The sequence below is a fragment of the Streptomyces sp. NPDC025784 genome (assembly GCF_055558435.1).
In genome coordinates this window covers 56,607-111,563 of record NZ_JBVHMN010000026.1, presented here as the reverse complement: position 1 = coordinate 111,563, position 54,957 = coordinate 56,607, and the positions used below count along the sequence as shown (strand labels likewise).

Genomic DNA, 54,957 nt, shown 5'->3' with positions numbered 1-54,957 from the left:
ACACGGCTGGCCGCGTTCATCATCTCCGCCGTCGAGGGAGCGGTGATCATGTGCCGCGCCGAGCGGAGCACCGCCCCCATCGAGGCCGCCGCGGCCGAGATCCACGACCTGCTCCGACTCGCCCTGCCGGCACGGCCCGACGCGGACCACCGGCCGCACACCACCTGACCCCGCCCGACCCGATTCGCCCAAGGAGTGGCCATGCCCGCGCTCGACCGTCAGGACAACGTCTTCGTACTCGACCTCGGAGACGACGAGAACCGCTTCCACCCCGACTGGATCGCCTCCGTGAACGCCGCTCTGGACGAGGTGGAGAAGGCGGAGGGGCCGCGCGCCCTGGTGACCACCGCCACCGGGAAGTTCTACTCCAACGGCCTCGACCTCGACTGGCTGTTCGCCCACGCCGACCAGTACCACGAGTACGTCGTCTCGGTGCACGACCTCTTCGCGCGCGTGCTGTCCCTGCCGATCGTCACCGTGGCGGCTCTCCAGGGGCACACGTTCGCGGCGGGCGCCATGCTCTCCCTGGCCCACGACTTCCGTGTGATGCGCGGCGACCGTGGCTTCTGGTGCCTGCCCGAGGCCGACATCGACATCCCCTTCACGCCAGGGATGTCCGCCCTGATCCAGGCGCGGCTGGCGCCCCGGCCCGCGCACGAGGCCATGGTCACCGCCCGCCGTTTCGGCGGTCACGACGCCCTCGCCGCCGGGATCGTCGACCACGCCGTGGACGAGCAGGCGGTCCGGTCCACCGCCCTCGAGATCGCCACCGCCCTGACGGCCAAGGCGGGTGACACCCTCGGCACCATCAAGGCCCGCATGTACGCCCCCGTCCTCACCGTCCTGCGTGACCGGGAGAACCCCCTCGGCTGACGCCGACGGGACGCACCTCGTCAGCGCCCCTGCCAGGCATTGGATTTCCAATGCCTGGTATGGGGATTGTCATTGGAAACGAATGGGAGAGAGACCTACCTTCGAGGACATCGCCGCACTGACGATCTGCACCCGAAGCGTCAGCGCTCGCAGAGTGCCGGAGCGTGCGATGACCATCGCCCGGGTCCCCATGGGCCCGTATCCCTCGGAGGCAGCGCATGTCCAAGATCCTTTTCGTGATGACCGGCGTCGACCACTGGACCCTCGCCGACGGCACCAAGCACCCCACCGGGTTCTGGGCCGAGGAAGCGGCAGCCCCGTACGAGATCCTCACGTCGGCCGGTCACGAGATCGTCGTCGCCACGCCCGGCGGCGTCGTCCCGACCGTCGACAAGGGAAGCCTCGCCCCGGAGGCCAACGGCGGCCAGGAAGGCGCCGACAAGATCGCGAACGTGCTCGCCGGGATGACCGAGCTGCGGAACCCGATCCGTCTCGAGGACGTGAACCTCGACGACTACGCCGCCGTCTTCTACCCCGGAGGCCACGGCCCCATGGAGGACCTGGCGGTCGACGCCACCTCCGGCCGGCTCCTCATGGACACCTTGACGTCGGGCAAGCCGCTCGGCGTGGTCTGCCACGGGCCCGCCGCGCTGCTCGCCGCGACCCGCGACGACGGCACGAACGCCTTCGCCGGCTACCGGGTCGCGGCCTTCACCGACGTCGAGGAGACCCAGGCCGGACTCGCCGACCGTGCGAAGTGGCTCCTGGAGACCCGTCTCGTCGAGGCCGGAGTGGACGTACAGGCCCGCGAGCCCTGGGCGCCCAACGTGGTCGTCGACCGCAACCTGGTCACCGGCCAGAACCCCGCGTCCTCCGCGCCGCTCGCCGCGGAACTGCTGCAGAAGCTGGGCTGACGCATGAGCACCGACCGGCTCGAAGAGGTCCTCGACGCCACGTACGACTGCCTCACCAGGCACGGCGTGCGGCGCACCACGATGGACGACATCGCCTCCACCATGGGCGTGTCCCGGTCGGCGGTCTACCAGTACGTCCGCAGCAAGGACGACGCCTTCCGCAAGCTGGCCGCCCGCCTGCACGACCGGGCCCTCGTCCGTGCCCGGGCGGCCGCCGCCGACCGGGACGCCCCGCTCGACCGACGCATCAGGGGCGTCCTGGTGGCCAAGCTGGACCTCGTCCTCGCACTCAGCGGCCCGTCGCCGCACACCGCCGAACTCCTCGACGCCAAGGCCCGGTTGTTCGGAGGAATCTGCTGCGCCTTCACCGCCGACCTGCGGCGCCTGCTCATCGGCCTGTTCGCCGAGGCGGGCACGGTCGGCGGTGTCGAGCCGGCCGAGGCCGCCGACATCGCCATCGCGCTCGTCGTCGGCCTGGAGTCGCAGGCCGAGGGCAGCGCACTGCTGGAGCCCGCGGCCACCGCGATCCTGTCGGGACTGCTCGGCACGCCGGCGTCCCGATGACGCTCTGCCCGGCCAGGTCGTCGGCTCGGCGGGCGGACTCGAGACGACCGGGCGTGCGGGAGGCGGTGCGGACGCCGGCGGCACGCCCGTACGCGGACACCCTCAATCCAGCTGACCGAGGTACTCCAGGTAGTCGTGCAGGGCGGCCGAGGCGCGCAGCCGGTGGAGGCTGCGACGATGCAGGTCCTGCCCCGGCCGGCCAGTTCGCCGACGACGCGGTCGGGGCTTCCGGTGGACCGCAGTTCGTCCAGGACCGCCTTGATCGTCGCAAGGGGGCAGTGACCTCGGCGGAGCAGCGAGACGACCTGCGCGGCATGCACTTCCGTGCGGGAGTAGACCCGATAGCCGGTCGACGGCTCCCGGTCCGGCCGCAGCAGACCGCGGTCCTCCCAGAGCCGCAGGACCGGTGGCCGGACCCCCACGGCACGGGCCACCTGACCGATGCGCAGGTGACGCCGAGCGTGCACCGACGTGGTCGTGCGGCCCGCCGGCACGGTGTCCAGCGCCTCGTGCACCGCCGCCAACTCCGCTCGCTCGCGGTCCAGTCGGGCGTGACTCGCGTCGAGGGCGGCCAACGCCGCCTCCAAGTCACCGTCGTGGACGGCTCGCATGACCACGCGGGCCGTCGGCCACCCGTGACCCGCGGCCATGTCGCGGGCGGTGCCGAGGGCCCGTGCGTGGGCGGCGGTGAAGACACGGTATCCGCTCTCCGTCCGCTCCGTCGGCGGCAGAACCCCCAGCTCCACGTAATTGCGGACCTGCTGGACCGAGATCCCGGCCGTCCGCGCAAGGTCGACGGCGCGCAGTCGCTGACCCACATCGACCTCCGCTGCCCCGCCGCCCGTACCGAGACGCTCACCCTAACCCCTCAACGCCGGTTGAGACTTTTCGGGCATTTCGAGGGCATGTCCAGCGCTGATTGCTCCTGAAGTCCCCATAAGCAATTGAATGAAACAATGGAAAGCCGAGGCCCGGTCGTTCGAGCCGGGCTGTCCGGATGTGTCAGAGGAGTGGGCGACTTGAAATTCCTGCTGGAAGTCACCATGGACGACGCGCGCCTGACGGAGGACCCGGCGGGCGAACTCGGCCGCATCCTCCGCTATTGGGGCGGCAACCTCCACCACTACGCGCTCGAACCGGGCGACGGCTCGGCCGTGTACGACTCGGACTTTCAAGAGGTCGGCCGCTGGCGCATCGAGGCGACCGCCAGGGCCTGACTCCGAGCTGATCGTCGTCACTGCTCCCACCGGGAACATCGGCCGTCACCTGCTCTCCCGACTCCTTGAGTCCGCTCCCGCAGCGGGTGGGGGTCTGCGCGTGATCGTGCGAGATCCCGCCCGGCTTCCGGACGCGGCGCGCGGCAGCGTCGAGGTGGTCACCGGATCGCACGGGGAAGCCGGGGTCCTCGACGTGGCCTTCGAGGGTGCGGACGCCGTCTTCTGGCTCGTCCCCCCGGACGCCTCCCTGACCCCGTACGACGCGTACAGCGGATTCACCCTCCCCGCCCTGAAGGCGCTCACCGCCCACGGCGTCGGCCATGTCGTCGGCGTCTCCGCGCTCGGCCGCGGCACCCCGCTCGCCGACCGGGCCGGCCTCGTCACCGCCTCCCTCGCCATGGACGACCTCATCGCCGGGACCGGCGTCGCCCACCGGGCGCTGACCTGCCCGTCCTTCTACGAGAACCTCCTGGAGGAAGCCGACTCGATCCGCGAGAAGGGCGTCTTCACCGACTGCGTCGACGCCGACCGCAAAGCCCCGTTGGTCGCTGTCGCCGACATCGCGGCCGTCGCCGCCGGCCTGCTGCTGAACCGCTCGTGGACCGGCACCGACAGCGTCCCGGTCCTCGGGCCGCGGGACCTGTCCCCCAACGACCTGGCCCGCATCATGACCGAACAGCTCGGCCGCCCCGTCCGCTACGAACGCCGGCCGCTCGACGAGATGTCCACCACCCTCGTCGGCCACGGCCTCGACGAGGCGTTCGTCCAGGGCATCGTCGACATGAAGCGGGCCAAGGACGAAGGTCTCGACGCCGGCGTCGCCCGCACTACGGACACCACTTCCCCCACCGGCTTCGAGCAGTGGTGCGCCCGGACCCTCAAGCCCGTCGTCCTCCCCTGAAGTCCGGACCCGACGCCGGAGCACAAGGAGCCCGGCGAACCAAGCCCACTTGTCACCCTGGAGGCACCCTGATGTCCGCTGAAACGACCGAACCGCCGGTCACCGCGTTCATGCTGGTCAAGACCACACCCGAATGGCTGGCCCTGACCGTCCAGGAACGCGTGGACGCCTTCACCACCCAGGTCCTGCCGACCATCGAGGCCATGACCACCAAAGTCCGGTCACGCTTCTACGACACGGAGTTCTGCTCCGCGCGCGTCACCGACGTCCGGGTGTGGGAGGCCGAAGACCACCACGCCTACCGGCGCCTCATCGACGCACTGCGCGAAACCCCGTTCCGGGACCACTACTTCGAGGTCGGCGACCTTCTCGTCGGCACCGAGAACGGCTATGCGCGAACCTACGGTCTCGAACCCGTTTCCACCGTCACCACCCGACACACCGCCCACTCACGCAACTGCGCCGATGCCCTCCGGCCGGTTGCGCCCGGAGGGCATCGGCTCGGCGCCCCGTCGGCCGCGGGCCCCGCAGGACTCCTGAGGTACGAAGCGGCAGCGGCCTGCATCCGCTGGGGCACCCCCGGCGTCAGCCTGAGACCGACGATCCTTCAGCGGTCGTCCGGCAGCAGCGATCGCAGCGCCATGTCGGTCAGTTCGGCTTCCACCGTGTCCTGGTCGGGGACGACGGCCGCGCGGAAGGAGCGGCTCGCCAGCAGGGAGACGAGCCACCAGGCCGCGGTGTCCGCGCTGACGTCGGCACGGATGTCACCGGCGTTCTGGCCGCGCCGCAGCAGGTCGGCCAGTGCCTGGGCGAAGTGCAGGTGGACCTGGCGGACGGCCGTGCCGAGGGCGGGGTCGTCGGCGAGGGCGGCGGCGTCCGCGAAGAGGTGGCCATGGGCGCCCGGCCGGTGGAAGCGGTCCATGTGGTCCGGGTCCAGGAAGGCGGCCAGGACGTCGGGAACGGGGCGCCCGGCATCCGCGGCCCGGTCGAGGAGCGCGGTCACCGCGGCGGCGGCGTGATCGAGGACGGCCTGGTAGAGCGCGGCCTTGGAACCGAAGTTCTGGAAGACGACCGGTTCGGTGACGCCGATGCGTCGGGCGATGTCGGAGACCTTGCCGCGCTGGTAGCCGGTCTCGGAGAACACCTCGGTGGCGGCGGCCAGGATCGACGCGCGGCGCTCGGCGGCGGGCATGCGGGTGCGGCTTCGGCGCGGGCCGGCCTGCCGGGCGGTCCCCGGCTCGGCCGAGGGCGCGGGCGCATCGGAGTCGGTCACGCGACTCATCGTATGCGGCCCTTGCCGAATTTCTTAGTCGCGACTAAGTTGGTGCTGTACTTAGTCGTGACTAAGTTATGGAGGGCCGTCATGCCCCTGGGCCACCTCATGCAAGGCAAGCCGCGCACCGACACTCCCGGCATCACCATCGCGGCACCCCGTGCGTACGAACTCTTCGGCGCCGTCTGCTTCGTCGGTCGGCGGCGTCGCGCCTTCGCCCGCCTCGCCGCGCTGAGCGGCGCCCGGCCCGGGGACCGGGTGCTCGACGTGGGCTGCGGCACCGGCCACCTGACCCGGCACATGGCCGCGCGGGTCGGCCCGGAGGGCGCGGTGACCGGTGTCGACCCGTCGCCGCCCGTGCTGGCCTACGCCCGCCGCAAACGCGTCCGCGGCCGGGCGGCCCCGTGTACGTACCGGGAAGGCGTCGCCGAGCGTCTCGACTTCCCCGACGCCTCCTTCGACACGGTCGTCACCAGCCTGATGCTGCATCACCTGCCCGCGGATCTACGGCTTGTGGCGCTGCGCGAGATGTGCCGTGTACTGCGCCCGGGCGGTCGACTTCTGGTCGTCGAGTTCCGGCCGCCCAGGAGTCGCGTCGGCCGGCATCTGGTGCACGGCGCGAGCAGTCCGGCCATGGCCCACAACCACGTCGACCTGCTGGACGGGCTGGTCGCGGACGCGGGCTTCGACGTGCGGGGGAGCGGCGACGTACGCCCCTGGCTGTGCTACGTCCAGGCCGGACGCCCGGCCGCGGAGACGCCGGACGGGTGAGGTGGGGAGGCCGAGTTCGCGCAAGGCGCGGGCGGTGCGTGCGGTGACGGTCACGGGGCGGCGGTGCGGTGCCGCGTATCGCACGCGGGGTTCGCCCGTGGCTTGCTATGGTCAACAATGCACCTAGGTGCATTGTTGACCGGTGGATCGCGTGAGGCGGGACGGCGCGCCCGCGTGATCGGGGTGACGGAGGACGGTGATCGACAGATGCCCGACGCATACCTGCGATACGTCGCGCTGGGCGACAGTCAGACGGAAGGGCTCGGCGACGGTGACGACGTCCGGGGGCTGCGGGGGTGGGCGGACCGGCTGGCCGAGCAACTCGCGCTCAGCAGTCCGGACCTGGTGTACGCCAACCTCGCCGTACGGGGCCGGTTGGCCGGGCAGGTGCGTGCCGAACAACTCGAACCAGCCCTCGCGTTGCGCCCCGACCTCGTCACGGTCGTGGCCGGTGTCAACGACGTGCTGCGTCCCCGGTTCGACGCCGACGAGGTCGTCGCCCACCTGGACGCCATGTTCGGCGCACTCACCGCGCGGGGAGCCCGCGTCGCCACGCTGACCTTTCCGGACGTCGCCCGGATGACGCCACTGGCCCGCCCCATCGGCCATCGCGTCCTCGCTCTGAACGACGGCATCCGCGTGGCCGCCGGGCGGCACGGCGTCGTGGTGGCCGAGACCTCCCACCATCCCGTCGTGACCGATCCGCGGCTGTGGAGCGCGGACCGTCTGCACGCGGCCCCGCTCGGCCACGCACGCATCGCCGCCGCGGTCGCGCAGGCACTGGACCTGCCCGGCAGCGACGACAGTTGGACGCGGCCCCTGCCCGCCGACCTCGCGTCCCCCTCGGGACTGCGAGCCCTCCGCGCAGAGTTGCGCTGGGCCGGATCCTTCCTCGGGCCGTGGATCGCGCGGCGGGTACGGGGACGGTCCTCCGGCGACGGGCGGGCGGCCAAGAGGCCGGCGCTCCTGCCGGTGACCGTGCCGGCCGAAGACCTGTCGTGACGGCAGAGGGCCTGCGAGTCATTGACGTGACCCGTGTGGCTCAGGTGTCCGATGTGACCCAGGCTGCCCGTGCGTACCGCGCGGCTCAGGCGTCCCGTGTGACCTGCTTGTCCGACACGAAGGGTGCGTCCGGAGCGCAGGACGCGTCCGACATGGCGAGTGGGACGCACCCGGCAGACGAGACGGATGCACGGGCCGCGAGCGCCGGATTGGCATCGGCGCCCTCCGTGCTCAACAGAACGACCGTCGAGTCGGGGCCGACGCCCAGGTCGGCTCGGCGGCCCTGCTGCCCGGCGCCGCCGAGCGCGGCGCGCACCCCGGCGAGCGAGGCGGCCCCACAGGGCCCGGCGTGCACACCGAGTGCGACGAGATCACGGACGGCGGCGGCGCTCTCGGCGTCGGTGACCGTGACGGCTGCGTCCACGCCGTCCCGCAGATACGGCCAGGCGAGGCTGGAAGGGGTGCCGCAGTTCAGACCTGCCATGATCGTCTCGCCGGTCGTGACGCTGACCGCCTCGCCCGCGACGAGGCTCGCGAGGACGCAGGCGGCGTTGTCGGGCTCCACCGACAACAGGGCGGGTGCAGGTCCGTCCGGGCCTCGGCGGTAGTGCGTGACGGCGGCCTGGGCGAGCGACCCCACGCCGACCGGGACGGCGACCAGGCCCGCCGGGCCCGCGCCCGCCGCGCCCAACTGCTCGTCGATCTCGGCGAACAGGGTGGAGTACCCCTCCACGATCCAGCCGGGGACCTCCTCGTAGCCGGACCAGGCGGTGTCCTGCACGAGCACGGCCGACGGTTCGTCCGCGGCCACGGACGCACGGCGGACGGCCTCGTCGTAGGGCCCGTCGACCCGGGTGACGTCCGCGCCCTCGGCGGCGATCGCGGCCTCCGCAGCCGGATGCACGCCCCGCGGCACGAAGACATGGGCGCGGTGGCCGAGCAGACGCGCCATGCGGGCCACCGCGCGGCCGTGATTGCCGTCGGTGGCGGTGACCAGCCGTACGGGATGGCCGTCCGCGCGCCGGTCCAGCACCCGATGGATCGCCCAGGAAGCACCCAGCGCCTTGAAGGCGGGCAGTCCCAGGCGGCACGACTCGTCCTTGACGAACACCCGCCCGACCCCGAACTCCTGGGTCAGGGAGGGAAGTTCGGTCAGCGGGGTGGAGGTGAAGCCGGGCAGGCGCGAGTGGAAGTCCCGCACGGCCGCCGGGGCGGGCGGGCAGGTCCAGGCGCGGGCCGCCGGACGCGAGAACCACGCCCGGCCCCGCTCCGGCAGGCCGCCGATGGAGTTCTGGGAGGGAATCACAGGCACCCGGCCACTGTGTCGCCTCTCCTTCCCGTTGGTCCAGTGAATGTTTCCGACCGATAATCGTCGAGGAAGCCGACCCATGGCCGAGGAGGGTGCCGATGTTCGACCTGCACCGGCTGCGTCTGCTCCGCCAGCTCAAGCACCGGGGCACGCTCGCCGCGGTCGCCGCCGCCCTCTCGTACAGCCCTTCCACGGTCTCCCAGCAGTTGTCGCTGCTGGAGTCGGAGGTCGGAGTCCCCCTGCTGGAGCCCGTGGGCCGGCGGGTGCGGCTCACCGAACAGGCCGAGATCCTCGTCGAGCACACCGAGGCGGTGCTGCGGCGGCTGGAGCAGGCGGAGGCGGACATCGCCACCTCGCTGGCCGAACTGACCGGCACCCTGCGTATCGCCACCTTCCAGACGGCCGCGCTCGCCCTCGTCCCGGCCGCACTGACCGGGCTGCGCGACACCCACCCCCGGCTGCGGATCCACGTCACCCAGACCGAACCGGAGAAGGCCCTGCCGGCGCTGGTGGCCCGCGACTTCGACCTGGTCGTCGCCGAGGAGTACCCGGGCCACCCCGACCCGCTGCCCGCCGGCACGGAGCGCGAGGACCTCTGCGAGGACACCCTCAGGCTGGCCCGCCCGCGGGCCTTCGCGACGCGGGACACGGCGCACGGGGCCAGGCCGGGAGAGGTCTTGCGGGCCGCCGCCGAGGACCCGTGGGTCATGGAGCCGGAGGGCACGCCCGCCCGGCACTGGGCCATGACCCAGTGCCGGGACGCCGGCTTCGAGCCGGACGTCCGCTTCGAATCCACCGACCTCCTCCTCCACCAGCGGCTCGTCGAGCAGGGGCACGCCGTCGCCTTCCTCCCGGACCTGGTCCGCAGCGGGAACGCGCCGACCGTGCCTCTCACGCCGCTTCCGCACGGCCGCGGAAGCCGGAAGATCTTCACCGCCGTACGCGGGGGCCGCGCCGGCCATCCCGCGATCGTCGCCTGCCGTCAGGCGCTGAGACAGGCCGCCGAGCCGATCGGCGGCACGGTCTGAAAGGGCCCCGCCGAGGGGCTTTCCAGCGCTCCGCGGAGGCGGTGATCAGGCGCGTCGGCGGGTGTCGGACGCGGTGTTAGGTTGGGCGACATGGCTCTGCGCAACGCGGTGATGGCCGCGCTTCTGGAGGGCGAGGCGTCCGGGTACGACCTCGCGAAGGGGTTCGAGGTCTCCGTCGCCAACTTCTGGATGGCCACGCCGCAGCAGATCTACCGCGAGCTGGAGCGCATGGAGAGCGAGGACATCGTCTCCGCGCGTGTGGTGCAGCAGGAGCGCCGCCCCAACAAGCGCCTCTACTCGCTCACCGAAGCGGGCCTCGAAGCCGTCCGTGCCTTCGTCTCGGACGCGCCCGCGAAGCCGACGGCCATCCGGGACGAGCTGCTGGTCAAGGTGCAGTGCGTCGACTTCGGTGACATCGAGGCCGTACGAGCCGACCTCGTCGAGCGCGTGGAACGGGCCGCGGCCAAGCTCGCCCGGTACGAGCGCGCGCAGCAGCGCATGCTCGACGGGCGCACCGAGGACGAGTACTGCGCCACCGTCGAGCGCCTCGGGCCCTACCTCACGCTGCAGGGCGGACTCGCCCTGGAACGGTCGACGATCCAGTGGGGCGAGATGGCTCTGAGGCGCCTCGCGCAGCGGACGGCGGCGCTCGCCTCGGCAGCACGCGCCTGACGGCGGAGCGCGCGTCGCCCGTCAGGATCCGGGCACGCGGGACACAGCCGTAAACCGATCGGTTTTCGATCGGGCGCGATCGCGTTAGCCTGTGGCATGACCTCAGAGGCGAAGACCAGCTCCCGCGACCGGCTGCTCGATGCGGCGGCCGGTCTCGCGTACGCCGAGGGTGTCGGTGTCGGCGTCGAGGCGCTGTGCCGGGCCGCGGGCGTCTCCAAGCGGTCGATGTACCAGCTCTTCGAGAGCAAGGATCACCTGCTGGCGGAGAGTCTGGAGCGCCGCGCCGCCGGCTTCTCCGACCTGCTGCTGCCTCCGGAGGGCCACGCCGGTTCCCCGCGCGAACGGATCCTGTACGTCTTCACGCAGGCGGAGACGCAGGCCGCCGCGCCGGGATACCACGGCTGCCCCTATCTCGCCGTCCAGATCGAACTGAAGGACGTGGACCACCCCGCGAGCCGGGTGGCTCGCAGGGTCAAGGCGACCCTGACGGACTTCTTCCGCGCGGAGGCGGAGCGGGGCGGGGCGAGCGATCCCGATCTGCTGGCCCGGCAGCTGACCCTGGTGTTCGACGGGGCGAGTGCCCGTGCGGGGGTCGGCGCCGACAATCTCGTGGGGCTCATGGGGCCGACGGTGACCGCACTCCTGGACGCTGCCGGACTGCGCTGACCTGCGTCGTTCACGCTGACACAGCGCCCGGCCCGGTCTTGGGCGGGCGCGTTCCAGTGCTGCCCGGCGACCCGTCGGCGCTCCTGTCGGCCCGTCGCGCCTCGGTGTGAGTTTGAAAACAAGACCCAGCGGTCCCCTCTCGGCTTGAATGCGGAAACCGATCGGTTTACGGTGGGTGGAAACCGATCGGTTTCCGATGCTCTGGAGGAAGTCATGACCGAAATCAAGGGAGCCACCGCGCTCGTCACCGGCGGCAGCAGGGGGATCGGCAAGGCGCTGGTCGAGGAGCTGTACGCCCGCGGGGCCGCCAAGGTGTACGCCACGGCCCGCGACCCGCGCACGGTCACGCACCCGGACGCCGTCCCGCTGGCGCTGGAGGTGACGGACCCCGCCTCGGTGGCGGCCGCCGCCGAGCAGGCGCAGGACGTCACCCTCCTGGTGAACAACGCCGGTGCCTACGTCGGGGCGTCCTTCCTCGACTCGTCCGTCGACGACGTCCGCCGCGAGTTCGAGACCAACTTCTACGGCCCGCTCCTGCTCGCCCGCGCCTTCGTGCCGATCATCGAGCGCAACGGCGGCGGTCACATACTCAACGCCCACTCCGTGCTCTCCTGGCTGGGTGTCTCCGGCTCCTACAGCGCCTCCAAGGCCGCCCTCTGGTCGCAGACCAACACCCTGCGGCTGGAGCTGCACGAGCGCGGGATCGGTGTCACCGGCCTGCACATGGGTTACGTGGACACCGACATGGCCGCCCATGTGGACGCCCCCAAGTCCGGCGCCCGCGACATCGCGGCCCTGGCGCTCGACGGCGTCGAGGCGGGAGCCTTCGAGGTACTGGCGGACGACCTCACGCGGCAGGTCAAGGCGGGCCTGGCCGGAGACCCGGCGGCGCTCTACCCGCAGCTGGCCGAGTAGCGCCTGGCGGCCGGCCCGGCGGCGCTTCACCGCACGGCCCGGCCCCTTCGCCCCGTCCGCCCGCACTTTTGTCGCGCGTTCCGCACTCCTGGCGTGATGGGACCCCTTGACCTGGTGAGTCTTATTACGCAACTCTGAAGTTCGGAACCCCATGACGGTGCGGAGGGCGGCCCACGGTGGAGTGGACGGGTGCGGTGTACGCGGACAGACCGACGGTCGAGGTGACGACACGGATCGCTGCCACACCCGAGCGGGTGTGGCAGCTGGTCTCGGACGTGGAGCTGATGCCGGGCATGAGCTCGGAGCTGCAGTCCGTCGAATGGCTCGACGGGGCCAGCGGGCCCGCCGTCGGCGCCAGGTTCGTCGGGCGGAGCAGGCATGACTCCTTCGGCGAGTGGGCGACCACCTCGACGGTCGTCGAAGCCGTGCCGGGGCGGGTGTTCGCCTGGGCCGTCGAGGACCCGGCGCACCCCAGCGCCGTCTGGCGATTCCGGCTCGAACCCAAGGACGGGGGGACCGAGCTGAGGCAGTGGATGCAGATGGGCCCCGGCCGCTCCGGACTCTCCTACGCGATCGACGCCATGCCGGAGAAGGAGCAGAAGATCGTGTTCGTGCGCATGCGCGAGTTCGAGCGCAACATGACCATCACGCTGGAGCACATCAAGAACCTGGCGGAGGCGTGATGCGCACGGCGACGACGGTCGAGGCGTCGGGCTTCGACTCCTGGAGCGAGCAGGCGGACTTCGTCGTCGAGGCCGAGAAGGCCGGCCTCGACATCTGCTGGGTGGCCGAGGCGTGGGGCTCCGACGCCCCGTCCGCTCTGGGCTTCTACGCGGCCAGGACCGAACGCATGCTGCTCGGATCCGCCGTGATGCAGGTCGGGACACGCACCCCGGTGGCGCTGGCGCAGACGGCGATCACCCTGTCCAACCTCTCCGGCGGGCGGTTCCTGCTGGGTCTCGGCCCCTCCGGCCCCCAGGTGATGGAAGGGCTGCACGGCGTGCCCTTCGCCCGGCCCCTGGCGCGCGTGCGCGAGACCGTGGAGATCGTGCGGCAGGCGGTGGCGGGCGACAAGATCTCGTACACCGGCGAGGAGTTCACGATCCCGAGGCCCGGCGGGGACGCGGTACCCATGCGCCTGTCCATGCGGGCCGAGCACCCGATCCCGGTGTATCTCGCCGCCCTGTCCCCGGCCATGCTGCGGCTGACCGGCCGGGTCGCGGACGGCTGGCTCGGCACCAGCTTCGTCCCCGAAGGAGCGGCGGAGGCCTACTTCGTCCCACTGGACGAAGGACTCGCCCTCGGTGGCCGCAGCCGTGCCGACTTCGACGTCTGTCAGGGCGCCGAGGTGGCCTTCGCTCCGGACGAGGAGGCTCTGGGCGACATGGTCGCGGGCCGCAAGAAGGAACTGGCCTTCAGCCTGGGCGGGATGGGCTCCGCGTCGACGAACTTCTACAACCGCGCCTACAGCAGGCAGGGTTGGGCCGACGTGGCCGCGCAGGTCCGGGAGCGCTGGCAGAGCGGCGACCGCGAGGGCGCTGCCGGTCTGGTCACCGACGACATGGTGCTCGCCACCACCCTGATCGGTACCGAGGACATGGTGCGGCGCCGACTGCGGGTATGGCGCGACGCGGGCGTGGACACCGTACGGCTGTATCCGGCCGGAGACGGCATGCGGGCGAAGCTCGACACGCTGGCCAGGGCGATCGAACTGGTCCGTGAAGTCGGTGATGCGTGATGACCGCGCGGAAGTCGTTCGCGAACTGGCCCTGCTCCATCGCGCGCACCGTCGACCTCCTGGGCGACGCGTGGACGTCGCTGGTACTGCGGGAGGCTTTCTACGGAAGCCGGCGTTTCGACGAGTTCCAGCAGGAGCTGGGCATCGCGCGCAACACCCTGACGGACCGGCTGCGCCGTCTGGTGGCCGAGGGGCTGATGGAGAAGCGGCTCTACGACAGTGAGCCGCCCCGTTACGACTACGTGCTGACGGAGAAGGGGCGCGACTTCTTCCCCGTCCTCGCCGCGATGACACGGTGGGGCGACCGATGGCTTGCGGCGGAGGAGGGCGTCCCCGTGACCCTCCATCACGACTCCTGCGGCCACGACGCCGAGGCGCAGGTCGTCTGTTCCGCGTGCGGTGAGCCGATGGGATCCGAGAACACGTCCGTTCGGATGGGGCCCGGTTACCCGGAGCGGCTCAAGTCGCGGCCCGACGTCCAGCGCCGCTTCGCCCGGTCCTGACAGCGTTGCTCAGCGCGCTTCTCGCGGGGCCGCCTCGTGTGCTTCCGACGGGGCCACGGCCCCGTCACCGAGGCGGCGCGCCCGGAGCCGGGGGATCACTCGACGCGTCGTGCGGCCCCGTCGGCGATTCGACCGGCGACGGGACCCGCGAGGTGATCAGAGTCGGCCGGTCGTGGCCTCGGTCGCCCGCCGGGCGTCGCCGTCCAGTGGCTGCCGGGGCGCCCATTGCCGCCGGAGCAGCGCGTGCGTGCGATGGAAGAGGAAGGCCGCCATGGGCAGTTCGGCGCAGACGGCGAACGCGAGGGACCCCCAGACGGCCGGCGTGCCCAGGGAGAGGGAGACGTCGAACCATGCGTCGCACACCAGGAGGACGGCGCTGGCCAGCGCGGGAATCACCACCGCCCGGTGGCGCCGCTTGGCGAGGACGGCCGTCGTCGTCAGCGCCGTGAGCAGCAGTACGTCGAATCCGACCCAGGTCGCACGCCACGCGTGGACGCGGTAGTCGGACGGCAGCGTCAGTCCGAGCAGCACCGTCCAGGGGACGAGGACCAGCGCGGACGCCGTGAGCAGCTCCACGACGTGCCTCCGGCGCCGCTCCTCCCGGGTGGCGCGCCCGCCTCGCCCGGTGGGAGCGGCTTTGGCCGGAAGGGGTCCATCCGGGGACGGGGTGACCGTCGTGGGGGTCGTGGCCGTCCCGCTCATCGCCGCGTCCGTCTGTCGGTTCCGCTCTCCAGGGGCGCCGGGGGACGGGCCGCGACGCGACCGGTCGCGAACCAGCCGAGGACCGCCAGAAGCAGACCGACGAGGGCGTTCGAGAGATCACGGCTCAGCAGCATCACCGCGGCGGCCAGGTCGAGGCCCACCGCGAGCAGGGCGAGCGCGCCGCGCTGCCGTACTCCGCGCGCTGCCGTGCCGGGCGCGGGGCGGCCGGAGCCACCGCGGAAGAGCCCTGGGGCGAAGTGGCTCATCGCGGCCGCCTTCGCCGTCCCGTACGACCGTCGTCCATGCCAGCCTCCAGAGAGCCCACGGATGTAAGCGACAACGGGCAGGTGATCCGCTCATATTTCCGGGAGCGGCGCCGATGGGCGGTATTCGGACGTGACATAAGGCACAGGGCGGGGAGAAGGGGCGGGAATGCGGTAGCCCCCCGCCCTGTTACAACGAGCGTGACTGGCATGCTCGGATCAATCCGGGGATGTCGGTGAAAGGAGCACCTCATGGCACGCAGCACCGCACGCCCCGTCGTCGCCCTCAGGTCGACCGCCGGGACCGGCGTCACCTACGTGACGCGCAAGAACCGTCAGAACGACGCCGACCGGCTCGTCCTGCGCAAGTACGACCCGGTGGTCGGCAAGCACGTCGCGTTCCGGGAGGAGCGCTGACCCGGGCACCACACCACCGGACGCACGGTCACCAGGAAGGACATCGCATGAAGACCCGTATCCACCCCGAACTCCGCCCGGTCGTCTTCCGTGACCGTGCCGCCGACGTCGCCTTCCTCACACGCTCGACCGCGGACTCCGCCCGGACGATCGAGTGGCAGGACGGCCACACCTACCCGCTGATCGACGTGGAGATCTCGTCGGCGAGCCACCCCTTCTACACCGGGACCTCGCGGGTCCTGGACACGGAGGGGCGAGTCGAGCGGTTCGAACGCCGCTACGGCCGTACGCCCGCGGCCCGCGCCTGAGCAAGTGCCCTGGCGCAACGGCACGCGCACGGCCAGCCGGGGCCCGTGCCCGACACACACGGCGAGCCGGGGCCCGTGCCCGACACACACGGCGAGCCGGGGTCCGTGCCCGACACGCACACGGCGTGCCGGGGTCCGCGCCGAAGAACGGTCTTCCGCACATGGAGGAGAGCAGAGCCATGAAGGTACGCAAGTCCCTGCGGTCACTTAAGTCCAAGCCCGGCGCCCAGGTGGTCCGCCGGCGTGGTGTGACGTTCGTGATCAACAAGAAGGACCCGCGTTTCAAGGCCCGCCAGGGCTGACGGAGCGCACACCGAACGGCCTGCCCGGCCTCCGCGGATCGCGGAGGCCGGGCAGTGGTGCGTCCGGACCCGAGGGCGCCAGGCCCGCCCGTCCGCCGGAACCGCGGACGCCGCGCACCGACTCTGGCCGTGCACCGGTGCTCGCGGGCGCTTCCCCTGCTCAGAGAGCTGGAAACGCGCGAGGCGGTATGCAATTCCTGTGAATTTCCGAGGCACTTGAACGCGCCATGGCTCATCTCCGTATAGGGCCACGGGGATTTCGATGTCGAGCCGCTCACGACGCGCAGGAGTACTTCCTTGAGACGCAACACGCGCAGACGCCGACCCACGGGTGCACGGCGTGCGACCTCGCTGGCGATCGCCATGATGCTGGGCGGAGGTGGGCTCGTGGCCGTCAACGTCTACGCGTCGGCCACCGAGGGCGACTCCGGCCAGACACAGGGGAGCGACGCCGACCACGTCCTCGCCTCCGGTGCCGCCACGATCGACTGTCCGGACGTCGGCGCCAAGCTGACGGACGTGCCGGAAGAGGCCAAGGCGGACGTGGACAAGGAACTCGCGCTCCTTGACCAGCAGATAGCCGAGGCCTATCAGCGGGTCCAGGAATCGGCGCAGGCGCAGCAGCAGGACAACGGCTTCGCCGACAACGCGATCATGAACCCGCTGAAGGAGAAGCGGACGGCGACGATCGGGCGGATCGCCGACGCCATCGACCGCGTCGCAGACCGCCCTGAGGGACTGGACGAGCTCGCCGCCTGCACACTCCAGGCCTCGGGCAACAAGAACGGCGACGGCCAGGACGGGAACGGCGGCGACCAGAGCGGCCAGGACCAGAGCGCCGGCCAGGAACAGCCGGGCGGCCAGGACCAGAACGGCGGCCAGGACCAGGGCAACGGCCAGGCCGGCAACGGCGGTCAGGCGGGCAACGGTCCCGTGGCCGCCGATTACGCGGACATCAACTCCGTCCAGCCCAATGTGCAGAACCCGAACCCCGGCGGCGACGCCTCCCGCGGCACCTTCGCCACCAGCTGCGGCGTCAACGCAGGCGGCCTGTTCAACTCGGACAACGTGATCGTGGCCCCCGGCGTCACCAACGGCGCGCACCACTTCCACGACTACGTCGGCAACCAGTCCAACAACGCCTTCGCCACCGACGACGACCTGGCGAACGCCGACACGACGTGCGAGAACCAGGGCGACAAGTCCACCTACTACTGGCCCGTGCTGCGCCTGCAGAACGGCACCCAGGAGCGGGACGCGGGCGCGCCCGGCGGTGGGACCGAGGGCAACGCCGGCAAGATCGTCACGCCCAAGCAGGTCACCCTGACCTTCGTGGGCAGCCCGCGCGGCAAGGTCACGGCCATGCCGCGACTGCTGCGCATCATCACCGGGGACGCCAAGGCCTTCGTCAACGGCCCCGGCAACGCCAACGCCTCGTGGAGCTGCACCGGCTTCGAGGACCGGCAGCTGAAGGACAAGTACCCGATCTGCCCGAAGGGCAGCGACGTGGTCCGCACCTTCAAGTTCCAGAGCTGCTGGGACGGTCAGAACATCGACAGCGCCAACCACCGTACGCACGTGGCGTTCGCCGCGGCCGACGGCAGCTGCGCGGGCGGCTTCCGGGCGATCCCGCAGTTGGTGCAGCGCATCGTCTACGACGTCGACGCGCCCAGCCTGGACGACGGCGGCAAGACCACCCCGCTGTTCGCGGTGGACTCGTTCCCCGAGCAGCTCCACAAGCCGGTCACCGACCACGGAGACTTCATCAACGTCTTCGACGAGGACCTGATGCGGGAGATGGTCGACTGCATCAACGACGGCCGCAAGTGCGGCGCGGGCACGGGCGGTGGGGACGAGCCCCCGCAGGACGACCCGGAGCCCACCCCCACGCAGACCGCCGACGACCCCGAGCCCACCCCCAGCCAGACCGCCGACGACCCCGCCGACGGGAACGACAACGGGAACGGTGACGGCAACGGCACCGACGACCCGGGCAACGACCCCGGGAACCCGGGCGGCGGTGACAACGGCGGTGACGACGCGTCGCAGCCCCCGGCCGACCCCGGCACGGCGACCAGCGCACCGGCCGGCGGTACGCACACCGACCACGGCAAGTCGGACGGGCCCGACACCAAGTCCGACACCAAGCCCACCGCCTCCCGGAGCGCCGGGGCCCCCGCGGGCGAGGGTGGCACGGACGACAACGGCGGCGCAGCGGGCGACTCCGGGCAGGCGCCCGCCACACAGGCGTCGGCTCCGTCGGCCGACGACCAGACCGAGCCGCAGGCGGTGACGGGCGATCTCGCCGACACCGGAACGCAGCTGTGGCCGGCCGCGGTGGGTGGTCTTCTCGTGATCGGGGGCTTCGTCCTGCTCCGCCGCATCAGGCGCAGCTCCATGTGATCGCGCGCTGATCGAGCGCCGAGAACCGGGCGAGCCGGCTGCCCCAGGCAGTCGGCTCGCCCTTTTCCCAGCAGGGCACGAGGCCTGTCGGCCCGACGACCACCGGGCCGCTCCTGGACGAGCACCCCCGGTCCCGCGCCAGAACGTGCTGCTCAGGGTCTTGCCGCAGCCTCGATCGACTGGTCTCCTGTACCCCCGGTGATCGGCGACGCGTTCACCGCCCGGTTGCGTGCGCACCCGGCATGAACAGCAGACCAGGACGGGAACGGCGTGGAATCGACCGCTGGACAGAACGTACGGGACACCCTGCCCGAGGGACTGGGCACCGCCATACGGGAAACCGCCGAGGACATAGCCGTGCTGCTGCGCCAGGCCACGGACATGGAGCGCCCCGTCCCCGGTTCCGAGTGGACCGTGGGAGAGGCCGCGGCCCATCTGGCGCAGGCCAACGAACTCATGGCCGACCTCGCCGCGGGAAGCCCACGCCCCTACGGTGACGGCACACCGCAGAGCCTCGCCGCGGCCAACGAGCAGGCGCTCGCCGCCTTCGACGAGCGCGCGGCCGAACCCCTGGCCGCCATGATCGTGGAGCAGGCCGACGCCTGCCTGAAGGCGCTCGACGAAGGCGCCGCGGACGGAACCGTCTTCACCCCCCTGGGCCCGATGAGCCCCGTGGTCCTGGGGTCCTACCTGCTCACGCACATGCTGGGTCACGGATACGACCTGGCCCGCGCCCTGCGCCGGCCCCACATGATCGACCGTGCCCGGGTCGGCCTGACGCTGCCGTTCATGCTCACGGTCATGCCACGGGTGACGGACACGGCCCGCACCACCGGGCTGACCGCCCGCTACGCGATCCGCCTCTGGGGCGGCGAACGGTTCGGTGTGACGTTGGACGACGGTGCGGTGTCCGTCGAGGCACAGCCGTCCGCCCGCCCGGACTGCACCATCCACATCGAACCGGTCACCTTCCTCCTGATGGCCCTCGGCCGCCGCGGCCAGGGAAGCGCCTTGACCCAGGGCCGGATCCTCGTGACCGGTCGCAAACCCTGGCTCGCGCCGCGCTTCCCGGGCCTCTTCAAGGCGCCCTGAGAAGCCGCGACGCGCGCAGGCCCGTCCGGGGACGTGCCCGACGGGCGATGTCGGTGGGCCGTGCTTCACTGCCCGACCATGGACGAACGGTGCTTCATACCGCGGCCCGAGGTGCTGCCGCAGGACACGAGCTGGGTGGACCGGGTGATCGACATCACCGGGTGGACACGGGAACGGTCCGGCGACATCGACTGGGCCGCCGCGGAGACACGGCTGGGCACGCCGTTGCCCGCCGAATACAAGGAACTGGTCGCACGGTTCGGCTACGGCGCCTTCGACGACCACCTCTGCCTGATGACCGTCGACGGACCGCCCGAGAGCATCGACATCGTCGAGTTCAACGCGTTCTGGGCCCGGAGTTCCGCTCCTGACGGCGAGGGCCCCTGGGAGCCGTACCGCTTGTATCCGGCTCCGGGCGGCCTCCTGCAATGGGCGAGCACCGAGCGGAGGACCTCGTTCTACTGGCTGACGGAGGGCACCGATCCCGACCTCTGGCCCATCCTCGTCACGGACGACGCGTACGCGCACTGGCATCGGTTCGACGGATCCACCGCACAGTTCGTCCACCGCATGCTCACCGACCCGCGGCATCCGTACTCGACGGCGGCCCACTTCGACAGTCACTCGTTCACGCCGTACATCAGCCCGACGACGGAGGAGGAGTGAGCGGCGGCGTCGCGGCTTGCGGCGGCCCGGGGCGTCGCGGCAGGGTTCCGCGGTATGGCTACCTTGCTGATCGTGCATCACACCCCCTCGCCCAACTGCCAGGCCTTGTTCGAGGCCGTCGTCTCCGGCGCGACGGCCCCGGAGATCGAGGGCGTCCGGGTGGTGCGGCGGGCGGCGCTGTCCGCCACGGCGGCCGACGTGCTGGCCGCCGACGCGTATCTGCTCGGCACACCGGCCAATCTCGGCTACATGTCCGGGGCGTTGAAGCACTTCTTCGACCAGGTCTACTACCCCTGCCTGGACGAGACGCGGGGGCGGCCCTTCGGCTTCTGGGTGCACGGCGGCAATGACGTCACCGGCGCCGTGCGGGGGATCGAGGCGATCACCACGGGACTGGGCTGGCGACGTGCCGCCGAGCCGGTGAAGGTGACCGGGGAGCCGGCCAAGGCGGACACCGAGGCGTGCTGGGAACTCGGGGCGACGGTGGCGGCGGGCCTGATGTGCTGACTTCGGCCTGCTGCGTGAGCGGCGCGCCGGCCCTCGGCGTCGCGCGTACGCGTGTCGGGAGACAACGTCCCGTGGAGTGGGGTACACTTGATCTTGAGCAGAACGCCTGAACCGACAGGCGTCCGGCCGTGCGTTGGTGGTCCAAGGAAAGACGTCCCGCTTCCTGCGGGGAGATGCAGGTGCAAGGCCTGCCCGGCGCTCCGAACCGAACCCCGCCCCCATCTGGGGGCGGGGTTCGTGTCTTTGTGCGACACCCTGCCGAGACGGCCGACCCCCTAGGGTCCCCTTCGGGCGCGAACGTGATGCCGCTGCCGGGCATGGGGTGCGGCGCCGCGCACAGAGAATGCGCAAATACGGCTTTCGTGCTTATCGGTCCACTATGATCACTTGCACAGGCACACGCCACGTGGCGCCGTCGCACGGTCGGCGCCACGTGCCGTGTCGGTGTCGGAGGTCCGGTCGGTCAGTGCTTGGCGGAACGACCCCCGTGTCCTGACGGCGGTCCTGCCTGTGCCGGTGATTTCACCTTCACCACGTCCACGTCACTCGCCCGGACGTACGCGAGCCGATGCCCGAACTGGATCTCGTAGTACGCCTCCTGGCCCTTGACGACCGGGCTCGGCTTGTCCTCGAAGGTCGACCGGTCCACGTACGAGCCGACCAGACGGGACTGCGTCACATACCGCTGGCCCGCGCGAAGCGTGTACGGCAGCGGAGACTCCTGAGGCTCCGGCACGCCCTCGGGGTAGGCGTCGTCCTCCGGGAGCGCGCGGCCGAACACCTCGACCTCCGAGAGGCCCTCCTTGGGAGTGACCATCTGGCCGCTCGCGCCGACGGCGGTGGGGTGATTCCCCGGATTCCTGAACCAGGCCTTGTTGCCCAGGTACCAGATCGCCGTCCAGTCGCCGCTGCGGTCGGCGACCGCGTAGGTCTGGCCGGCGGAGACGCGCGAACCCAGGTCGTTGACGTCCTCCGTGGAGTCGTCGCCGTCCGGGCGCCGTCCGGGGTCCTGGATCAGCGGGGCGTCGTCGGCCGGCGCGGTGTGCAGGCGGACGGCGCTGGAGCCGTGCGGCGCGCACGCCGCCCCGTCCTCCGTGCACCCCGTGAACCGCGGCCTGTGCGAGTCGAAGTCCGGAAGCACCATCACCATGTCGCTGTCCGGCCCTGCCGTGGCCTTCAGCGGTGCGCCGAGCAGGTCGAAGTAGTGCCGCCAGTCCCAGTAGGGACCCGGGTCGTCATGCATGTCGGGGATGGAGTCGGCGGTCGGGGCGGGCACGTTGTCGTGTCCGAAGATGTGCTGCCGGTCCAGCGGGACGTGGTACTTCTTCGCGAGGTAACGCACCAGCCGGGCCGAGGAGCGGTACATCTGCTCCGTGTACCAGGCGTCGGGCTGAGCGAGGAACCCCTCGTGCTCGATGCCGATCGACCGCCCGTTCACGAACTGACTGCCGGAGTGCCAGGCGGCGTCCTTCGTCTTGATGTGCTGGATGACGTGGCCGTCACTGGAGCGGACCGAGTAGTGCCACGAGGCCTCCTCGGGATCCTGCACCGTCTGGAGCATGGACGTCAGAGGTGCTTCGGTGTCGTGGATGACGATGTAATCGATCTTCTGGTCCTTGGGCCGGTCGGCCAGATCGTGGTTGCCGTAGCTCTCGTCGTCGATCTCCGTGTACGGCGCGCTGAGCCAGGAGCACGACAGCTCCTTGGGGCACTCGACGTCCTTCGGGTGCTTGGCCCCGGCCGTGCTCGCCGCGTGGGGCCGCACGTCAGGGCTGGCGGGGAGCGTGACGCGCTGCCCGGCGTCGGTGGTGCGGTGGGCGCCACTGCGGATCACCGCGAACACGTCGTTCGCGAAGGTGGCCGCGGCCTCGTCGTCGTCCGTGCCCGGGAACTCCGACACCGCCTCCCACCAGTCCGCCGGGTTGGCGCTGAGCGGCTTGCCGAGCTTGCGCTGGGCCGCGGCGAGGAGCGCCGCGCCGCCGCGGACGTTGTCGGAGGAGTCGGTGCGCAGCCGCTCCTCCGGAACCCCGATGAGGCGGGCGGCCTTGCGCAGGTCCGTCGGGTGGAGAGGGCCGCCGGGAGCGCTCGCCTGGGCCGAGGGCGGAGGCCCGGCCGCGACCACCCGCGGCCTGGCGGTTCCGTGGTACGGGGCCTGCGACTGGTGGGCGTCCACCAGGTGCATGGGCCCGTAGCCGCCGCTGACGCTCGGCGCGCCCGGATGGGAGTCCCACCGGGACTGGAGGTACGACACGCCCATGAGCACGCTGCGCGGGACGCGGTACTCGTCCGCCGCGGTGGTGAAGTCGTTCTGCAGGCGCTGGTCCGCCGCCACCCCGTCGTCCGACGGGCCGGACAGCAGGGGGATGAGGAGCGGAGCCATCAACGCCGTCGACGCGGTCACACAGACCATCCGACGGTGCCTGCGTACGGCAGTGGGGACACGAGGGGTAGAACGTTTCTTCACTGCGGGCGTCTCCAATGCTCGTCACAACCGGGACAGAGGACTTGCCGTTCTCGACACCCCCTGTACGTTTCCGTGCTTGGAGCGCCACGTCGCGCCAAGGGTCACCGGCGTGGACCAGCGGTCCGGCAGAGGCCACCCGGTCGGCGGCAGCACGAAGGCCCCGGCCGCGAGCGCGGCGCGGGGTCACGTGCGGCTGCCGCGGTGCGGTGCCGACGGGGTGGCGGTCAGTCCTCGACCGGGTCGACCTGCCAGTCGGGGTGCCCCGGCATCGGAGGGGTGTGCGAGCCGTGGAGCCACGGGGTCAGGAAGGGCTCCAGGTCCTGTCCGGCGGTCTCGGAGGCGAGTGCGACGAAGTCCTCGGTGCCGGCCGCCCGGTCCCGGTACTTCGTGACCCAGGCCCGCTCGATCTTGTCGAAGGTCTCCTCGCCGACCTTCTCCCGAAGGGCGTAGAGCACCAGCGCCGAACCGTCGTAGCGCATCTGCTTGAACAGGGTCGGCGCGGTGGGCTCTGCGGGTGCGCCCGCGTCGTGCCGCCACTGGTCGTGCTGCTCGTACGCCGGCCGCATCGCGTCCTCCATGCCGGGACCGCCGTGCGTCTCGGCGTACAGACGCTCGTAGAACCGGGCGTGTCCCTCGCTCAGCCACAGGTCCGACCAGCGCCGGATGGCGACGCTGTCGCCGGTCCACTGGTGGGCCAGCTCGTGCACGAGATTGCGCTCGGCTCCCGCGCGGTCGCCCAGCAGGTCGCCCTTCGGCACCACGGACAGCGACTGTGTCTCCAGTGCCGCCGGCAGATCGGTGTCCCCGACCAGTACGCCGTAGCGGTGGAAGGGGTACGGGCCGAGCCGCTCCTCCAGCCACTCCAGGTGTTCGGCGGTGAGTGAGCGGTACTCCTTGGTCCCGTCCACCAGGTCGTCCGGGACGGCGTCCCGCAGGGGCAGGCCGTGCGGTCCCGTGCTCTCGGCGAACGTCAACTTCCCGACCGCCATCTGGACCAGCTGCGGCGAGACCGGGTGCTCCGAGTCGTAGGTCCACCGAAGGCGTCCGTCGGGCTGCTGTGCCCGCTCGACGAGCCGGCCGTTGGCCACCGCGCCGAGGCCGGACGGTGTGGTGATCCGGAAGGTGACCGGGGCCCGCAGGCTGGGGTGGTCGTTCGACGGGAAGATCATCTTGGCGCCGTCGGGCTGGGCGAAGAGCAGGGTGCCGTCGGGCGTGGGCACCCAGCCGTAGGTGCCGACCGCGTCACCGCGGTGCCGCTGCTGTGTGGGGTCGGCGGTGTAGGCGACCCGGACGGTGAACGCGCTGCCCTGGGGGATCGGCTTCGCCGGGGTGACCACGAGCTCGTCGCCGTCGCGTACCGCCTTCGCCTCCAGGCCGTCCACCGTGACCGTGCGCAGAGTGTTGCCCGCGAAGTCGAGATCGAAGCGGGACAGGGCCTGCGTGGCGGTGGCGCTGATGGTGGCGACCGCTTCGAACGGCGTCCGCGGCGCCCGCCAGTCGAAGTCGAGCGCGTAGTGGCGGACCGTGTAGCCGCCGTTGCCGGCGAGGGGCATGAGGGGGTCGCCGATTCCGCGCGCGCCGGGGGAGGGATCCGCCCCGGCCCTGGCGGCGGAGGGGCCGGGGGCGATGGCGCCGGGGGGATCGGAGGAGTGGCCGCCTTCGCCGGGGAGACCGATGAGGACGGTGGCCGCGGCGATCCCGACGGTGCTGCCCAGGGTGAGCACGAAGGCCGTACGACGGGTCCGCAGGCCCCGGAGGACGGTGCGCTCCTCGCCGGCCGCCTGTTCCCGCTGCGGCCTGGTGCGCGCCGCCCTCATCCGAGCGTCCGACGGGCGTCCCGGGACGCACACGCAGGTCGGCAGGCGCGGCCGTTCGTCGGTCGATGGACGCGCCTGCCGGTCGTCGGAGGCACTCGGCTCCCGGCCCCGGGGGCGGCTCCTGCTCGGGCGGTCGTGATCGTCATGGCCGCACTATGTCAGCAAGATGCGCCATGGACTCGTATGTCCTCATATCGCCCGCCCACACGGGCTATTGAACGGCTGATCCCGGGGTGTCCGAAAGGGTTCCCGCGGCGCCCGGTGACATCCCTCACGCCGACTTCCCGCACTAGACGGGTGGCTTAGTAGATGCGCCCCGGGCGATATAGGCGACTTATCCCGCCACAATCAGGCATACGGTGCAGGCGGTGTGGAGTCATGTGCCCCACTCGGCACCTTCGCGCCTTCCGTCCGACCTGTGCGGTCTCCTGACGGATGGTCAGAGACCGCCCTGCTCCCGTGAGCCGGCTCTGCACACCCGGCCGCTCAATTCAAGGACCCCCGATGGCTACGAGGCCGAGTAGTAGTGACGCGCGTTGCCCTTGCCTCACACGGGTTTTAACAATGACGGCCCTACAGGGGCGTCTCCGCAGCTCAGGCACACCGCTCGTGCCGGGCCGACCCCACCAGTGACGCCCCGCGACCACCGAGCGAGGCCCGAATGAGGAAGCACCGCAGGAAGACACGGCATCGGCAGATAACCGTCGCTGCCCTCGCGCTCGGCGCGCTGGCCGTGCCCACCGCCGCCATGGCGTGCTGGGACGACGGGGGAACCCGGACCGTCGGCTCCGCCGGTCAGTGGCGGAACGTGTCCGACAACCAGGGGCTCTGGCTGGACGCGGCCCACCGGGGGCAGTGGCAGAGCCAGGACCTGACCTCGCCGTCGGCGGCGCCGACCACACAGGCGCCCAGTGCCCCCGCTTCCGCGGCACCTTCGGCGACCGAGGCGCACAAGGCGAAGAAGAGGCACGCCGGGCACAAGACGTGGCACAGGACGTGGCACAAGGCGTCCGCTTCCCACCGGCCTGCGGCCCCCACGGCCTCCGCGCCGGCGAAGCCCGCCACGACCCAGGCGCCCGCGCCGGCGAAGCCCGCCGCGCCCAAGCCGTCGAGCTCCGCGCCGTCCACCTCGACGCCCTCCGCCTCGACGCCGCCCTCTTCGGCGCCCAGCACCTCGGCCCCCGCGTCCGGTGCGTTGGCCCGCATCGTGGCCCTGGTCAACAGCGAGCGCAGCAAGGCCGGCTGCTCCGCGCTGACCCTGAACGAGAAGCTCTCGAAGGCCGCCCAGGCCCACAGCGCGGACATGGCGAGCCACCAGAACATGTCGCACACCGGCTCCGACGGCTCGGACCCGGGCCAGCGGATCACGAGCGCCGGTTACAGCTGGAGCTCCTACGGCGAGAACGTCGCCTACGGTTACTCCACCCCCGAGCAGGTCATGGCGGGATGGATGTCCAGCCCCGGCCACCGGGAGAACATCCTGAACTGCTCTTTCAAGGAGATCGGCGTCGGTCTCGCGCAGCCCGGCAACTACTGGACGCAGGACTTCGGCACGGCCCGCTGACCGTACCGGCTTGCGCACCGGACGGGGCCTTCCCCGTCCTCTCCACCCGCGTCGGCCCCGACCGGTTCACCGGCCGGGGCCGGGCCGTGCCCGTGCGAGCGGGGTGCTGCGGGCGTATGAGAAACAAGGACGTGCCGAGGCGCGGCCGACCCGTGTCAGCCCCGCCCGGGCCCGTTCGGCACCGGACGGCCCGTGAAGGCGTCCAGGAGGACACGGTCGCCGACCGGCCGCGCCAGCCGCACGGTCACCTCTTCGGCGCGCAGGTCGCTCGTGCACGGACCCTCCCGCGTGCCCACGACGGACGCGTACAGCACCACGCTTCCGTCGGTCTCCAGCGCGTGGACGGCCGGGCCGTCGTCGCAGGAACCGTGGTGGGCCAGCACGGTCACCGACCGGCCGTCCCCGGCCACCTCGACCAGTCGCCCCAGGGCGGCCAGGACGCTGTCGGGCACCGTCCGGCTCGGCCCGACGGGCGACTTGGGCACCTGCCCGGACCCGACGGCGGCCCGCTTGAGCGGAGTGTCGTATCCCTCCAGGGTGAACAGCCAGGCGGGGACGGTCGCGGGCCCACGGCTCGTGGTGAGCGTCATGCGGTCCAACTTCGCCCCGGTCACGGTGAGATGAGGTCCGTCGTTGCTGCCGCGAGCCACGGTCTCGTAGGCCTCGCGGGCTGACATGAGCGGCAGGTCGAGCGAGGCTCCGCCGTCCCATTCCACCCTGCCCCGCTTGTCCGGGGCCGCGGGCAGCTCGGTGCGCAGGACGAAGTTCTGGGTGGTGAAGGCGATCTTGTCGGCGTTGTCGTGGAAGGCCCCTTCGGGGAGCTGGACCTCGTCCGTCATCACGTAGTAGCCCTTGCGCCACGTCTCGGCGGCCTGTGAACCGTCCCAGGCCTCGGCGACCTGACGGGCACGTGCCCGTGCGTACGAGTCCGTGCCGACGGCGCTGTCGCCGGCCTTCTCGCTCCCGCAACCCGTCGCCGCTGCGGACCCGGTGACGAGCAGGGAGAGCAGGACGAGCAGATCGACGGTGCGCGTGGTCCTCGTACGCATGGGTCCCCCTGGTGCTGTCGGTGACGGGCGGAGAGTGGGCGGCGCGGCGTCACGACCGTGCCGCTCCTGTGACGCCCGGCTCCCCGGTGTCGTTCGTGCCGTGGCCCGGCGGGCCGGCTCCGTTGCCGCATCGTGACCGTGCTCGGTCTCCCCGCGGCCTCCGCCCGCCGCGCGGTGCACACCTGTGCCCCCGACGGACGGCCGGACTGCTTCTAGAGTGTCCCGGGATGTCGGCTGTTTCGAGGAGGCGGGAAACCTTGAACTCTCGTGTGCGGGCCCGAGTTTCGGCCTATGCCCTGGTGGTGCAGGACGAGCGGTTGTTGCTGACCCGCCTGTCCGACGCCTCTCCGGTCTTCGCCCCGGGACTGTGGCACCTCCCCGGTGGAGGGATCGACCCGGGTGAGCAGCCGGATGCGGCCTTGGCCCGGGAGCTCCTGGAGGAGACGGGCCTCCAGCCGGCCGAGGCCCGGCTGATCGACGCCCGGACCTACCTGGTCCACCGAAGCGACGTGGACTGGAACCTGGTGTCCTTGTTCTACGCCGTGACGGTGAAGGAGGGTGCGGCGCGGGTGGTCGAGGCGGCCGGATCCACCGACCAGGTGCGGTGGATCCCCCTGCGCGACCTGCGGGAGGCCGCGCTGACCCCGGCGGCCCTGGACGGCCTCCGCATGCTGCGCGAAGGCCCCCTGGCCACCGGATGAGCCGTGCCCCGGGTGAACCGCGGTCCTCGGCGGCAGTCGTGGAACCGCGGTCCGGGGCGCCGTCGTGACGGTGCTCGTCGAGCGTGTCCGGGGCCCGCGGCGCCCTGGCCGGGTCAGGCGGTGCGCAGGGTCCTCCTGGCGAGCTCGAACGCCGGGAGCATCGCCTCGTGCTCCTCGGTGTCCATGCCTCCGAGATGCAGGACGACCGGGCCGTCCGCCGTGGTGACGGCGAGGGCGCGTTCCTTCTTCGTCTCGTCGAGCGCCTCGCTCGTGTAGAGGTACTCCACCTCGGCGCCGCTGAGGCCACCCGTCTCGAACGGACGGTACTTCGCCTTGCTCGCCCCGTCCTCGGCCGCCACGAACTCCTCCAGCACGGCCCTTGCCGTGGCGTCGCCCGGCTTGCCGGTCCAGACACGGAGGTAGCCGATGTTCCCTGCGGGCTTGGCGTCGACCTCGCAGGCGGCGGTGACGGGTCCCTGGTGCAGAAGGGCGTCGGCGACCTCCGAAGCCAGGCCGTCCGCACCGTCGCCGGAGGCGGAGGCCTTGTCCTCGGCCGCGCCGACGTCGACGGCCTCCGCCTTCCAGTCCTCGGCGATGTCGAAGGTGACGGGGAGCTCGCAGGGCGACCCCGCCGCACCGATGGTGCCGCCGCTCTTCGCCGTCCGCGCGTCGCCTCCGGTGGCCCTCGCGGACGACGTGGCGCTCGTCGACGCCTTCGGGTCGCCGTCGGTCCCCTCGGAGCACCCGGTCAACACCCCGGCCAGCAAAGCCACATGTGCCGCAGCACCCCACGCCTTCAAAGCCCCGCCCCGCACGTCCGTCTCCCCTCTCGCCACTGAGGGGACAATGTAACGGAGGGTTCCGGACAGGTCGTGCGGGGCGGCGCTCCGTACTCCGGCATCGGTCCCGGCCCCGGAGCGCACCGTGCGGCGTCCCGCCCGTGAACGCCACCGACACCCCGGCGGCGCCCGCCACACCGATCGCCCTCTCGATCGTCTTCCGGGCCCTATGAGGCCGCTTCTCCGCAGCCGAGGCCGGGAATTGGAGGTGCCCGCTCACGCGGCTCCCACTACGGTCTGCGGATGAGGAGTTTTGCGGTGGCCGAGGACCTGTCGGCAGTGGTGCGCGAGGCGCTGGGGGAGGACTGCCGGATCGTCGGCGCCGACCGCCTGCGCGGGGGCAGCAAGAAGGGCGTCTACCGGGTGCGGCTCGCCGGGGCCGGCGCGGCGAGCGTGATCGTCTACAGCTGGGCCCAGGACGAGAACTTCTGGCCGGGTGGGTCCGACGGCGACGGGGCCGACCCCTTCGCGCCCGCCTCAGGACTGGTGCCCTTCCTGGCCGCACAGCGCGAGCTCGCGGAGATCGGAGCGTGCGTTCCGCGCGTGCTGTGGGCGGACGGCAGCGGGCGGCGATACGGGGCGGACGTCGCCGTCGTCGAGGACGTTCCCGGCGGCACCCTGGAAGCGCTCTTCGAAACCGACCCCGCTCGTGCGGCGACCGCACTGGACCACCTGGCCGGCACCCTTCGGCTGATGCACCGTCACCAGGCGCCCCGGTACGGCAGAGTGGACCTGCTGCAGCGCGGCGGCGTCTCCCTCGGGGACTCCTGCGAGCAGGTGGTCCTCGACCGGGCCCTGCGCGACCTGGACGAGTCGGCGGGCCGGGACGCCAGGATCGAGTCCGTACGCACCCGGCTCGACGACCGGCTGCGGGAGCTGCGCGCGCTGGTGGCACCCCGGGGCGAATTCGGTCTGATCCACGGCGAACTCGGTCCCGACCATGTCCTGGTGAACCCGGAGGGGCAGGCGGTCCTCATCGACATCGAGGGCCTGATGTTCTTCGACATCGAGTGGGAGCACGTCTTCCTGAGCCTCCGCTTCGGTGAGCGCTACCCGGCCCTTGCCCGGCCGGCCCTCGACCGGCGACGCCTCGACCTCTACATGACGGCGATGCGTCTCTCCCTCGTCGCCGGCCCCCTCCGCCTGCTCGACGGCGACTTCCCCGACCGCGATCTCATGCGAGGGATCGCGGAGCACAACCTCCGGGAGACGCTGGCGCTGCTTCCCTAGGGTCCAGGGTGGGACGTCCGGACCCCGGGCGGGCGATGCGATCCCGGTCGGATCGCTCGTCGCACCGATGAGTCCGGGCCCCCGCAGCGGTCATGACCAAGAGGGCATGTGCTGTCGACCACGGGAGATCATCATGCGGCAACCGACACCTCACGGCGCACTGCGACGACTGGACATCCTCGTCGGTGCCTGGGACATGTGGGCGGACGGCCGCAGCGTCGGCCCGGTCCTGACCGAATTCGCCTGGCTGGAGGGCGGGGCCTTCCTCGCCCAGCGTGTGGACGTGACCGCCGACTCGGCCCTGCCCGGGCCGTGGGAGGCCGCCGCGCCCTTCCCCACCGTGTCACTGACCGGCTACGACGACACGACGGACGACTTCACCACCTTGTACGCCGACGGGCGTGGTGTCGGCCGCGTGTACCGGACGAGCCTGAGCGACGGCGTATGGACTCAGCGGCGCGCCGCACCCGGCTTCCATCAGCGGTTCACCGCCACCTTCGGCGACGGGGGCGACACCGTCGCGGGCGGCTGGGAGCGCTCGAAGGACGGCGAGCTCTGGAAGCCGGACTTCGACGTGACGTACACGCGCGTCGGAACATCCTCGCGCGCCTGAGCCACGGTGACGCTGCCGGGCAGGCGTGCACCCCTGCCCCGCGTGTCCGTCCCGGCGGCGGTCGCCGTCCGTGCCGCGGCCGTCCGCCTGGGTGCCGGACGTCGTCCATGCAGCCGGTGCGGTCCAGGAAGTGCGAGGCACATCCCCGCGTGCTGGAATGACCATGAGGACCGACGACCGCCGGCCGTCCGCCACGGCTGCCGTGAGGGACGGGCGGGGAGGTGTTGGCCCCCGACTCCCGTCCCGCTCGCGAGGAGTGGCCATGAACGACGTCGAAGACATGGGCCCCGTCGACTACCTGGTCATCGAGTTCCCCGGCAACAAGATGACGGGGGAGGCCTTTCCCCTGCTGGTCGATCTCGCCGAGCGCCGGATCATCCGGATCCTGGATCTCGCCTTCCTCCGCAAGGACATCGACGGATCGGTCACCGCTCTGGAGCTGCGAGAACTGGGGGACGAGGTCGATCTGACCGTCTTCGAAGGCGCTTCCTCGGGACTGATCGACCAAGAAGACATGGACGAGGCGGGGAACGCCCTGGAGCCCGGGAACTCCGCCGCCGTCCTGGTGTACGAGAACCTGTGGGCCGCGCCGATGGCCGGCGCGCTGAGGCGCAGCGGGGCGCAGCTCGTCGCCGGCGGCCGCATCCCCGTGCAGGCCATCCTGGCCTCGTTGGACGCGACGGAATGACCGACCCCGCACGGCGGCACGGCAGCCGCCCGAACCGCTGATCCGCCCGGGCCGGCAGCACCGTACCGGCTCCGCGCACGCAGCATGGGAGATGAGTGATCATGCCCGGACTCCTCAGGGGCGTCGCACGCACCGCCGTCGTCGCCGGAACCGCCACGGCGGTGTCCAACCGAGTGTCCCGACGGCAGGCGGGGCGCTGGGCGCAACAGGAAGAGCAGCAGGCCTACCAGCAACAGCAGGCGTACCAGCAGCCGCCTCAGCAGCCGGCTCCCGCGGCGCCGCCGGCCGCCGACGACATGACCCAGAAGATCGACCAGCTCAAGCAGTTGGCCGACCTGAAGGCGCAAGGCGTGCTGACCGACGAGGAGTTCGAGGCGCAGAAGCGCCGGCTCCTCGGCTGACGGGCACATGTCGGACCTGCATGCGGCAGGCCGTAACCTGAGGCCGTGGCCGGGGAAGAGGCGTGGGACGACGCCGGGTACGACGAGTGTCTGCGCGCGGAGCGGGAAGCGTACGCGTGGGTGATGCGCAGCCACGGCCGTATGACACCGGCGCGAGCCGATGAGGCGGCGCTGCGGCGCTACCCGTACGAGCCGCCCGGCACGCCCCACCGCGGACTGACGTTCCACGACGAGGCATGGCACTGGGCGATGCTCGACCTGGAGGGCCCCCAGTACTGGGTGAACCGCCCGGACCTGCTGGATCCGCCCGAGGAGTACCGGGCGCTGGGCTGAGGACCCGCACCGGTCGTACGGCGGCAGGACGTCGGCGACCTCGCGAGTGGACGAGAGCCGGCGCCGGAGCCGCTACGGGCGCCGGACGGCATCGGCGCGGCGAAGTCCGACGAGCCGGGCGGCCCACACCGCCCGGGAGGTGAGGCGCTCCATGACCGTGTCGCATCCCGCCGAGCGCACCCGCAACGGCCGGGGCTGGTTCGAGCGGCTGGCCGAGACGGCCTCCAATGTCACCAGCTCGGTGCCGTTCGCCTGCTTCTGCTTGGCCCTGGTCGCCGCCTTCATCGCCGTCCACGTGGCACACCTGCCACTGTCGTGGCAGCTGCTCGTCGGCGATGTCATGACGGCGGTGAACCTCTTGCTGCTGGCGTTGCTGAAGAACTCCGAGCGCCGGGCGGAGCACGCCGTCCAGCGCAAGCTCGACAGCATCGCGGCGGCCCTGCTCGAACAGCACGAGGGGAAGGGCCGGAAAGCCCATGACGAGCTGCGGAAGGCGATCGGCATGGAGGAGCAGCTCTAGGCCCGTGGGGGGACCGCTTTCCCCATGCGAACCCGAGGCGGACGGATGATCCTGGGAGCATGGCTGATCCGCGGTCCGTGATCGTGTCGCCGCCGTCGCCGACGGGCGGCCGGCGGGTGCGGGTGGACGGAGAGATCCTGGGGCTGGCGTTCGACGTGGCGGACGTGGCGGAGTTCCTGCGCCGGGCCGGGCTGGAGATCGCCCCCGAGGAGGTGGCCACGTCCTCGCTCATCGACTGGCGTGGTGTCGGCCCGGAACACTGGGGGCCGGAGACCGCCGACTGACGCACGTCGTGACGCGTACGAGCCGGCGGCCGGACCGATTCCTTTCGCGCGCCACGCGGGTCCACCTGTCCATGACCCAGACTCAAGAGAACTCCCGCAGGCTCCTGCAGTCGCTGCTCGTGTCCCTCAACGGCGTGACGAGCGAACCACCGGCGTGGGCCGGACCGTACTTCGGCGAGGGCAGCGCCGCGCACTCCCTGAAGGTCCTGGAGCGGTGCGAAGCGTTGCTGATGGGCCGCCGCACCTATGACGTCTTCTCCCGGCAGTGGCCGTCGGCGCCCGGCCCCTACGCGGCCCGGCTCAACGCGATGCCGAAGTACGTCTTCTCCACCACGCTCGAGGAGCCCCGGTGGAACAACACCACCGTGATCGCCGGGGACCCGGTCGAGGCCGTGGCACAGCTCAAGCAGGACCCGGGCCAGGACCTGATCGTCTACGGGCACGGCCGCTTCGGGCAGACGCTCTGTGACGCCGGCCTGGTCGACGAGCTGACCATGACCGTCGTCCCCGTCTTCGCCGACGGCACTCCGCTCTACCGGCCCGGCCGCACCCCCCAGGCGTGGGAACTGCTGACCGCCGGGCCCGGGCAGGACCCCGGGCTCGTCTCCCTGACGTACCGCCCTGCCTCCAGCCAAGAGGAAACGAATGCCTCCGCTGAGAGAGATCGGTAGCATTTATGAGTAGACAAGAGTTTTGGTGTATTCGTGGTGTCGGCGTGAGCGGGGCACGCCGACACGGGCGGGGCCGACTGCGAGGTGATGCGTGATGGCCTCCACGCCGGACGGAACGGCAAGCCCGGCGGTGCCGGGTGTCTCAGGCGTGTACGGGAGCGGTGGGGAGGGCCTGGTAGGGGTGGAGTTCGCCGGATATCACGTGCAACGTGAAATCGGGCGTGGGGGAATGGCGGTCGTCTATCGCGCACGTGATCTGCGGCTGGAGCGCACGGTCGCGCTGAAATTGCTCGCCCCGGAGATGGCGCGCAACGACACCTTCCGCCGTCGCTTCGCCCATGAGTCCCGGGTGGCCGCGGCCATCGACCACCCGCACATCGTGCCGATCTTCGAGGCCGGTGAAGTGGAGGGGGTCCTCTACATCGCGATGCGGTTCGTCTCGGGTCTCGATCTGCGGGCGCTGCTGGACCGGGACGGGCCGCTGCCGGTGGACGCGGCGCTGCGGATCGGCGCTCAGGTGGCATCGGCCCTGGACGCGGCGCACGAGCACGATCTGGTGCACCGCGACGTGAAGCCCGGGAACGTCCTGGTGGCCCCCGGCACGGACAGCGATCACCCGGAGCACGTGTATCTCACGGATTTCGGACTGACGAAGAAGTCCTTGTCGCTGACGGGCTTCACGACGGTGGGCGAGTTCGTCGGGACCCTGGACTATGTGGCCCCCGAGCAGATCTCCGGCCGCCCCGTGGACGGCCGGTGCGATCTCTACAGTCTCGCCTGCGTGGTGTACGAGATGCTGGCGGGCGGGCCGCCCTTCATCCGGGACGAGGACATCGCGTTGCTGTGGGCGCACCAGTACGACCAGCCACCGCCGCTGAGCGAGCGGCGGCCGGGTGCCCCGCCGGGCCTCGACGACGTGCTCGCGAAGGCCCTGGCGAAGGTACCCGAGGACCGTTTCGACTCCTGCCTGGAGTTCGTGGCCGCGCTGCGTGCCGCCGCGGCGGCCGGCGCCACCGCCGGCCCGCATGCTCCGGTCCCACGGGCCGGGACCGGCCGTCCCGCGGGCGGGACCGAGAGCGGGTCGGCCGCGCTGCGGAGGCCGGGACCGGCGCCCGAACCGCCGGCCTGGGCGCGCCCCGTCTTCAGCGGGCCGACGCCGTAGGCGCCGTCCGCAGGAGCCCGGACGGGCGTCGTCCGTGAGAACGTGCGTCGTCACGGACGTGCGCGTCGCCGCCCGGGCGGATGCCGGCACAGCGACGAGTGGCGTCGCCGGGCTCTGTCAGGCGGAACGAGCGACGCCGGCCGCCGCCGGGTTCGCGGACAGTGTCGCGAGGTAGTCGGCCAGGGCCACCTCGATGCCGTCCAGGGGGAATCGCGCGCCGAGATACCCGTCGGGGCGCACCACGAATCCCGTCGGACCCTCGGGCCGGTAGAGCCGCGCGAACTCCCCGGCGGCATCCCGGTACGCGGGAACGGCCGCGAGGCGGCCGTCGGCCGGAGACGCGTCACGGCCGAGGACGGCGAGGGTCTCCAGGCCGGGCCCGGGAGCCGGGCGTGCGGAACCGTCCGTGTCGCCGACGGCCGTCAGCGCCGCCCCGGTCGTCGTGACCGTACCGGCCGCCCGGTCCAGGACGTCGAGGTCGTCCGCGTACAGAAGCACCACGTGCCCGGTGCGCCCGCGCAGGATGTCGAGCAGCCGCAGCGGGTACGCGGCCACGGCCGCGGTGAGCTCCGCGCAGTCCGGTGCCCGGTCACCGGGCTGAGGCGCGCCGACGGGCCCGTACGGCTCGGCGGCGAGCGGGCCGTCCCGGTATCCGACCAGCAGCTGAGCCTCGCGCAGCAGCAGCGTCCCCGGGTCGTCGGGATCGGCGTCCATCCCTCGCGCGGCGTGCCGCACGGTACGGGCGACCACCTCCGCGCCGACCGGGCGGCGCTCGGCGTCGTAACTCCCCAGCAGGCCCGGCCCTGCCTCCCCTCGCACCACGAGCGCGAGCTTCCAGGCCAGATTGCAGGCGTCCTGGATGCCGGTGTTCATGCCCTGCGCGCCGGTCGGGGGATGAATGTGCGCGGCATCGCCCGCCACGAAGACGCGCCCCTCGCCGTAGCGGTCCACGATGCGGTGGCTGATGCGGAAGACGGAGGACCAGCGCAGCCGGGACAGCGTCGCGGGCGTGGGGGCGAGGCGGTCGACGACGGCCTGGAGGTGGGACAGCTCCGGACCGTCGCCCTCCAGGCCGTGCAGCACTCCGTCCCCCTGCGTCCGTGCCCCGCCCGTCGTCCGGGTGGACAGCTCGGGTGGGACCGTCATCGACATCCGACAGCGGCCCCGACCGGGCAGGGGGATGCAGACCAGCAGGTCGTCGGTGGAACCGTCGTCGGCGCGGTGCGTGGACCGGAGGCCGTATCCGTGCGGCAGGTCCCAGTCGACCTCGACGTCACCCAGCATGTACTCCTCGGCGAAAGCCCCGCCCTCGTACCGAAGCCCCAGCCCCTTGCGGACGGTGCTGTGCGCTCCGTCGCAGCCGATGAGGTAGCGGACGCGCAGCTCCTCCTCGGCGCCCGACGCGCCGCGCAGCCGTGCGCCGACTCCGTCCCGGTCCTGCGTGAACGACAGCAGTTCGGTGCCGCGTTCGACGAAGGTGCCCAGTCCGGCGACGTACTCCTCGATGAGGCGTTCGGTCTCGTACTGCGGCAGCGCGGCGAACCCGTAGGGCACCTCGGGCGGCAGCGCGAGGTCGATCCGTCCTTGTTCCCGGCCGTTCACGTAGATCAGCTGCCCCAGGATCGGAACGGCGGCTTCCACGACCGTGCGGGCCAGGCCCATCCGGTCCCAGATCTCCATGGTGCGCGGCTGGATGCCGACGGCCTTGGCGTACGGCAGACGGGCGGGCAGCCGGTCGACGAGACGACAGCTCACTCGGTGCCGGCGCAGTTCGGCGGCCGCACTCAACCCCACAGGGCCGGCGCCGGCGATCAGCACGTCGGTCGTTCGGGTCCGCGCCACGGGTGCCTCCCACTGCATGGCCCCCGGATCGTTGCGATACGTCCATGGTCGCCCGGCCGTACGCGGGCAGCGAGCCGGACGGTGGCGCCCCAGCGGACGTCGGCGCCGGTGCCGACGGATGCGACGCACCGCATGCCCGGCCCGGCGTTCACAGGGTCAGTTCTGTCCTGGCCGCGGACGCGGGAGCGAGGTCGTGGCGGATGTACCACTCGGTGGCCAGCAAACGCCTCTGCTCGACGGGCGGGAGTACGGCGATGCGACCTGGCAGGGCGCCTCGCGCCACCTCGGAGCGGTGGGCCAGCACGGCGGCGACCTTCCGCTCGAACCACGGACCCACGTCCACGGCGGCGCCGATCCACCCGTCCGGCACGCTGAACATCTCCCTGCCCTGCCGCATGAGCCCCGCTCCCAGCGCCCGAGCCGCCGAGTGCGGGTGGGTGGCGAGGTAGAGGGCGCTCGGCCGCCAAGGGGCGCCGGCGTCCGGACAGAGCCGTTCCAGAGCGGCGGCCTGCACCGCCAGAGAGGTCACCCTGTGCGTATGGCGATGGTCCGGATGACCCGTCGGCCCGCCGTACGCGTCATGGGTGATGACCACGTCCGGGCGGAACTCCCGGATGTGTGCGACCACATGCCGCACCGACTCGTCCAACGGCGCATCGCAGAACCGGACATGCCCTGGGGCCGACTGTGGAGCACGGGCATCGGCGTAGCCGAGGAGCCGCGGCTCGCCGGCACCGAGAATCCGGAGCGCGTCGGACAACTCCGCGGCACGTGGGGTGTCCTGCGCCCAGGTCGCCGTGACGACCGCCGTCCGCGCCCCCATGGCGGCGTGACGCGCCAGCACGCCCCCGGCCGAGAGAGACTCGTCGTCAGGATGCGCGAACACCCCGAGCAGGCTCGGAACCGCCATGTCTCTGCCACCCTCCGGCACGGGGACGCGGAATCACGGACCTGCTCAGGCTAGGGGACCGCTCACGCGACGACCTACTCGCTTGGCCGTGACCCGTCCGCGGCGGATCATGTGGGGATGACTGACGACGTGATTCCCGCGGCGCCGATCGTCGAGCGGCTGGCGCGGTACGAGAGAGCCGATCAGGACGAGATCCTCGGTGACGGCGCCGACCCCTTCGGTGTCGCGGACGCCGGGTTGACGTGGCTGCCCAAGGAAGAGCACTTCGGTATCAGGCTGGACGGCCGCCTCGTGGCTCACACCGGACTGCTGAGGATCCCTCTGTCCATCGGGGGAACACGCCGGGACGTGATGGGCGTCGGGGGCGTGGCCGTCGCGCCCGACCTGCGGGGGCGGGGACTGGCCCGGCTCGTCGTGACGGCGGCGGTGGACCACGCGCGGACCCTGGGCCCGGATCATGGGCTTCTCTTCTGCCGGCCGCCCCTGGTCCCCCTGTACGAGCGGCTCGGCTGGCACGAGGTGAAGGAAAAGGTGTACGTCGAACAGCCCGCGGGGCCTGTGGTCATGCCCCTGCGGACCATGTGCACGCCTCTCAAGGAGGGGGAGCCCTGGCCGAGCGGGGAGGTGCGCCTGCTGTCGCTGCCGATGTGACGGAGCGCGCGGCCCGTCGGAGCGTGAGTCAGCGGCCCGGCCACGGTCAGAAGAATCCGAAGGACCGGTCCCACCAAGGGGGGCGTCGAACATGCGACGGCAGCCGCGTGGGCCCGTCGTAGTCGAGCGCGAGCACTTCTTCGGGCACCACCACGTACTCCAGGTCGTTCAACGCCCGGACCACCCTGGTGAGGTCCCCGGCGTCCAGGTCCCCTTGGTCCCGGGCGTCGTCCGTGCCGAAGCAGGCGCCCGGGTTCTCTGCCGTCACCAGGGCCGGCGACCCGAACTTGCTACGGTCCTTCGGCAGCTCCTCGCAGCCATTTCTCGAGGACGCCGTAGTCCGCGTCGACGAGGCCCCGACGGTGGTCGACGCGGTGGAGCAGGGCGCGGCCGGGATGGTGGGCCGACACCCAGGCTCGATCGGTGTCGCCGATCTCGTCGTCGACCCACGCGAACGGACGCCCCGCGGCCAGGTCGACGAGGATGCGGGTCTTCCAGTGCAGCCCGATCCGTGCGTCCCGCTCGTCGAGGTCGGACGGCTCCGGCCAGTCGACGACGGGCAGCCGGGGCAGTCCCAGCCGTGGTGCGAGGCACTCGTTCGCCTCGTCCCGCCAGGTCGTGGCCCAGACCAGGTCGCACGGCAGCGCGGCCAACCGGGCACCGTGGCGGGGATCGAGCCTCGCCAGCAGCGGATGCGTCGCCGCGCCCTCGGAGTCGCGGTCCATTGGGTACGTGGCGTACTCGTCCGAGGCCCCGCCGAAGGGGATCAGTGGCCCGTCGACGTCGAGGAAGAGCAGTGCGCGCTGCCCGGAACCGGTCACCGCCGCACGATAGCCGCTCCCGGAGTCCCGGCACGCAGGCCCCGGCCCGGAAGTCCCGGCACAGGGCCGCGGGACCTCCGGGCGGCGTACGCGGCGGGTCAGGCCAGGTGGTCGGCGACGAGGACGGCGAAGTCCTCGGGGGTGGAGAGCCGTATGCCGAGCTGTTCGGCCTTCGCGCGCTTGGAGCCCGCGTTCTCCCCCGCGACGACGAGACTGGTCTTCTTGGAGACACTGGACGACGACCGGCCACCGGCACGCTCGATGAGTTCGTTCATCTCGTTGCGGGTGAGCTTCTCCAGCGGACCGGTCATCGCGCCGGTCACCACCACGGCCATGCCGGCCAGCGGACCACCCTCCCCGGTGCCCACGGCGACGGCCTCGTCGGGCGCGTCCGTGGGGGCGGGCGCGGTGGCACCGGGCTCGGTCATGTTGACCCCGGCCGCGGCGAGCTTGTCGAGGAGAGGGGCGAGCCCGGCGAGCTCGGCGACGATCGACGGGGCCTTCTCGGCACCGATGCCCTCCACCCGCTGCATCGCCTCGACATCGGCGGCGCGGACAAGGTCCATGGTGGCGAAGTGCCGGGCGATGCGCCGCGACATGGACCGCCCGGTGCCGCGGACACCCAGCGCGCAGAGCACCCTGGACAACGGCTGTCCCTTCGCCTTCTCGATCGCGGCGAGCAGATTGTCGGTGCTCGTCTCGCCCATCCGTTCCAGGCCGAGCAGCTGCTCCCGGGTCAGGGCGAAGAGGTCGCCGAGGTCGGTGACCAGACCGGCCGCGACGAGCTGGACGACCCGGGTGCCGCCGAGCCCCTCGATGTCGAGCTGGTCGCGGCCCGCCGCGTACGAGAGGGAGGCCACCAGGTGGCAGTCGCGTCCGCGTTCGCAGCGCCAGCGTTCCTCGCCGGTGTCGATCGCCGACCCGCAGCGCGGGCACTCCTCGGGGAACACGATGGGCTGTTCGTCCCCGGTGCGCAGATGCGCCACGGGGGCCTCGATGCGGGGGATGACATCACCTGCGCGGTGGACCATCACATGGTCGCCGAGCCGCAGGTCGCGGCGGGTGATGTCGGCCGGGTTGTGGAGGGTCGCGTACGTGATCGTGGAGCCCTCGATCCGCACCGGCTCCAGCACGGCGCGCGGGGCGATGATGCCGGTCCGCCCGACGTTCCACTCCACCGCCAGCAGGCGGGTGATCTTCTCCACGGCCGGCAGCTTGTAGGCGACGGCCCAGCGCGGCGCCCGTGAACCCGCTCCGGCGGCCCGTTGGTCGGCCGCCAGGTCGGCCTTGACGACGATCCCGTCGATCCCGAAGGGCAGCTCGGCGCGCAGCCCGGCGATCTCCGTCACCCGCTCCAGGACCTGCTCCGCCGTGTCGACGGCCGTGCCCGGCACGGCCGTTCGCGCCGTGGTGTGCACGCCGAGCTCGGCGGCCAGGGCCATCAGATCGCTGTGCGCCAGCTTGTTCAGCCGCCCGGAGAGTTCGGAGTCGGTGTCGGGCAGGGCCAGCAGGCCGTAGCCGAAGAAGGCCATCGGCACCGTGTAGGCGCGCTCCTTCGCCCGCAGGGTGCCGGCGGCCGCATTGCGCGGGTTGGCGAACGGCTGCCCGCCGTGCGCGGTGCGCACCTCGTTCGCGTGCTCGAACTGTGCGGTCGTCATGAGGACTTCGCCCCGCACCTCCACGCTGACCGGCTCGGCCAGCTCCCGCGGCAGGCCCTCGATGGTGCCGATCGCGTGCGAGACGTCCTCCCCGGCCGTCCCGTCGCCCCGGGTGATCAGCCGAGTGAGCCGGCCGCCGGTGTAGCGCGCGGCGATCGCGAGACCGTCCAGCTTCGCCTCGACGCTGAAGCGGGTGACGTCATGGCCGATGCGCCGGGCAAGGGACGCCGTCCACGAGGTGAACTCCTCGGCGGAGAACACGTTGTCCAGGCTGAGCATCGCCACGGTGTGCGGGACGTCGCCCTCGACGGATCCGCCGGCGACCTTCCCCGTCGGCGAGTCGGGCAGCACCGCGTCGGGGTGCTCGGACTCCCACTCGGCTATGGCGCGCACCAGACGGTCGTAGGTGTCGTCGTCGATCGGCGAAGTGCCACCCTCGTAGTAGGCGTTCGCCGCCCGTACGGCGTCCTCGACCGCCTGGGCGTAGGCGACGGCGTCCACGATCACTGCTGCAGCTGTAGTCATGACGGGCATCTTGCCGTCCACCACTGACAATGCCCCCTCACGCATGTCGCCGGAAGGCCTTCGCCCGTCTCGTGGGCGGGCTCCGCGACGGGCCGGGTGGGGCGGTACAGCCGCCCTTCACTGTCAGTGGTGCTCTGTACGTTTCGGTCATGACGGCAAGGTCCGGCACGAAGCGGTCGCGTGCTCACGGTCTCGCGGTCCGGCTGCCCTTCTCGTCCTTCTCCGCCGCCGCCTCCTTCTTCGCCTCCGCCCCCTTCGGCGCCTCCCCCTCCAGGTCCTGCTCCGCCTCCTTCACCTCGCACACGTCATCGCGCGCCCCGTCGGAGAGAACCGGGCGGTGGCTGCTGGCCGCGATCTTGGCCACCATCTCGGCGAGTTGTCTGCAGGCTCGCGCGATCTCCAACTGGGTCTGGTTGCGCTCGCTGACGGCCGCGCTCAGCAGGAGTGCGGTCAGCGAAGCGGAACCGTTGAACGCCTGCAGGGTGATCATGCTGGTGAGCAGGTCGCGACCCGCGAAAGGGCCCGTTCCCTGCACGGCGCCGACGATGGCGAACGTCGATACGGCGAGTGCGCAGGGTGCGGCCCCGGCCAGCTGGAAGCGGAAGGCCGCCCAGATCAGCAGGGGGAAGCCGAGGAAGAGCAGTGGCGTGTCGCTCCTCTGGAGGTATCCGACCGCGACGGTGGCCGCCACCAGCAACAGCGCCTCCACCCAGCGCGCCGGAGCGATGCCCTTCGGCGGACGCACCGAGGGAAGCAGCAGAAGGAACGGAGTGACCAGCAGGACGCCCATCGCGTCCCCGGTCCACCACACCGACCACGTCGGCCAGAAGTCGCCGGGGTTGAGCACACCGGCGGCGACCAGCGTGCCGCTGCCGATGGTCGAGCTGACCAGCATGCCGACGAACGCTCCGAGGAAGATCAGGGCGAGTGCGTCCCGCAATCGGTCGATCTCGTTGTGGAACCCCGTCCGGCAAAGCAGCAGATACGAGCACACGGGTGCCAGCGTGTTCCCGGCGGTGATCGCGAGGACGGCCGGGATCGACGGGCCGAGCGAGAAGTTGGCCAGGAAGGCACCGAGCGTGATTCCTGGCCAGACGAGGGGGCCGCGCAGGAGCAGGCTCGCCAGCGCGATACCGGTGGGCGGCCAGAGCGGTGTGACCTGGCTGCGTACGAGCTGCTGGGCCAGTCCGAGCCGGGCCGAGCCGTAGTACAGCGCGGCGACGACGCAGATTTCCAGGGCGAACACCCCGCCACGCCGGAGCCGTTCATGCGGCGCGACAGCCATCGGGCGACCTCCGCATCGACACCGCCCCGAGATCCATCATCCGTCGGATCTCCCGGATCCTCCACGGCACCGTCGGGCCGACCGTGCGATCTCCCAGAGCCTTCGCGGCACCGTCGGGCCGACGCCGGGCTCTGGGCGGATGACCGGGTCAGACGTGCGGGGTGCGCAGCGCGAGGATGGCCATGTCGTCATGGCCGTCACTGGGGTGGTGATCGGCCAGTGCCTGCACGAAGTCGTCCAGGGGAAGACTGCTGTACCTCGCCGCGAGGCAGGCGAGCCTGTCGAGGCTCTCGTCGATGGGCCGTGCCGGATCTTCGATGAGTCCGTCGGTGAAGAACACCACGGTGGCGTCCGGCGGCACGTAGCGGGAGTGGTCGGGGCGCGGCTGGTCGGGGTCGACGCCCAGCGGCAGTCCGGGCTCGGCGAACAGGTATTCCGCGTGGTGCTGGGGGCTGATCACCAGTGGTGGCACATGGCCCGCCGTGCTCCAGTGCAGACGCCACCCCGGCCCCTCCGGTTCGAGCCGCGCCAGAGTGATGGTGGTGACGGGATTGCTGGTGACGGCCTGCAGGGTGCGGTCGAGCTGGGAGAGGACAGCGCCGGGCGGGTTCAGCCGGTCGAACAGGAGGGCGCGCAGCATGTTGCGGGTGGAGGCCATGGAGGCGGCGGCATGCAGATCGTGGCCGATCACGTCACCGATGACGATCGCCACCACGTGGTCGGGCAGCAGCACGGCGTCGTACCAGTCCCCGCCGAGCTGGCTCGGTTCCGTGGCGGGCCGGTAGATGGCGGCGGCCGAGAAGGGCTGCAGATCGGGCAGCCTCGGCAGCAGGAGCCGCTGGAACTGCTCGGCCCCGACACGCACCCGTTCGAACAGCCGGACGTTGTCGATCGCGATGCCCGCGGCGCTCGCCAGCGCGATGACGATGTTCTCGTCGTGCACGTCGAAGGGCCGGCCGTCGCTCCTCTCCGACAGGTAGAGGTCACCGTAGATCTGGCCGCGCACGCTGATGGCGACGCCGAGCAGGGTGCGCAGGTGCGGGTGGCCGACCGGGAACCCCGAGGAGGACGGATGGGCCGAGATGTCGTCGACCCGCAGCGGCTCGGGGTGGTGGATCAGATGTCCGAGGACACCCAGCCCCCGGGGCATCCCGGTTTCGGCCAGATCGGTTCGTTCCTGCTCGGACAGTCCCACCGAGATGAACTGCTCCAGGTGCTCCCCGGACTCGCTGAGGACGCCCAGCGCACCGTAGCGGGCGCCCACCAGGTCCATGGCGGTGCTGACGATGCGGTGCAGCACCGCGGACAGTTCCACCTCCCTGCTGATGGCCACCACCGCGTCCAGCAGCCCCTGCAGCCGGTCCATGGCGTCCAGCAGGGCCCGCAACTGCTCGTCGATCCGGCTCACCTCGGCGCGCAGACGCACATTCAGGTCCGGCAGGTGCGGCTGCCTCGGGTGGCTCCCCTCGTGTCCGGCCATCACGAGCGCCTGGCGGCCTGATGTCGGGACCGGTGCGTCCTCGGGTGGCAGCGGCCCGTCGCGGTGGAGGTGGACGGAGTGCCGTCGCTCGCCGCGCCGGCCCCGTGCGGCCGAGTGGGGGCACCGGATGCGGTCGGGTCGCCGGACAGAAGGGCTGTCCCGGTGTTCGTCCGCCGGTCCGGGCGGGGCGCAGGTGATGTGGGCATCGACACGGCCGGGCCCGTGCGCCGGTCGCGACGGCGCCGCTCGTGCAGGCCCTCACCTGAGCGGTACACACCGGCCTCCTGACACGACCCTGATCAATCGGGACCACAGCCTGGCACGGCCGAACAGGGCACATGGTCATTGCTCCAACAGCAGCATGCCACTTCCGACGTTGCCTGACTTCCCGGACTGATCCACCCTCGTCCCGTCGCCCCTCGCCCCGACGGCAGGGACTTCCTTCCGGCTGCCCGCGGCGGCGGGGCACATCGCGGGGGCGGGGACCGGGGCGGCGGCGCGGTCGTCCCTGCACCCGCCCGACGCCGTCAGGTCTCGTATTCGTCGGGGAGGCGCATCGCGGGACCCCCGACGTGCAGGCCGAGCGGGATCGCGCGCCCCTTCGGCTCCTCCCACGGCTCCTGGCGGCCGAGCACGGTGAGGTCCAGGTAGTTGTTGCCGTTGTGGAACTCCTCGATCCCGCGGCCGAACGCGGAGTACGTGTGGAAGACCTCGTCGCCGACCCGGAGGAACGTGCTGATGCCCGGCCAGTCGCCGCGCATCTCCTCGTTCCACGGCCTGCCCGCTTGGGCGAGCTCGTCCTCGGTGCGGAAGCCGAGCAGGACCGGAGCGACCCGGTCGTCGACGGTGGCGTGGAAGTCGTAGTTGAACGCGCTGCCCTCCGAGGAGTACCACGGGAACGTCCAGCCCATACGGTCGCGGAACGCGGCGATCGTGTCGTACGGCGCCCGGGACACCGCGGCCAGGCTGGTGCTGCGCACATGCAGTTGCCGGAGGTCGGCGGGGATCTGGTCGGCGGCGGAGGAGCAGCTGGAGCACCCGTAGTCACGGGGGTGCTCGCGACCGTCGGCATCGATGTCGAACAGCCACATGAAGTGGTGCACGACGAGCTGCGGCCGCCCTTCGAAAAGGTCGAGCAGGCCGACCGTCCCGTCCGGGCCATGGAACGTGTACGGCCTGTCGACCCGGACCATCGGCAGCCGCCGTCGGTCGGCGTTGACCCGGTCGCGTGCCCGGGTGAGCTCCTTCTCTTTCGTCAGCAGCTCTCTGCGGGCGGTCAGCCACTCCTCGCGCGACACCACCGGCGGCAGGTCTCCCATGCCCATGGTCGTCATCCCGGCTCTCCCAACTGCGGCCCTCACGACTCTGCCGCTCTTCATGCTGGCCCGTCCCGCCCTCGCGCACCACCGGGTGCCCCACGGCCCGCGCCGAAGCACCGTGAGCCCCCCGACCGCCGTACTCGACCGCCCTCTCGCGCAGGTCCGCGGCGAACTGCTCTTGCGAGGCCAGTGGTTCAGCGGCGTCTCGGTCACGGGCGCGGCGGTGCCCGCCGACCGTGCCCGGAATCCCGCTCGCATACGGCCGCCGGTCGGCACCGAGCAGGGTGTGCGTCCGCACAGGGCCCTCGCGCCGACCGGAGGCGGTCTCGTCGGTGCCGGTGCCGGTGCCGATGTGCGAGCCGGGGCCGAGGCCGGTGCTCACGCCGCGTCGTGGAAGACGAGGCCGAGCGTGTGACGACAGCCCGTGCGCACCGTGCTCACACCGTGTCGCATCGGTGCGTTGGACCAGCCCCGCTTCCCGGCCACCGGCCGGTCCCGGGTGGTGAACACCAGGCCGTGGCCCTGCGGCAGGGTGGCGGAGTAGCCACGTGACTGTGCGCGGGCCCGCTGCTCGGTCATGAGGAACTCGCCGCCGGTGTAGTCGGTGCCGGGGGCGTTCAGGCCGATGACGACCTGGAGCGGGAAGAGCATGTCGCCGAAGACGTCGCGGTGCAGGGCGTTCCAGTCGCCGGGGCCGTAACGCAGCAGGATCTGCGCGGACTTGGCCTGCCCGGCCCGATGGCACAGCGCGAGCCACTCCTCCAGTGTGTCGGGCCAGCGGGCGGGCTGTCCCAGCCTGGCGGCCCAGTCCCGGGCGACGGGAAGGAGCCTGGGGTAGAACGCCTCGCGCAGCTCGCCGACCAGGTGCGGCAGGTCGTGGGTGAAGTAGCGGTACTGGCCGGAGCCGAAGCGGTGGCGGGCCATGTCGACGGTCGTACGGAAACGGTCGGGCTCGTCGTACAGGGCCGCGATCTCGCGGCACTGGGCGGGGGTGAGGATCGGGCCGGTCGGTGCGTGGCCGTGCGCGTCGAGCTCGTCGGCCATGGCTGCCCGATCGGCGCGGGCGACCCGGTCGGAGACCGGGGTGTCGGTCCAGGCGGCGGTCTGGGTGGTCGTGCTCACGGTGAGGATTCCTTGGATCGCAGGACGTGCCCCGGACGCATGCGGTACGTGTGCGGGTCCGGCAGCGTTCTGTATCCACCTTGGCCGTCCCTCGGGCCGGATGCCGGCGGGATCCGGACGTCATGCTGCGGGGCTGCTGCGCGGGCCTACGAGGGGACGGAACGCGATCAGCCGCTCGCGGAGCACCGGCGGAGCGAGCGGAGGGGGGTCGCCACGAGACGCCTTGCCGTAGCGACCCCCTCCGCGTCACTCCCGCCGGGCCCCGCGGACGCCCTCGGCGTCACGTGCCCGGGACCGGCGCGTCCCGCCTCGCGCTCCCGGCCGTGTGACGCGCCGTGATCGCGCTGGGGCTCAGTAGGCTGGTGCGCCGAGCAAAGGAGCATTGCGCATGAGTTATCGCCTGAAGGCGATCAGCCGGGACGAGCACTTGGGCTTCGTCTCGGCCCGTTCCTCGGTGAGTCATATGCAGGTTCCCTCGTGGGGGGACGTGAAGCCGGACTGGCGGGCCGAGAGCCTGGGCTGGTTCGACGAGCACGACCGGCTCGTCGGGACCGGACTGGTGCTGATGCGCCCGTTGCCCAGACTGAAGCGGTACCTCGCCTATCTGCCCGAGGGCCCGGTGCTCGACTGGGCGGCCCCGGATCTGGAGCGTCTGCTGGAGCCGATGCTCGCGTATCTGAAGGACCAGGGCGCGTTCTCGGTGAAGATGGGCCCGCCGGTCGTCGCCAGGCGCTGGAGCGCCGACGCGGTCAAGGACGCGATCGCCGACCCGCAGGCCCGGTGGCTGCGGGAGGTGGAGGCCACCGCGCACGAGCCCGGAGCCTCGGACATCGCGGACCGGCTGCGGCGGATGGGCTGGCAGCAGACGGAACCAGGGGGCGAGGACGGCTTCGCCGCGGGGCAGCCGCGCTACGTGTTCCAGGTGCCCTTCGCCGGACGGTCTCTCGAGGAGATCCGGCAGGGCCTCAACCAGCAGTGGCGGCGCAACATCAAGAAGGCGGAGAAGGCCGGCGTCAAGGTCGTCCAGGGAGGTTACGACGACCTGCCCGTCTTCTACGACCTCTACGTGGAGACGGCCGAACGGGACCGGTTCATCCCCCGCCCCCTGGCCTACTTCCAGCGGATGTGGACCGCCCTGACGTCGGAGGACCCCGACCGTATGCGCCTCTACCTCGCCCATCACGACGGCGAGGTGCTCGCGGCAGCCACGATGCTCACCGTCGGCGATCACGTCTGGTACTCCTACGGCGCCTCGACCAGCCGCAGGCGCGAGGTCCAGCCGAACAACGCCGTCCAGTGGCGGATGATGTCCGACGCCCACGAACTCGGAGCCCGGATCTACGACTTCCGCGGCATCACCGACACCCTGGACGAGGGCAACCACCTGCTCGGCCTGCTCCGGTTCAAGGCCGGCACGGGCGGCGAGGCGGTCGAGTACCTCGGCGAGTGGGACTACCCGCTCAACAAGGTCCTCCACAAGGCCCTCAACCTCTACATGTCCAGGCGCTGAGGGCCAGTAGCCATCCCGGCGCCGGGCACGAGCGCCACATCACGGACCGAGGCGGTGGGACGCGCTCCTGCAGTGGGCGGTCCCGCGGGGCCAAGTGGCCGCTCCCGCCTCGCTTTCGAGGGATCCCCCGGCCGGTCGGCGCGTGCCTGACCAGAGCGGTCCACAGGATCACAGGTGGCCTGGCATCATCGCAGACACCGTCGCCCGCCGGGGGGAGTTCGCCGTGCACATCCTGCTCATCGCCAGTGGCTTCAACAGCCTCACCCAACGGGTCCACGCCGAACTGCGGGACCGCGGTCACACGGTCCCCGTGGAACTCGCCCTCCCGGGCTGCTCCTTGTCGGAGGCCGTCCACCGGCACGCGCCCCGGCTCGTCATCGCCCCGATGCTCAGAACGGCCATCCCGCGCGAAGTGTGGGCCTCCCACCCCTGCTTCGTCGTCCACCCGGGTCCACTCGGCGACAGGGGGCCGTCCTCCCTCGACTGGGCCATCCAAGAGGGCGTGACGGAATGGGGTGTGACGGTCCTTCAGGCCGTGGACGAGATGGACGCCGGTGACGTCTGGGCGACCGCGGCCTGCACGCTGTCACCGTTGGCCAAGAGCGACCTGTATCGCAACGAGATCGCCGACGCCGCCCTCTCCGCCGTCCTGCTGGCCGTGGAACGCTTCGCCTCGGGCTCCCACACGCCCCTGTCGCAGAGCACCGCCCGCACCCGCCCGTACCTCGACCAGAGCGCCCGGCGGATCGACTGGCACGAGGACGACACGCCGACCGTCCTGCGCAAGCTACGTGCCGCGGACTCCCAACCCGGTGTCCTGGACGTCCTGTTCGGCGAGGAGTGGTACCTGCACGGTGGCCACCCCGAGGACACCCTGCGCGGTGTCCCCGGCGCGCCGCTCGCCACCCGGAACGGTGCGCTCTGCCGGGCGACGAAGGACGGCGCGGTGTGGATCCCCGAGCTGCGGCGGCGGCGCGTGCCCGGGCAGCCGCCCACCTTCAAGCTTCCGGCCGTCGTGGCGCTCGGCTCCCGGCTGCCCCCGCTGCCCGAACTCGGCGCACCGCTGTCCCCGGCGGACGGCCGGCGCACCTGGTCGGACATCGAGTACCGCGAGGAGGACGGCGTCGGCCACCTGTCGTTCTCCTTCCCGGGCGGAGCCATGAGCACCTCCCAGTGCCGTCGGCTCCTGGACGCGTACGAGGAGGTGCGCGCCCGCCCCACCTCCGTGCTGGTCCTCGGCGGGCGGCGGGACCTCTTCTCCAACGGCATCCATCTCAACGCCATCGAAGCCGCCGGCGACCCTGCCGCGGAGTCCTGGGCCAACATCAACGCCATCGACGACGTGGTCGAGGCGGTGATGACCACCGACGACAAGCTCGTCGTCGCCGCGGTCCCGGGCAACGCGGCGGCGGGCGGCGTGATGCTCGCCCTGGCCGCCGACGAGGTGTGGTGCCGCGAGGGCGCGGTGCTGAACCCGCACTACCGTCTGATGGGCCTGTACGGCTCGGAGTACTGGACGTGCACACTGCCTCGCCGGGTGGGAGCCGCCACCGCGGCACGGCTCATGCACGAGGCCTTCCCGGTCAGCGCCACCAGCGCCTTGCGCCTCGGCCTCGTCGACCGTGTCGTGGAGTGCGGTGCGGACGCCTTCGCCGCCGAGGTCCGTCTCCTGGCGGCCCGGCTGGCCGCGGCACCGGCGACGCGCGCCCGGATCGAGAGGAAGAAGACAGAGCAGGCGAGCACCGGGCCGCTGGAGGTCTTCCGGGAACGGGAGCTGGCCCGGATGCGCCGGACCTTCGACGACCCGGACAGCTCGTACCACGCGCTGCGGCGCGCCTTCGTCCGCAAGGAGAAGCCGTCCCGTACGCCGCTCCATCTGACCGGCCTGGCGGCCGTCCCGGCGGCGGAAGACATCGTGTGAGGGTGCTTTGGCCGGGCCCGCGTCAGGTAGGCGGGCCCGTGGTTCCAGTAGGCCCGAGTCGTATCTCGGTGTCACGACACTGGTTCTCGTGACTTGACACGGCCGGGCCGGGGCAGGGGACCGGCGCTCCGGCGGAACAGCCGTACCGGCGTGCCGACTGCCCTGGCCCCGGCGCGGTCCGGAGAGGACCATGGGAGGTGAGCAAGGGAGGCCACCATGAAGACCGGAGCTTCGGAGTACGACCGCTGGCTGTACTCCCACACGCCCTCCCAGGCCGAGGGCGAGCGCGACGAGCCCGCCGAGCGCGCGAGCGCGGCCATGGAGCGGCACCCGGACGTTCCCAGGACCGAGCCGTCCCAGGCGGAGGGCGAGCGGTCGGACGACCTGGGAGCCCAGTGATCGCAGGCCGGTGGGTCGCCGGACGTGGACGTGACCCGGCCGGCGCTTCGGCGAAGGTGATGTCGGCGAACGGATGAATGACGGGAACGGCGTGCGCGTGTGGACGGCTCGGGCCCGGCCCCGGCCGTCCATGTGCGCGTCCGGCCGACGGCACGCAGCTGATGTCCGGGATCCGTGATCAGCAGGGTCCGCGCAGGTGTGCGCTGCGGCCCCGGTGCCGCCCGGATGCGACCGTGTCTGCCCGTCGGCATGATGAGGAAAGCGGTGTGCCCGCCCGCTCGCTCGTGACAAGCGATGGGAGCCGTTCCATGGGACAGGTGGCGGAGACGAAGGCACCGCCGAAGAAATCCGTCAGCGCCGGAGGCGTCTTCCTCGGGTTCGCTCCCTGGATCATCTTCACGATCGTGGCCGGCCCCAGCACCTGGGAGTACGCGGCGCTGGCCGCGCTCGCCGCGTCGCTCGTGCTCTCCGGGCGGGACATCCTGCAGGGCCACCTGAACCTGCTCGACATGACCGGCATCGTGTTCTTCGCCGTGGTCTCCGTCCTCGCCCTGGCCCTGGACCACCACGAGCTGATCTGGCTGGAGACCTACGCGCAGGTGCTCGCCAACGCGGTCGTGGCCCTCGTGGCACTGGGCTCGCTGTTCTTCGATCCGTTCACCGCGCAGTACGCGCGGCGGTCGACACCGCCCAGTGTCTGGGACTCGCCGGTCTTCAAACACATCAACATGGTCCTGACCGCGGTGTGGGGCGGTGTCTTCGTCGTCATCGCCGTGCTGGGCCTGCTCGCGATCCTGATGCCGTCCCTGGACGACTGGTTCAACTGGGTCGTCCCGATCGTCCTGCTGGCGTGCACGGTCACGTTCACGGAGCGCTACCCGGAGTCGTACAAGGCCAAGGCCCTGGCCTAGGGGGCTTCAGAACGCGGCTCCTCGTCGGGGGTGAGGTACTGCTCGGCCCAGACCGTCTTTCCGGTGGGCGTGTGGCGGGTGCCCCAGCGCTGAGCGAGCTGTCCGACGAGCAGCAGGCCCCGGCCGCCCTCGTCGAAGGTACGGGCCCGGCGCATGTGCGGTGCGGTGCTGCTCGAGTCGAACACCTCGCAGATCAGGGTGCTGTTCTGGTGGATGAGGCGGAGCTGGGCGGGCGGGCGGCCGTAGCGGATGGCGTTCGTGACCAGTTCGCTGACGACGAGTTCGGTGATGAAGGCGGCGTCGTCCAGGCCCCAGGCGGCGAGCTGCTCGGTGGCGTGCTGGCGGGCCTGCGCGACGACCGCCGGATCGAAGGCGAGGTCCCAGGCGGCGACGTGGTCGGTCTGCAGGGCGCGGGTGCGGGCGATGAGCAGGGCGATGTCGTCGTCGGGGCGGTGCGACACCATCGAGGTCAGCACCCGGTCGCAGACCGTGTCGAGGCTCTGGGCGGGGCGGGCGAGGGCGGCGAACATGGTGTCGAGGGCTTCGTCGATGTCGTGCTCGCGGGTTTCGAGGAGTCCGTCGGTGTAGAGGACGAGGAGGCTGCCCTCGGGCAGCTCCGTCTCGAAGGCCTCGAAGGGCAGCCCGCCGAGGCCGAGCGGTGGGCCGGCGGGGACGTCGAGGAAGCGGACGGCGTGGTCGGGGGTGACCACGGCGGGCGGGGGATGACCGGCACGAGCGAGGGTGCACCGGCGGGAGATCGGGTCGTAGACGGCGTAGAGGCAGGTGGTGCCGATGCCTCCGGCGGTCTCGGGCGTCGCGTCGTCCGCGCCGGTCTCCTCGGCGGACAGATGGTTGACGAGGTCGTCGAGGTGGGTCAGGAGCTCGTCGGGCGGCAGGTCGACGTCGGCGAGGGTGCGCACCGCGGTGCGTACGCGGCCCATGGTGGCCGAGGCGCGGATGCCGTGCCCGACGACGTCGCCGACGACCAGGGCCACCCGGGCGCCCGACAGGGGGATGACGTCGAACCAGTCGCCGCCGACGCCGGCCTTGGCGACGGCGGGCAGGTAGCGGGTGGCGATGTCGAGGGCGTGCTGGTCGGGCAGCGTCTGCGGGAGCAGGCTCCGCTGCAGGGTCATGGTGGTGGTGTGGTCGCGCGCCGGACGGCGGGAGTGGTGGATGCTCACGGCGGCCTGGGCGGTGAGCTCCTCGGCGAGCCACAGGTCGTCCTGTTCGAAAGGGGTGGGGTGCTCATGACGGGTGAAGAGGGCGACGCCGAGGGTGGAGCCGTTCGCGCGCAGCGGCACGATCATCAAGGAGTGGATGCCGCCCTCGTGGATCCGGGCGGCCTCGGGGTCGTGTGCGACCCACTCGGCGAGCGCCGGGGACGCCGCGTCGAAGAGGGCGCCGTGGCCCTGGGCCAGGCACTGAGCCACCGGTGACGCCGCCAGGTGCCGGACCTTCGGACCCGAGTCACCGGGAGACGGAGGGCCGCTGTCCGGCGCCGGGCTCACGGCGGCACGGGACAGGGTGAAGTCCCTGACCTGCGGTGCGTGGGACGTGTCGGCGGGCTGGGGGGTCTCGAACAGGTCCACGACGGCGCGGTCGGCGAGGCGGGGGACGACGGCGTCGGCGAGTTCCTGGGCCGTGCGCCGGCTGTCGGGGGTGGTGCCGATGCGCCCGGCGGCGTCGTGCAGCAGCTGCATGCGCTGCCGGGCGGGTTCCTCGTGCGGCATGTCGTGGGCGGCCAGGCACACGGCGCGCACTCGGCCCGAGGGGTCCTTGAGCGGGGTGAGCGAGGCCGGCCAGCCGTGCTCGCTGCTGACACCCGAGTGGTGCAGGAAGGCGTCCATGTGCTGCGGTTCGCCGCTGTCCAGGACCAGCCGCATCTTCGCGTCGGCCTCGTCGCTCGCGGTGTGGGGGGCGAGATCGGACAGCCGCAGACCGCGCATGTCGTCCTCGTTCAGGAGCAGGGCGTGCTCCATGCCGGCGTTGGCCCGTACGAGCCGCAGATCCGTGTCGAAGACGGCGAGGATGCACGGCGTCTGGCGGAAGGTCCACTCCCTCAGGACGTCGCCCTCCTGCGGGGGCTTGCCGACCGGGCGAGGCGGGGGGTGGGGGCGGTCCCGCACGGCGGAGACGACGAGCCAGTCGGCTGCCCTCTCGGTCCGGTGGTGCGCGAGCAGCCGCTGGGTGACCTGGTGCCCGTCGCGGTGCCGCAGCGGCACGGCGCCGTTCCACCGCTCCCGCCCGGCTGTGTCCCGGCGGAGCGCGGCGGCGGTGTCGGCGGCGTCGATCGGGCGGCCCGTGCCGTCGACGTCGTCGGCGAGCAGACGTACGGCGGGCTGTCCGACGATCTGCGAGGCCGTGTAGCCGAGCAGGCGCTCGGCTCCTTCGCTCCATCCGGTCACGATGCCCTGGTCGCTGATGGTCGCCGTGGCGGTGGTGGTCGTGACGGCCGGGTCGGGCAGGGCATTTGCCTGCGTCTGCTCACCGGGAGGGGTGGGAAGTCGCTCCATCGCCGCTCATCTCGCCCTTCGGGAACCTGGACGGCTGGGCCTGGGGCAGGGGCCCTCCTGTCCAGCATGATCCTGGGGAGCGCGGAGCACCAACCCGGCGCTGCCCTCCGGGGCCGTGCGCCCGGTCGCCGCGTCGCCGCCGTCCCCTGCGCCCTCGCGGCGGGCAATCGGGGTGCGCCGTCCCGGCCGTGTCCGGCGGATGGGGCATGGCGGCCGGCGGGTGCCGCTCGTGCACGTGCCGCCGTGGGGGTGCCCGTGGTCGTACGCGTCGGAAATGTGGCCTGTGACACGCCCGTGACAGTCGGCGGACGTGGTGATGACGTCACCGAGTCAGTCTTTTTGAACCAGGGCAAAACGTCCTAATCGGGCATTTGCCCACTGCTTCCGAGGGTGTGGGCAGTGACGACCCATCCGACCCGTCGACAGAAAAGGAAGACCTCATGAGCCCCGCCCTCACCGCCCCGATCTCCACCCCGACCGCCTCGACCACCCCGTTCGCCGAGGCCTCGGCCCCCGGCGCCCAGGCCCCCGCCGCGGCCTCCGAGGCCGACGCCCCCGCGCTGGCCCCGCGCGAACGCGAGACCCTGCGACATATCGCCGCCGGCTGCACCTACCTGCAGGCGGCACGCCAGATGGGACTGTCCAAGCACACGGTCGACGCCTACCTGCGCCGGATCCGCGCCAAGCTCAACATCACCACCACCGCCGAGATGACCCGACTCGCCATCTCCCTCGGCCTGTGACA

At 71.7% G+C, this 54,957-nt stretch carries 58 protein-coding genes and 2 pseudogenes (1 of these 60 cut by a window edge); 40 read left to right on the top strand and 20 right to left on the bottom strand.

Going from position 1 to position 54,957, the window contains the following annotated elements; genetic code table 11:
- The 4 genes from ACZ4IF_RS39975 to ACZ4IF_RS39960 form a co-directional block, all read left to right on the top strand.
- Positions 1–168 carry the 3' portion of a TetR/AcrR family transcriptional regulator gene (locus ACZ4IF_RS39975; RefSeq protein WP_467572681.1) on the top strand. Its footprint begins 447 nt before the window's first position, so only the last 168 of its 615 coding nucleotides appear in the window; its start codon lies beyond the left edge, outside the window; the stop codon is at positions 166–168.
- Between the two features lie 33 nt (positions 169–201).
- Positions 202–873 carry an enoyl-CoA hydratase-related protein gene (locus tag ACZ4IF_RS39970; RefSeq protein ID WP_467572679.1) on the top strand — a complete coding sequence of 224 codons (672 nt, stop codon included), beginning with the start codon at positions 202–204 and terminating at the stop codon, positions 871–873.
- Between the two features lie 218 nt (positions 874–1,091).
- Positions 1,092–1,787: a type 1 glutamine amidotransferase domain-containing protein gene (locus ACZ4IF_RS39965; RefSeq protein ID WP_467572676.1), complete on the top strand. Its 696-nt coding sequence runs from the start codon at positions 1,092–1,094 to the stop codon at positions 1,785–1,787.
- A gap of 3 nt (positions 1,788–1,790) precedes the next feature.
- The gene (locus ACZ4IF_RS39960; RefSeq protein ID WP_467572672.1) at positions 1,791–2,351 is read left to right on the top strand and encodes a TetR/AcrR family transcriptional regulator; all 561 of its coding nucleotides are present in this window, start codon (positions 1,791–1,793) and stop codon (positions 2,349–2,351) included.
- Between the two features lie 302 nt (positions 2,352–2,653).
- Here ACZ4IF_RS39960 and ACZ4IF_RS39955 read toward each other — a convergent pair.
- Positions 2,654–3,097 (bottom strand): annotated as a pseudogene (locus ACZ4IF_RS39955) (MerR family transcriptional regulator); the annotation flags it as partial.
- Between the two features lie 273 nt (positions 3,098–3,370).
- On the opposite strand from ACZ4IF_RS39955, the gene ACZ4IF_RS39950 reads away from it, so the two are divergent.
- The 3 genes and pseudogenes from ACZ4IF_RS39950 to ACZ4IF_RS39940 form a co-directional block, all read left to right on the top strand.
- Entirely contained in the window at positions 3,371–3,568 is a 198-nt protein-coding gene (locus ACZ4IF_RS39950; protein ID WP_467572667.1) for a hypothetical protein, read from the top strand.
- Between the two features lie 7 nt (positions 3,569–3,575).
- On the top strand, positions 3,576–4,469 hold the full coding sequence (locus tag ACZ4IF_RS39945; protein WP_467572791.1) for an NAD(P)H-binding protein: 894 nt from the start codon (positions 3,576–3,578) through the stop codon (positions 4,467–4,469).
- A gap of 71 nt (positions 4,470–4,540) precedes the next feature.
- Positions 4,541–4,903, top strand: a pseudogene (locus tag ACZ4IF_RS39940) (darcynin family protein); the annotation flags it as partial.
- Between the two features lie 173 nt (positions 4,904–5,076).
- Here the strand turns inward: ACZ4IF_RS39940 and ACZ4IF_RS39935 are convergent.
- Positions 5,077–5,742, bottom strand: coding sequence for a TetR/AcrR family transcriptional regulator (locus ACZ4IF_RS39935; protein WP_467572665.1), 666 nt, complete (start codon positions 5,740–5,742; stop codon positions 5,077–5,079).
- 90 nt (positions 5,743–5,832) lie between these two features.
- Between ACZ4IF_RS39935 and ACZ4IF_RS39930 the strand changes: the two genes are divergently transcribed.
- Together ACZ4IF_RS39930 and ACZ4IF_RS39925 are read left to right on the top strand one after the other, a co-directional pair.
- Complete coding sequence (locus tag ACZ4IF_RS39930) at positions 5,833–6,513, top strand: class I SAM-dependent methyltransferase (RefSeq protein ID WP_467572662.1); 681 nt, start codon at positions 5,833–5,835, stop codon at positions 6,511–6,513.
- Between the two features lie 207 nt (positions 6,514–6,720).
- On the top strand, positions 6,721–7,515 hold the full coding sequence (locus tag ACZ4IF_RS39925) for an SGNH/GDSL hydrolase family protein (protein ID WP_467572660.1): 795 nt from the start codon (positions 6,721–6,723) through the stop codon (positions 7,513–7,515).
- A gap of 85 nt (positions 7,516–7,600) precedes the next feature.
- Here the strand turns inward: ACZ4IF_RS39925 and ACZ4IF_RS39920 are convergent, their stop codons facing one another.
- Positions 7,601–8,827, bottom strand: a complete 1,227-nt coding sequence (locus ACZ4IF_RS39920) for a diaminopropionate ammonia-lyase (RefSeq protein WP_467572658.1) — start codon at positions 8,825–8,827, stop codon at positions 7,601–7,603.
- A gap of 95 nt (positions 8,828–8,922) precedes the next feature.
- On the opposite strand from ACZ4IF_RS39920, the gene ACZ4IF_RS39915 reads away from it, so the two are divergent.
- From ACZ4IF_RS39915 to ACZ4IF_RS39885, 7 genes are all read left to right on the top strand, one after another.
- Positions 8,923–9,852 carry a LysR family transcriptional regulator gene (locus ACZ4IF_RS39915; RefSeq protein WP_467572655.1) on the top strand — a complete coding sequence of 310 codons (930 nt, stop codon included), beginning with the start codon at positions 8,923–8,925 and terminating at the stop codon, positions 9,850–9,852.
- A 90-nt stretch (positions 9,853–9,942) separates the two neighbouring features.
- Positions 9,943–10,524, top strand: a complete 582-nt coding sequence (locus ACZ4IF_RS39910) for a PadR family transcriptional regulator (protein ID WP_467572653.1) — start codon at positions 9,943–9,945, stop codon at positions 10,522–10,524.
- A 96-nt stretch (positions 10,525–10,620) separates the two neighbouring features.
- Positions 10,621–11,190, top strand: coding sequence for a TetR/AcrR family transcriptional regulator (locus ACZ4IF_RS39905; RefSeq protein WP_467572649.1), 570 nt, complete (start codon positions 10,621–10,623; stop codon positions 11,188–11,190).
- Positions 11,191–11,403: 213 nt separating this feature from the next.
- The gene (locus ACZ4IF_RS39900) at positions 11,404–12,105 is read left to right on the top strand and encodes an SDR family oxidoreductase (protein ID WP_467572645.1); all 702 of its coding nucleotides are present in this window, start codon (positions 11,404–11,406) and stop codon (positions 12,103–12,105) included.
- A gap of 176 nt (positions 12,106–12,281) precedes the next feature.
- Positions 12,282–12,788 (top strand): SRPBCC family protein, encoded by a 507-nt coding sequence (locus ACZ4IF_RS39895; protein ID WP_467572642.1) that lies wholly within the window; start codon positions 12,282–12,284, stop codon positions 12,786–12,788.
- Entirely contained in the window at positions 12,788–13,843 is a 1,056-nt protein-coding gene (locus tag ACZ4IF_RS39890) for an LLM class flavin-dependent oxidoreductase (RefSeq protein WP_467572638.1), read from the top strand. The genes ACZ4IF_RS39895 and ACZ4IF_RS39890 overlap by 1 nt, the downstream gene beginning before the upstream one ends.
- Positions 13,843–14,346: a winged helix-turn-helix transcriptional regulator gene (locus tag ACZ4IF_RS39885; protein WP_467572635.1), complete on the top strand. Its 504-nt coding sequence runs from the start codon at positions 13,843–13,845 to the stop codon at positions 14,344–14,346. The genes ACZ4IF_RS39890 and ACZ4IF_RS39885 overlap by 1 nt, the downstream gene beginning before the upstream one ends.
- A 156-nt stretch (positions 14,347–14,502) precedes the next feature.
- Here ACZ4IF_RS39885 and ACZ4IF_RS39880 read toward each other — a convergent pair whose 3' ends face one another.
- Both ACZ4IF_RS39880 and ACZ4IF_RS39875 read right to left on the bottom strand, forming a co-directional pair.
- Positions 14,503–14,922, bottom strand: a complete 420-nt coding sequence (locus ACZ4IF_RS39880) for a hypothetical protein (protein ID WP_467572632.1) — start codon at positions 14,920–14,922, stop codon at positions 14,503–14,505.
- Positions 14,923–15,044: 122 nt separating this feature from the next.
- Positions 15,045–15,314: a hypothetical protein gene (locus ACZ4IF_RS39875; RefSeq protein WP_467572630.1), complete on the bottom strand. Its 270-nt coding sequence runs from the start codon at positions 15,312–15,314 to the stop codon at positions 15,045–15,047.
- Positions 15,315–15,563: 249 nt separating this feature from the next.
- On the opposite strand from ACZ4IF_RS39875, the gene rpmG reads away from it, so the two are divergent.
- The 7 genes from rpmG (at position 15,564) to ACZ4IF_RS39840 (ending at position 21,006) form a co-directional block, all read left to right on the top strand.
- Positions 15,564–15,728 carry a 50S ribosomal protein L33 gene (rpmG, locus tag ACZ4IF_RS39870; protein WP_467572627.1) on the top strand — a complete coding sequence of 55 codons (165 nt, stop codon included), beginning with the start codon at positions 15,564–15,566 and terminating at the stop codon, positions 15,726–15,728.
- 47 nt (positions 15,729–15,775) lie between these two features.
- On the top strand, positions 15,776–16,036 hold the full coding sequence (locus ACZ4IF_RS39865; protein ID WP_359493528.1) for a type B 50S ribosomal protein L31: 261 nt from the start codon (positions 15,776–15,778) through the stop codon (positions 16,034–16,036).
- A gap of 179 nt (positions 16,037–16,215) precedes the next feature.
- Positions 16,216–16,338 carry a type B 50S ribosomal protein L36 gene (ykgO, locus tag ACZ4IF_RS39860; RefSeq protein WP_028801377.1) on the top strand — a complete coding sequence of 41 codons (123 nt, stop codon included), beginning with the start codon at positions 16,216–16,218 and terminating at the stop codon, positions 16,336–16,338.
- 363 nt (positions 16,339–16,701) lie between these two features.
- Positions 16,702–18,741, top strand: coding sequence for a DUF1996 domain-containing protein (locus ACZ4IF_RS39855; RefSeq protein ID WP_467572789.1), 2,040 nt, complete (start codon positions 16,702–16,704; stop codon positions 18,739–18,741).
- Positions 18,742–19,011: 270 nt separating this feature from the next.
- Entirely contained in the window at positions 19,012–19,833 is an 822-nt protein-coding gene (locus tag ACZ4IF_RS39850; protein ID WP_467572623.1) for a maleylpyruvate isomerase family mycothiol-dependent enzyme, read from the top strand.
- A 78-nt stretch (positions 19,834–19,911) separates the two neighbouring features.
- A complete protein-coding gene (locus tag ACZ4IF_RS39845; RefSeq protein ID WP_467572621.1) occupies positions 19,912–20,499 on the top strand; it encodes an SMI1/KNR4 family protein in 588 nt (195 codons plus the stop codon).
- 54 nt (positions 20,500–20,553) lie between these two features.
- Positions 20,554–21,006, top strand: coding sequence for a flavodoxin family protein (locus ACZ4IF_RS39840; protein WP_467572617.1), 453 nt, complete (start codon positions 20,554–20,556; stop codon positions 21,004–21,006).
- Between the two features lie 463 nt (positions 21,007–21,469).
- Here the strand turns inward: ACZ4IF_RS39840 and ACZ4IF_RS39835 are convergent, their stop codons facing one another.
- From ACZ4IF_RS39835 to ACZ4IF_RS39825, 3 genes are all read right to left on the bottom strand, one after another.
- Complete coding sequence (locus ACZ4IF_RS39835) at positions 21,470–23,416, bottom strand: N-acetylmuramoyl-L-alanine amidase (protein WP_467572614.1); 1,947 nt, start codon at positions 23,414–23,416, stop codon at positions 21,470–21,472.
- Positions 23,417–23,694: 278 nt separating this feature from the next.
- Positions 23,695–25,287 carry a M1 family metallopeptidase gene (locus ACZ4IF_RS39830; protein WP_467572612.1) on the bottom strand — a complete coding sequence of 531 codons (1,593 nt, stop codon included), beginning with the start codon at positions 25,285–25,287 and terminating at the stop codon, positions 23,695–23,697.
- A gap of 795 nt (positions 25,288–26,082) precedes the next feature.
- Positions 26,083–26,493, bottom strand: coding sequence for a hypothetical protein (locus tag ACZ4IF_RS39825; RefSeq protein WP_467572609.1), 411 nt, complete (start codon positions 26,491–26,493; stop codon positions 26,083–26,085).
- Here ACZ4IF_RS39825 and ACZ4IF_RS39820 point away from each other — a divergent pair.
- Positions 26,483–26,851, top strand: a complete 369-nt coding sequence (locus tag ACZ4IF_RS39820) for a CAP domain-containing protein (RefSeq protein ID WP_467572607.1) — start codon at positions 26,483–26,485, stop codon at positions 26,849–26,851. The two genes, ACZ4IF_RS39825 and ACZ4IF_RS39820, sit on opposite strands and share 11 nt — an antisense overlap.
- 155 nt (positions 26,852–27,006) lie before the next feature.
- Here ACZ4IF_RS39820 and ACZ4IF_RS39815 read toward each other — a convergent pair whose 3' ends face one another.
- On the bottom strand, positions 27,007–27,900 hold the full coding sequence (locus ACZ4IF_RS39815) for a hypothetical protein (RefSeq protein WP_467572604.1): 894 nt from the start codon (positions 27,898–27,900) through the stop codon (positions 27,007–27,009).
- A gap of 257 nt (positions 27,901–28,157) precedes the next feature.
- On the opposite strand from ACZ4IF_RS39815, the gene ACZ4IF_RS39810 reads away from it, so the two are divergent.
- Positions 28,158–28,601, top strand: a complete 444-nt coding sequence (locus tag ACZ4IF_RS39810) for an NUDIX hydrolase (protein ID WP_467572601.1) — start codon at positions 28,158–28,160, stop codon at positions 28,599–28,601.
- 113 nt (positions 28,602–28,714) lie between these two features.
- Here ACZ4IF_RS39810 and ACZ4IF_RS39805 read toward each other — a convergent pair whose 3' ends face one another.
- Positions 28,715–29,374 carry a lipoprotein gene (locus ACZ4IF_RS39805; RefSeq protein ID WP_467572599.1) on the bottom strand — a complete coding sequence of 220 codons (660 nt, stop codon included), beginning with the start codon at positions 29,372–29,374 and terminating at the stop codon, positions 28,715–28,717.
- A 309-nt stretch (positions 29,375–29,683) separates the two neighbouring features.
- Between ACZ4IF_RS39805 and ACZ4IF_RS39800 the strand changes: the two genes are divergently transcribed.
- The 9 genes from ACZ4IF_RS39800 (at position 29,684) to ACZ4IF_RS39760 (ending at position 35,342) form a co-directional block, all read left to right on the top strand.
- Positions 29,684–30,670, top strand: a complete 987-nt coding sequence (locus ACZ4IF_RS39800) for an aminoglycoside phosphotransferase family protein (protein ID WP_467572595.1) — start codon at positions 29,684–29,686, stop codon at positions 30,668–30,670.
- Positions 30,671–30,803: 133 nt separating this feature from the next.
- Positions 30,804–31,283 (top strand): hypothetical protein, encoded by a 480-nt coding sequence (locus tag ACZ4IF_RS39795; RefSeq protein WP_467572592.1) that lies wholly within the window; start codon positions 30,804–30,806, stop codon positions 31,281–31,283.
- A 262-nt stretch (positions 31,284–31,545) separates the two neighbouring features.
- The gene (locus ACZ4IF_RS39790) at positions 31,546–31,971 is read left to right on the top strand and encodes a DUF6325 family protein (protein ID WP_426680458.1); all 426 of its coding nucleotides are present in this window, start codon (positions 31,546–31,548) and stop codon (positions 31,969–31,971) included.
- A gap of 101 nt (positions 31,972–32,072) precedes the next feature.
- Entirely contained in the window at positions 32,073–32,372 is a 300-nt protein-coding gene (locus ACZ4IF_RS39785) for an SHOCT domain-containing protein (RefSeq protein WP_467572588.1), read from the top strand.
- Between the two features lie 45 nt (positions 32,373–32,417).
- Positions 32,418–32,705: a hypothetical protein gene (locus ACZ4IF_RS39780; protein ID WP_467572585.1), complete on the top strand. Its 288-nt coding sequence runs from the start codon at positions 32,418–32,420 to the stop codon at positions 32,703–32,705.
- A gap of 151 nt (positions 32,706–32,856) precedes the next feature.
- The gene (locus ACZ4IF_RS39775; protein ID WP_467572583.1) at positions 32,857–33,225 is read left to right on the top strand and encodes a low affinity iron permease family protein; all 369 of its coding nucleotides are present in this window, start codon (positions 32,857–32,859) and stop codon (positions 33,223–33,225) included.
- Positions 33,226–33,284: 59 nt separating this feature from the next.
- Positions 33,285–33,509 (top strand): hypothetical protein, encoded by a 225-nt coding sequence (locus ACZ4IF_RS39770; protein WP_359493495.1) that lies wholly within the window; start codon positions 33,285–33,287, stop codon positions 33,507–33,509.
- A 71-nt stretch (positions 33,510–33,580) separates the two neighbouring features.
- Positions 33,581–34,180 (top strand): dihydrofolate reductase family protein, encoded by a 600-nt coding sequence (locus ACZ4IF_RS39765; RefSeq protein WP_467572580.1) that lies wholly within the window; start codon positions 33,581–33,583, stop codon positions 34,178–34,180.
- A gap of 94 nt (positions 34,181–34,274) precedes the next feature.
- Positions 34,275–35,342 (top strand): serine/threonine-protein kinase, encoded by a 1,068-nt coding sequence (locus tag ACZ4IF_RS39760; protein ID WP_467572578.1) that lies wholly within the window; start codon positions 34,275–34,277, stop codon positions 35,340–35,342.
- Between the two features lie 117 nt (positions 35,343–35,459).
- Here ACZ4IF_RS39760 and ACZ4IF_RS39755 read toward each other — a convergent pair whose 3' ends face one another.
- A complete protein-coding gene (locus tag ACZ4IF_RS39755) occupies positions 35,460–37,184 on the bottom strand; it encodes an FAD-dependent monooxygenase (protein ID WP_467572576.1) in 1,725 nt (574 codons plus the stop codon).
- A 148-nt stretch (positions 37,185–37,332) separates the two neighbouring features.
- Positions 37,333–38,094, bottom strand: coding sequence for a PIG-L deacetylase family protein (locus tag ACZ4IF_RS39750; RefSeq protein WP_467572574.1), 762 nt, complete (start codon positions 38,092–38,094; stop codon positions 37,333–37,335).
- A gap of 117 nt (positions 38,095–38,211) precedes the next feature.
- Between ACZ4IF_RS39750 and ACZ4IF_RS39745 the strand changes: the two genes are divergently transcribed.
- Entirely contained in the window at positions 38,212–38,745 is a 534-nt protein-coding gene (locus ACZ4IF_RS39745) for a GNAT family N-acetyltransferase (RefSeq protein WP_467572571.1), read from the top strand.
- 46 nt (positions 38,746–38,791) lie between these two features.
- Here ACZ4IF_RS39745 and ACZ4IF_RS39740 read toward each other — a convergent pair whose 3' ends face one another.
- The 7 genes from ACZ4IF_RS39740 to ACZ4IF_RS39710 all read right to left on the bottom strand — a co-directional run bounded on the left by ACZ4IF_RS39740 (position 38,792) and on the right by ACZ4IF_RS39710 (position 46,955).
- Entirely contained in the window at positions 38,792–39,013 is a 222-nt protein-coding gene (locus tag ACZ4IF_RS39740; protein ID WP_467572569.1) for a hypothetical protein, read from the bottom strand.
- 22 nt (positions 39,014–39,035) lie between these two features.
- Positions 39,036–39,566 (bottom strand): HAD domain-containing protein, encoded by a 531-nt coding sequence (locus ACZ4IF_RS39735; RefSeq protein ID WP_467572566.1) that lies wholly within the window; start codon positions 39,564–39,566, stop codon positions 39,036–39,038.
- 98 nt (positions 39,567–39,664) lie between these two features.
- Complete coding sequence (gene ligA, locus ACZ4IF_RS39730; protein WP_467572563.1) at positions 39,665–41,749, bottom strand: NAD-dependent DNA ligase LigA; 2,085 nt, start codon at positions 41,747–41,749, stop codon at positions 39,665–39,667.
- Positions 41,750–41,933: 184 nt separating this feature from the next.
- Complete coding sequence (locus ACZ4IF_RS39725; protein ID WP_467572560.1) at positions 41,934–43,034, bottom strand: MASE1 domain-containing protein; 1,101 nt, start codon at positions 43,032–43,034, stop codon at positions 41,934–41,936.
- Positions 43,035–43,182: 148 nt separating this feature from the next.
- Positions 43,183–44,514 (bottom strand): PP2C family protein-serine/threonine phosphatase, encoded by a 1,332-nt coding sequence (locus tag ACZ4IF_RS39720; RefSeq protein ID WP_467572555.1) that lies wholly within the window; start codon positions 44,512–44,514, stop codon positions 43,183–43,185.
- Between the two features lie 527 nt (positions 44,515–45,041).
- Positions 45,042–45,848 carry a DUF899 domain-containing protein gene (locus tag ACZ4IF_RS39715; RefSeq protein WP_467572551.1) on the bottom strand — a complete coding sequence of 269 codons (807 nt, stop codon included), beginning with the start codon at positions 45,846–45,848 and terminating at the stop codon, positions 45,042–45,044.
- Between the two features lie 363 nt (positions 45,849–46,211).
- Positions 46,212–46,955 (bottom strand): 2OG-Fe(II) oxygenase, encoded by a 744-nt coding sequence (locus tag ACZ4IF_RS39710; RefSeq protein WP_467572548.1) that lies wholly within the window; start codon positions 46,953–46,955, stop codon positions 46,212–46,214.
- 388 nt (positions 46,956–47,343) lie between these two features.
- Between ACZ4IF_RS39710 and ACZ4IF_RS39705 the strand changes: the two genes are divergently transcribed.
- The 4 genes from ACZ4IF_RS39705 (at position 47,344) to ACZ4IF_RS39690 (ending at position 51,696) form a co-directional block, all read left to right on the top strand.
- Entirely contained in the window at positions 47,344–48,465 is a 1,122-nt protein-coding gene (locus ACZ4IF_RS39705; RefSeq protein WP_467572544.1) for a lipid II:glycine glycyltransferase FemX, read from the top strand.
- A gap of 223 nt (positions 48,466–48,688) precedes the next feature.
- Positions 48,689–50,386: a hydrogenase maturation protein gene (locus tag ACZ4IF_RS39700; protein ID WP_467572541.1), complete on the top strand. Its 1,698-nt coding sequence runs from the start codon at positions 48,689–48,691 to the stop codon at positions 50,384–50,386.
- Between the two features lie 216 nt (positions 50,387–50,602).
- Entirely contained in the window at positions 50,603–50,785 is a 183-nt protein-coding gene (locus tag ACZ4IF_RS39695) for a hypothetical protein (protein WP_467572538.1), read from the top strand.
- Between the two features lie 308 nt (positions 50,786–51,093).
- Complete coding sequence (locus ACZ4IF_RS39690) at positions 51,094–51,696, top strand: hypothetical protein (protein ID WP_467572534.1); 603 nt, start codon at positions 51,094–51,096, stop codon at positions 51,694–51,696.
- Here ACZ4IF_RS39690 and ACZ4IF_RS39685 read toward each other — a convergent pair.
- On the bottom strand, positions 51,693–54,212 hold the full coding sequence (locus ACZ4IF_RS39685) for a SpoIIE family protein phosphatase (protein ID WP_467572531.1): 2,520 nt from the start codon (positions 54,210–54,212) through the stop codon (positions 51,693–51,695). The two genes, ACZ4IF_RS39690 and ACZ4IF_RS39685, sit on opposite strands and share 4 nt — an antisense overlap.
- A 440-nt stretch (positions 54,213–54,652) precedes the next feature.
- On the opposite strand from ACZ4IF_RS39685, the gene ACZ4IF_RS39680 reads away from it, so the two are divergent.
- On the top strand, positions 54,653–54,955 hold the full coding sequence (locus tag ACZ4IF_RS39680; RefSeq protein ID WP_467572528.1) for a response regulator transcription factor: 303 nt from the start codon (positions 54,653–54,655) through the stop codon (positions 54,953–54,955).
- Positions 54,956–54,957 lie beyond the last annotated feature (2 nt).

Bases quoted from the DNA above. Each gene is read 5' to 3' on its own strand.
- ACZ4IF_RS39960 (WP_467572672.1), top strand. From the start codon at position 1,791: ATGAGCACCGACCGGCTCGAAGAGGTCCTCGACGCCACGTACGACTGC.
- ACZ4IF_RS39910 (WP_467572653.1), top strand. From the start codon at position 9,943: ATGGCTCTGCGCAACGCGGTGATGGCCGCGCTTCTGGAGGGCGAGGCG.
- ACZ4IF_RS39970 (WP_467572679.1), top strand. From the start codon at position 202: ATGCCCGCGCTCGACCGTCAGGACAACGTCTTCGTACTCGACCTCGGA.
- ACZ4IF_RS39680 (WP_467572528.1), top strand. From the start codon at position 54,653: ATGAGCCCCGCCCTCACCGCCCCGATCTCCACCCCGACCGCCTCGACC.
- ykgO (WP_028801377.1), top strand. From the start codon at position 16,216: ATGAAGGTACGCAAGTCCCTGCGGTCACTTAAGTCCAAGCCCGGCGCC.
- ACZ4IF_RS39865 (WP_359493528.1), top strand. From the start codon at position 15,776: ATGAAGACCCGTATCCACCCCGAACTCCGCCCGGTCGTCTTCCGTGAC.
- ACZ4IF_RS39915 (WP_467572655.1), top strand. From the start codon at position 8,923: ATGTTCGACCTGCACCGGCTGCGTCTGCTCCGCCAGCTCAAGCACCGG.
- ACZ4IF_RS39690 (WP_467572534.1), top strand. From the start codon at position 51,094: ATGGGACAGGTGGCGGAGACGAAGGCACCGCCGAAGAAATCCGTCAGC.
- ACZ4IF_RS39760 (WP_467572578.1), top strand. From the start codon at position 34,275: ATGGCCTCCACGCCGGACGGAACGGCAAGCCCGGCGGTGCCGGGTGTC.
- ACZ4IF_RS39875 (WP_467572630.1), bottom strand. From the start codon at position 15,314: ATGAGCCACTTCGCCCCAGGGCTCTTCCGCGGTGGCTCCGGCCGCCCC.
- rpmG (WP_467572627.1), top strand. From the start codon at position 15,564: ATGGCACGCAGCACCGCACGCCCCGTCGTCGCCCTCAGGTCGACCGCC.
- ACZ4IF_RS39720 (WP_467572555.1), bottom strand. From the start codon at position 44,514: ATGGCCGGACACGAGGGGAGCCACCCGAGGCAGCCGCACCTGCCGGAC.
- ACZ4IF_RS39845 (WP_467572621.1), top strand. From the start codon at position 19,912: ATGGACGAACGGTGCTTCATACCGCGGCCCGAGGTGCTGCCGCAGGAC.
- ACZ4IF_RS39795 (WP_467572592.1), top strand. From the start codon at position 30,804: ATGCGGCAACCGACACCTCACGGCGCACTGCGACGACTGGACATCCTC.
- ACZ4IF_RS39685 (WP_467572531.1), bottom strand. From the start codon at position 54,212: ATGGAGCGACTTCCCACCCCTCCCGGTGAGCAGACGCAGGCAAATGCC.
- ACZ4IF_RS39715 (WP_467572551.1), bottom strand. From the start codon at position 45,848: ATGACGACCATGGGCATGGGAGACCTGCCGCCGGTGGTGTCGCGCGAG.
- ACZ4IF_RS39790 (WP_426680458.1), top strand. From the start codon at position 31,546: ATGAACGACGTCGAAGACATGGGCCCCGTCGACTACCTGGTCATCGAG.
- ACZ4IF_RS39775 (WP_467572583.1), top strand. From the start codon at position 32,857: ATGACCGTGTCGCATCCCGCCGAGCGCACCCGCAACGGCCGGGGCTGG.
- ACZ4IF_RS39840 (WP_467572617.1), top strand. From the start codon at position 20,554: ATGGCTACCTTGCTGATCGTGCATCACACCCCCTCGCCCAACTGCCAG.
- ACZ4IF_RS39835 (WP_467572614.1), bottom strand. From the start codon at position 23,416: ATGGTCTGTGTGACCGCGTCGACGGCGTTGATGGCTCCGCTCCTCATC.
- ACZ4IF_RS39695 (WP_467572538.1), top strand. From the start codon at position 50,603: ATGAAGACCGGAGCTTCGGAGTACGACCGCTGGCTGTACTCCCACACG.
- ACZ4IF_RS39815 (WP_467572604.1), bottom strand. From the start codon at position 27,900: ATGCGTACGAGGACCACGCGCACCGTCGATCTGCTCGTCCTGCTCTCC.
- ACZ4IF_RS39745 (WP_467572571.1), top strand. From the start codon at position 38,212: ATGACTGACGACGTGATTCCCGCGGCGCCGATCGTCGAGCGGCTGGCG.
- ACZ4IF_RS39825 (WP_467572609.1), bottom strand. From the start codon at position 26,493: ATGCGGGCCAACGCACCGGACGCGGGGGCCGAGGTGCTGGGCGCCGAA.
- ACZ4IF_RS39965 (WP_467572676.1), top strand. From the start codon at position 1,092: ATGTCCAAGATCCTTTTCGTGATGACCGGCGTCGACCACTGGACCCTC.
- ACZ4IF_RS39885 (WP_467572635.1), top strand. From the start codon at position 13,843: ATGACCGCGCGGAAGTCGTTCGCGAACTGGCCCTGCTCCATCGCGCGC.
- ACZ4IF_RS39785 (WP_467572588.1), top strand. From the start codon at position 32,073: ATGCCCGGACTCCTCAGGGGCGTCGCACGCACCGCCGTCGTCGCCGGA.
- ACZ4IF_RS39705 (WP_467572544.1), top strand. From the start codon at position 47,344: ATGAGTTATCGCCTGAAGGCGATCAGCCGGGACGAGCACTTGGGCTTC.
- ACZ4IF_RS39905 (WP_467572649.1), top strand. From the start codon at position 10,621: ATGACCTCAGAGGCGAAGACCAGCTCCCGCGACCGGCTGCTCGATGCG.
- ACZ4IF_RS39900 (WP_467572645.1), top strand. From the start codon at position 11,404: ATGACCGAAATCAAGGGAGCCACCGCGCTCGTCACCGGCGGCAGCAGG.
- ACZ4IF_RS39770 (WP_359493495.1), top strand. From the start codon at position 33,285: ATGGCTGATCCGCGGTCCGTGATCGTGTCGCCGCCGTCGCCGACGGGC.
- ACZ4IF_RS39765 (WP_467572580.1), top strand. From the start codon at position 33,581: ATGACCCAGACTCAAGAGAACTCCCGCAGGCTCCTGCAGTCGCTGCTC.
- ACZ4IF_RS39750 (WP_467572574.1), bottom strand. From the start codon at position 38,094: ATGGCGGTTCCGAGCCTGCTCGGGGTGTTCGCGCATCCTGACGACGAG.
- ACZ4IF_RS39930 (WP_467572662.1), top strand. From the start codon at position 5,833: ATGCCCCTGGGCCACCTCATGCAAGGCAAGCCGCGCACCGACACTCCC.
- ACZ4IF_RS39830 (WP_467572612.1), bottom strand. From the start codon at position 25,287: ATGAGGGCGGCGCGCACCAGGCCGCAGCGGGAACAGGCGGCCGGCGAG.
- ACZ4IF_RS39925 (WP_467572660.1), top strand. From the start codon at position 6,721: ATGCCCGACGCATACCTGCGATACGTCGCGCTGGGCGACAGTCAGACG.
- ligA (WP_467572563.1), bottom strand. From the start codon at position 41,749: ATGACTACAGCTGCAGCAGTGATCGTGGACGCCGTCGCCTACGCCCAG.
- ACZ4IF_RS39855 (WP_467572789.1), top strand. From the start codon at position 16,702: ATGATGCTGGGCGGAGGTGGGCTCGTGGCCGTCAACGTCTACGCGTCG.
- ACZ4IF_RS39800 (WP_467572595.1), top strand. From the start codon at position 29,684: ATGAGGAGTTTTGCGGTGGCCGAGGACCTGTCGGCAGTGGTGCGCGAG.
- ACZ4IF_RS39725 (WP_467572560.1), bottom strand. From the start codon at position 43,034: ATGGCTGTCGCGCCGCATGAACGGCTCCGGCGTGGCGGGGTGTTCGCC.
- ACZ4IF_RS39890 (WP_467572638.1), top strand. From the start codon at position 12,788: ATGCGCACGGCGACGACGGTCGAGGCGTCGGGCTTCGACTCCTGGAGC.